At 68.8% G+C, this 49992-nt stretch carries 44 protein-coding genes and 4 pseudogenes (1 of these 48 cut by a window edge); 15 read left to right on the top strand and 33 right to left on the bottom strand.

Annotated elements, in window-relative coordinates; all coding sequences use genetic code 11:
• Nucleotides 1-271, bottom strand: partial view of a DUF998 domain-containing protein gene (locus ACFYTE_RS33785; RefSeq protein ID WP_388718888.1) — the 5' end (the start) only. It extends 491 nt beyond the left edge of the window; only the first 271 of its 762 coding nucleotides appear in the window; its start codon is at nt 269-271; the stop codon falls past the left edge of the window.
• 192 nt (nt 272-463) lie between these two features.
• Between ACFYTE_RS33785 and ACFYTE_RS33790 the strand changes: the two genes are divergently transcribed.
• Entirely contained in the window at nt 464-1060 is a 597-nt protein-coding gene (locus tag ACFYTE_RS33790; RefSeq protein ID WP_388718890.1) for a TetR/AcrR family transcriptional regulator, read from the top strand.
• An 83-nt stretch (nt 1061-1143) separates the two neighbouring features.
• Here ACFYTE_RS33790 and ACFYTE_RS33795 read toward each other — a convergent pair whose 3' ends face one another.
• Both ACFYTE_RS33795 and ACFYTE_RS33800 read right to left on the bottom strand, forming a co-directional pair.
• On the bottom strand, nt 1144-2664 hold the full coding sequence (locus tag ACFYTE_RS33795; RefSeq protein ID WP_388718892.1) for an FAD-dependent oxidoreductase: 1521 nt from the start codon (nt 2662-2664) through the stop codon (nt 1144-1146).
• A 57-nt stretch (nt 2665-2721) separates the two neighbouring features.
• On the bottom strand, nt 2722-3432 hold the full coding sequence (locus tag ACFYTE_RS33800) for a TetR/AcrR family transcriptional regulator (protein ID WP_388718893.1): 711 nt from the start codon (nt 3430-3432) through the stop codon (nt 2722-2724).
• A 132-nt stretch (nt 3433-3564) separates the two neighbouring features.
• Between ACFYTE_RS33800 and ACFYTE_RS33805 the strand changes: the two genes are divergently transcribed.
• The 3 genes and pseudogenes from ACFYTE_RS33805 to ACFYTE_RS33815 form a co-directional block, all read left to right on the top strand.
• Complete coding sequence (locus tag ACFYTE_RS33805) at nt 3565-4224, top strand: NADPH-dependent FMN reductase (protein ID WP_388718895.1); 660 nt, start codon at nt 3565-3567, stop codon at nt 4222-4224.
• A gap of 98 nt (nt 4225-4322) precedes the next feature.
• Nucleotides 4323-4712: a putative quinol monooxygenase gene (locus ACFYTE_RS33810; protein ID WP_388718896.1), complete on the top strand. Its 390-nt coding sequence runs from the start codon at nt 4323-4325 to the stop codon at nt 4710-4712.
• A gap of 52 nt (nt 4713-4764) precedes the next feature.
• Nucleotides 4765-5061 (top strand): annotated as a pseudogene (locus ACFYTE_RS33815) (sodium-independent anion transporter); the annotation flags it as partial.
• A gap of 48 nt (nt 5062-5109) precedes the next feature.
• On the opposite strand, the gene ACFYTE_RS33820 reads toward ACFYTE_RS33815, so the two are convergent.
• The 7 genes from ACFYTE_RS33820 to ACFYTE_RS33850 all read right to left on the bottom strand — a co-directional run bounded on the left by ACFYTE_RS33820 (nt 5110) and on the right by ACFYTE_RS33850 (nt 11748).
• Entirely contained in the window at nt 5110-6033 is a 924-nt protein-coding gene (locus ACFYTE_RS33820) for a carbamate kinase (protein ID WP_388718898.1), read from the bottom strand.
• A 3-nt stretch (nt 6034-6036) separates the two neighbouring features.
• Entirely contained in the window at nt 6037-7038 is a 1002-nt protein-coding gene (argF, locus tag ACFYTE_RS33825) for an ornithine carbamoyltransferase (protein ID WP_388718900.1), read from the bottom strand.
• A 17-nt stretch (nt 7039-7055) separates the two neighbouring features.
• Nucleotides 7056-8270, bottom strand: a complete 1215-nt coding sequence (locus ACFYTE_RS33830) for an arginine deiminase (protein ID WP_388718902.1) — start codon at nt 8268-8270, stop codon at nt 7056-7058.
• A gap of 28 nt (nt 8271-8298) precedes the next feature.
• The gene (locus ACFYTE_RS33835) at nt 8299-9714 is read right to left on the bottom strand and encodes an APC family permease (RefSeq protein ID WP_388718968.1); all 1416 of its coding nucleotides are present in this window, start codon (nt 9712-9714) and stop codon (nt 8299-8301) included.
• 569 nt (nt 9715-10283) lie between these two features.
• Nucleotides 10284-10526, bottom strand: coding sequence for a hypothetical protein (locus ACFYTE_RS33840; RefSeq protein WP_388718903.1), 243 nt, complete (start codon nt 10524-10526; stop codon nt 10284-10286).
• A 104-nt stretch (nt 10527-10630) separates the two neighbouring features.
• Nucleotides 10631-11155, bottom strand: coding sequence for a hypothetical protein (locus ACFYTE_RS33845; RefSeq protein ID WP_388718904.1), 525 nt, complete (start codon nt 11153-11155; stop codon nt 10631-10633).
• Nucleotides 11152-11748, bottom strand: coding sequence for a TetR/AcrR family transcriptional regulator (locus ACFYTE_RS33850; protein WP_388718906.1), 597 nt, complete (start codon nt 11746-11748; stop codon nt 11152-11154). Before ACFYTE_RS33850 ends, ACFYTE_RS33845 begins: the two co-directional genes overlap by 4 nt.
• Before the next feature lie 145 nt (nt 11749-11893).
• Here ACFYTE_RS33850 and ACFYTE_RS33855 point away from each other — a divergent pair, with 145 nt between their 5' ends.
• Both ACFYTE_RS33855 and ACFYTE_RS33860 read left to right on the top strand, forming a co-directional pair.
• The gene (locus ACFYTE_RS33855) at nt 11894-13462 is read left to right on the top strand and encodes an FAD-dependent oxidoreductase (protein ID WP_388718908.1); all 1569 of its coding nucleotides are present in this window, start codon (nt 11894-11896) and stop codon (nt 13460-13462) included.
• Between the two features lie 35 nt (nt 13463-13497).
• Nucleotides 13498-14076: pseudogene (locus tag ACFYTE_RS33860) on the top strand (alpha/beta fold hydrolase); the annotation flags it as partial.
• 206 nt (nt 14077-14282) lie between these two features.
• On the opposite strand, the gene ACFYTE_RS33865 reads toward ACFYTE_RS33860, so the two are convergent.
• The 7 genes from ACFYTE_RS33865 to ACFYTE_RS33895 form a co-directional block, all read right to left on the bottom strand.
• Nucleotides 14283-15890: a 2-isopropylmalate synthase gene (locus tag ACFYTE_RS33865; protein ID WP_388718970.1), complete on the bottom strand. Its 1608-nt coding sequence runs from the start codon at nt 15888-15890 to the stop codon at nt 14283-14285.
• Between the two features lie 44 nt (nt 15891-15934).
• Entirely contained in the window at nt 15935-17371 is a 1437-nt protein-coding gene (locus ACFYTE_RS33870) for a DHA2 family efflux MFS transporter permease subunit (protein WP_388718910.1), read from the bottom strand.
• Nucleotides 17368-18582, bottom strand: a complete 1215-nt coding sequence (locus tag ACFYTE_RS33875; RefSeq protein WP_388718912.1) for an AMP-binding protein — start codon at nt 18580-18582, stop codon at nt 17368-17370. Before ACFYTE_RS33875 ends, ACFYTE_RS33870 begins: the two co-directional genes overlap by 4 nt.
• A complete protein-coding gene (locus tag ACFYTE_RS33880; RefSeq protein WP_388718914.1) occupies nt 18579-19619 on the bottom strand; it encodes a RimK family alpha-L-glutamate ligase in 1041 nt (346 codons plus the stop codon). Before ACFYTE_RS33880 ends, ACFYTE_RS33875 begins: the two co-directional genes overlap by 4 nt.
• 60 nt (nt 19620-19679) lie before the next feature.
• Entirely contained in the window at nt 19680-20495 is an 816-nt protein-coding gene (locus tag ACFYTE_RS33885) for an alpha/beta fold hydrolase (RefSeq protein WP_388718916.1), read from the bottom strand.
• Nucleotides 20488-21984, bottom strand: a complete 1497-nt coding sequence (locus ACFYTE_RS33890; protein ID WP_388718918.1) for a class I adenylate-forming enzyme family protein — start codon at nt 21982-21984, stop codon at nt 20488-20490. The genes ACFYTE_RS33885 and ACFYTE_RS33890 overlap by 8 nt, the downstream gene beginning before the upstream one ends.
• A 129-nt stretch (nt 21985-22113) precedes the next feature.
• Nucleotides 22114-22896: a class I SAM-dependent methyltransferase gene (locus ACFYTE_RS33895; protein ID WP_388718920.1), complete on the bottom strand. Its 783-nt coding sequence runs from the start codon at nt 22894-22896 to the stop codon at nt 22114-22116.
• A gap of 438 nt (nt 22897-23334) precedes the next feature.
• Between ACFYTE_RS33895 and ACFYTE_RS33900 the strand changes: the two genes are divergently transcribed.
• Together ACFYTE_RS33900 and ACFYTE_RS33905 are read left to right on the top strand one after the other, a co-directional pair.
• Nucleotides 23335-24243 (top strand): LysR family transcriptional regulator, encoded by a 909-nt coding sequence (locus ACFYTE_RS33900; protein WP_388718922.1) that lies wholly within the window; start codon nt 23335-23337, stop codon nt 24241-24243.
• A gap of 401 nt (nt 24244-24644) precedes the next feature.
• Nucleotides 24645-24761, top strand: a complete 117-nt coding sequence (locus tag ACFYTE_RS33905) for a winged helix-turn-helix domain-containing protein (protein ID WP_388718924.1) — start codon at nt 24645-24647, stop codon at nt 24759-24761.
• 23 nt (nt 24762-24784) lie between these two features.
• Here the strand turns inward: ACFYTE_RS33905 and ACFYTE_RS33910 are convergent, their stop codons facing one another.
• The 5 genes from ACFYTE_RS33910 to ACFYTE_RS33930 all read right to left on the bottom strand — a co-directional run bounded on the left by ACFYTE_RS33910 (nt 24785) and on the right by ACFYTE_RS33930 (nt 31285).
• On the bottom strand, nt 24785-24949 hold the full coding sequence (locus tag ACFYTE_RS33910) for a hypothetical protein (RefSeq protein WP_388718926.1): 165 nt from the start codon (nt 24947-24949) through the stop codon (nt 24785-24787).
• Between the two features lie 542 nt (nt 24950-25491).
• Nucleotides 25492-25695 (bottom strand): transposase, encoded by a 204-nt coding sequence (locus tag ACFYTE_RS33915; RefSeq protein WP_388718928.1) that lies wholly within the window; start codon nt 25693-25695, stop codon nt 25492-25494.
• 198 nt (nt 25696-25893) lie between these two features.
• Nucleotides 25894-26724, bottom strand: coding sequence for a hypothetical protein (locus tag ACFYTE_RS33920; protein WP_388718930.1), 831 nt, complete (start codon nt 26722-26724; stop codon nt 25894-25896).
• On the bottom strand, nt 26721-29108 hold the full coding sequence (locus tag ACFYTE_RS33925; RefSeq protein WP_388718932.1) for a WD40 repeat domain-containing protein: 2388 nt from the start codon (nt 29106-29108) through the stop codon (nt 26721-26723). Before ACFYTE_RS33925 ends, ACFYTE_RS33920 begins: the two co-directional genes overlap by 4 nt.
• On the bottom strand, nt 29105-31285 hold the full coding sequence (locus ACFYTE_RS33930; protein ID WP_388718934.1) for a hypothetical protein: 2181 nt from the start codon (nt 31283-31285) through the stop codon (nt 29105-29107). Before ACFYTE_RS33930 ends, ACFYTE_RS33925 begins: the two co-directional genes overlap by 4 nt.
• A gap of 602 nt (nt 31286-31887) precedes the next feature.
• Between ACFYTE_RS33930 and ACFYTE_RS33935 the strand changes: the two genes are divergently transcribed.
• Entirely contained in the window at nt 31888-32520 is a 633-nt protein-coding gene (locus tag ACFYTE_RS33935; protein WP_388718936.1) for a hypothetical protein, read from the top strand.
• A 167-nt stretch (nt 32521-32687) separates the two neighbouring features.
• On the opposite strand, the gene ACFYTE_RS33940 is transcribed toward ACFYTE_RS33935, so the two are convergent.
• Nucleotides 32688-33419 (bottom strand): SDR family NAD(P)-dependent oxidoreductase, encoded by a 732-nt coding sequence (locus ACFYTE_RS33940; protein ID WP_388718937.1) that lies wholly within the window; start codon nt 33417-33419, stop codon nt 32688-32690.
• An 88-nt stretch (nt 33420-33507) separates the two neighbouring features.
• Between ACFYTE_RS33940 and ACFYTE_RS33945 the strand changes: the two genes are divergently transcribed.
• The 3 genes and pseudogenes from ACFYTE_RS33945 to ACFYTE_RS33955 all read left to right on the top strand — a co-directional run.
• Entirely contained in the window at nt 33508-34104 is a 597-nt protein-coding gene (locus ACFYTE_RS33945; protein WP_388718939.1) for a TetR/AcrR family transcriptional regulator, read from the top strand.
• A gap of 71 nt (nt 34105-34175) precedes the next feature.
• Nucleotides 34176-34316, top strand: a pseudogene (locus ACFYTE_RS33950) (transposase family protein); the annotation flags it as partial.
• Between the two features lie 124 nt (nt 34317-34440).
• A pseudogene (locus ACFYTE_RS33955) lies at nt 34441-34659 on the top strand (hypothetical protein); the annotation flags it as partial.
• Nucleotides 34660-34725: 66 nt separating this feature from the next.
• On the opposite strand, the gene ACFYTE_RS33960 reads toward ACFYTE_RS33955, so the two are convergent.
• The 4 genes from ACFYTE_RS33960 to ACFYTE_RS33975 all read right to left on the bottom strand — a co-directional run bounded on the left by ACFYTE_RS33960 (nt 34726) and on the right by ACFYTE_RS33975 (nt 39325).
• The gene (locus tag ACFYTE_RS33960; protein WP_388718940.1) at nt 34726-35655 is read right to left on the bottom strand and encodes an aminoglycoside phosphotransferase family protein; all 930 of its coding nucleotides are present in this window, start codon (nt 35653-35655) and stop codon (nt 34726-34728) included.
• Entirely contained in the window at nt 35612-37522 is a 1911-nt protein-coding gene (locus tag ACFYTE_RS33965; RefSeq protein WP_388718942.1) for an FUSC family protein, read from the bottom strand. Before ACFYTE_RS33965 ends, ACFYTE_RS33960 begins: the two co-directional genes overlap by 44 nt.
• A 238-nt stretch (nt 37523-37760) precedes the next feature.
• Nucleotides 37761-38543, bottom strand: a complete 783-nt coding sequence (locus tag ACFYTE_RS33970) for a 3-hydroxybutyrate dehydrogenase (protein WP_388718944.1) — start codon at nt 38541-38543, stop codon at nt 37761-37763.
• Nucleotides 38544-38590: 47 nt separating this feature from the next.
• Nucleotides 38591-39325 (bottom strand): acetoacetate decarboxylase, encoded by a 735-nt coding sequence (locus ACFYTE_RS33975; RefSeq protein WP_388718946.1) that lies wholly within the window; start codon nt 39323-39325, stop codon nt 38591-38593.
• Nucleotides 39326-39469: 144 nt separating this feature from the next.
• On the opposite strand from ACFYTE_RS33975, the gene ACFYTE_RS33980 reads away from it, so the two are divergent.
• A complete protein-coding gene (locus tag ACFYTE_RS33980; protein ID WP_388718948.1) occupies nt 39470-40360 on the top strand; it encodes a LysR family transcriptional regulator in 891 nt (296 codons plus the stop codon).
• A gap of 85 nt (nt 40361-40445) precedes the next feature.
• Here ACFYTE_RS33980 and ACFYTE_RS33985 read toward each other — a convergent pair whose 3' ends face one another.
• From ACFYTE_RS33985 to ACFYTE_RS33995, 3 genes are all read right to left on the bottom strand, one after another.
• Nucleotides 40446-41879, bottom strand: coding sequence for an amino acid permease (locus tag ACFYTE_RS33985; protein ID WP_388718950.1), 1434 nt, complete (start codon nt 41877-41879; stop codon nt 40446-40448).
• Nucleotides 41880-42013: 134 nt separating this feature from the next.
• Nucleotides 42014-43960 carry an amidohydrolase family protein gene (locus ACFYTE_RS33990; RefSeq protein ID WP_388718952.1) on the bottom strand — a complete coding sequence of 649 codons (1947 nt, stop codon included), beginning with the start codon at nt 43958-43960 and terminating at the stop codon, nt 42014-42016.
• 136 nt (nt 43961-44096) lie between these two features.
• The gene (locus tag ACFYTE_RS33995; protein WP_388718954.1) at nt 44097-45353 is read right to left on the bottom strand and encodes an NAD(P)/FAD-dependent oxidoreductase; all 1257 of its coding nucleotides are present in this window, start codon (nt 45351-45353) and stop codon (nt 44097-44099) included.
• A gap of 84 nt (nt 45354-45437) precedes the next feature.
• Here ACFYTE_RS33995 and ACFYTE_RS34000 point away from each other — a divergent pair, with 84 nt between their 5' ends.
• On the top strand, nt 45438-46985 hold the full coding sequence (locus ACFYTE_RS34000) for a PucR family transcriptional regulator (RefSeq protein ID WP_388718956.1): 1548 nt from the start codon (nt 45438-45440) through the stop codon (nt 46983-46985).
• A gap of 159 nt (nt 46986-47144) precedes the next feature.
• Nucleotides 47145-48338 (top strand): alanine racemase, encoded by a 1194-nt coding sequence (gene alr, locus ACFYTE_RS34005; protein ID WP_388718972.1) that lies wholly within the window; start codon nt 47145-47147, stop codon nt 48336-48338.
• Here the strand turns inward: alr and ACFYTE_RS34010 are convergent.
• From ACFYTE_RS34010 to ACFYTE_RS34020, 3 genes are read right to left on the bottom strand one after another with little or no spacing between them, the layout of a single operon-like run.
• Nucleotides 48274-49128 carry a substrate-binding domain-containing protein gene (locus ACFYTE_RS34010; protein WP_388718958.1) on the bottom strand — a complete coding sequence of 285 codons (855 nt, stop codon included), beginning with the start codon at nt 49126-49128 and terminating at the stop codon, nt 48274-48276. The two genes, alr and ACFYTE_RS34010, sit on opposite strands and share 65 nt — an antisense overlap.
• Nucleotides 49125-49364, bottom strand: coding sequence for a LacI family DNA-binding transcriptional regulator (locus tag ACFYTE_RS34015; RefSeq protein WP_388718960.1), 240 nt, complete (start codon nt 49362-49364; stop codon nt 49125-49127). Before ACFYTE_RS34015 ends, ACFYTE_RS34010 begins: the two co-directional genes overlap by 4 nt.
• Nucleotides 49361-49696, bottom strand: a complete 336-nt coding sequence (locus tag ACFYTE_RS34020; RefSeq protein WP_388718962.1) for a hypothetical protein — start codon at nt 49694-49696, stop codon at nt 49361-49363. The genes ACFYTE_RS34015 and ACFYTE_RS34020 overlap by 4 nt, the downstream gene beginning before the upstream one ends.
• Nucleotides 49697-49992: the final 296 nt, after the last annotated feature.

Below are 49992 nucleotides of genomic sequence, written 5' to 3' on the forward strand. Positions count from 1 at the left end.
AGAATCCGGTGTTCATCGCCCAGGCCAGCGGCGAGTACATGTACTGCCCGAACAGGGTCGAGGGCCCATGGACGCCGAGGTTGCTGATGAAGTGATGCGTGTAGCTGTAGGCGGGGTCGGTCCACGCTGCGGCGGAGATGAACTCCCCGAGCAGGAAGATCGCCGGCCCGGCGATGAGCAGCGCCCCCGCCACTCGCCGCTGCGCCGGCTGGCGCGCGCCGGAGGCGGGCACCTCGGGCTTCTTGGGTCGCGAGTCGATGGTTTCGGACATGGTTGTGTCCCTTTCTGATGGCCGGGTCGGCGTCTGGGCCGCTGAAGAAATCGGAGTTCGGGGACGACCGCGTGCTGAGCGCTGGGCCGAGTTCGTCGCATCCACGAACACGCTCACTACACTCACTCACTTACTATATCGAGACTACTTATTCAGTCAATGTGGTGAGTGCTCGGAGGTAGAGTGCGGAGCATGGTTGATGCGGCGACGGCGGGGCGACGTGAGCGCAAGAAGGCGGCAACGCGGGCGACGATCTTGGAGGCGGCGACGGAGCTATTCCTGGCGCGCGGCTTCGACGCGGTGACCGTGCGCGAGATCGCGGACGCGGCCGATGTGTCGCCCAAGACGGTGTTCACGCACTTCCCGCACAAGGAGGCGCTCGTCTTCAGTGACGAAGGTGAGCGGCATGAACGCCTGATCGCTGCGGTGAGTGGCCGCCCGGCGGGAACCTCGATCTCTGACGCGCTGAAGGCCCACTATCTGGCCGAGATCGCCGCGCTCACATCTGAGCCGCAGAGCCGGATCCTTGCCCTCATGGAGGACACTCCGGCTCTGATCGACTACGCGGAGAAGATGTGGTTGCGCCACGAGGATGCCTTGGTCTCGGCGATCACCGAAGATTTCGGGCTGCAAGAACCGAGCGAAGAGATCCGCTTCTACGTCCGGTTTGCCCTGCAGATTCAGCTGGTGGCGGTCCGCGAGCCTGTCCCGGCGGCAGCCATCGACGCAGGATTCCGCCTCCTCAACCAGGGGTGGGCGCCCTACGGCGAAGCCAAGCGGGATCAATAGAGCGCAACCTCTAAAGAGCCGTGAGGCACGTCGCCGCCTCGGCGATGACGTACCGCGCGGCACTGGCCGGACCGAGCGGTGGCTCAGTTCTCGGGGATGGCAAACCACTGGGCGGCGGCCTGCTCGAACGCGACGCGGTCGGGGGTGTCGCTCGCCCAGGCCACGACCCCGTCGGGCCGGACCAGGACCGCCGCCAGCCCGAGGCCATTGCGCACCGGACCGGATGCGTATCGGATCCGGCCTGCCCATCCCTGGGCCGCACCCTGCAGCGCGCCGTCGGCAGTGAAGTCGAGCGCGACGCCCTCACCTTGATGCATCAGGTCACCGAGCCGGGTGCCGTCGTCGAAGCGGAAGTCCGGGGCGCTGCTGCCGGCAAGCAGGGATGTGTTGCCAACGTCGTGGCGATTGAACAGCCCCGAAGTCCTGCGGTACACCTGGGTCGTCCCGTCGGAGGTGCTCATCAGGTCGCGTACCAGCTGGCGCAGCGCGGGGGCGTTGGGGCCCGGCTTCATGGTCGCGACCTGCGCTCGCGACCAGTCGAGTACCGCGGCGCCGACGGGATGGCGCTCTGTGGTGTAGCTGTCGAGCAGGCCCTCGGGCGCGTGTCCGTGCACGGTCGCAGCGAGCTTCCAGCCGAGATTCATGGCATCGCCGATGCCGAGGTTGAGCCCCTGCCCGCCCAGCGGCGAGTGGATGTGCGCGGCGTCACCGGCGAGCAGCACGCGACCCTTGCGGTAGGTCGTCGCCTGCATCGCGCGGTCGGTGAAGCTGGAAGCGAGGTGCACCTCGTCCAGCGTCACGTCGGTGCCGGAGATACGGCGCAGCACCGTCTGAAGGTGATCGCGGGTCAGCGGCTTGGAGCGGTCGAAGGTGCCGCCGTCGAAGTCCATCATGCCCAGGTGCCCCGGAAGGGGAGTGCGCAGGTACATGCCGTTCGGTGTCAGATTGAACCCGAGGGGCAGCTGGCCGGGGTCAGCAAAGGTGACCTGAGCGACGTAGCCGGTGAACAACGGCTCGGTGCCGACGAAGTCGAAGCCGGCGAGCTGGCGAACCGCGCTGCGTCCGCCGTCGCAGCCGACCAGCCAGCGCGCCCGGTACTCCTGCCCGCCCGCTGTGGCGACAATGCCCTCGTCGTCCTGGCTCACGGCTGTCACGGGAACGCCCCGGATGATCTCCACACCGAGTGCGGAAGCCCGCTCGGCCAGCACCCCAGCGACGGCCTCCAGGCTCGTCATGAAGCCTTCCATCGCCGGGCTGGGCAGCCGGGACGGGAGGGCGGCTGTGTCGATGTCGGCCGGATCGAGCGTCATGCCCGCGAAATGGCTCAGCTCGCGAGGGTCTGGCGCCTCGATCGCTTCGGGGTCCGCGCCGACCTTCTCAGGGTTGACGCCGGATGCCTTCGCCATCGTTTCCAGCAGCCCGCGGCGGTAGAACGTCTCGACGGATCCGGCGTTCAGGCCGCGCAGTCCGAGCGGAAGCGCCTTCGACGGCGGGTTGGAGTCCTGTTCGCGCTCAAGTACGAGCACGGAACAGCCGGTCAAGGCCAGCTCGTTCGCCAGGAACAGGCCGACCGGGCCGGCGCCCGCGATTATTACGTCGTGCATGGGAGTTGCCCTTCTGAAACCAATACGTGGGGGCTGCCCCGGCTCAGGTGAGGCGGGTCAGTGCAGGCGAGTGAGGCCGTCGATGATGACGGCGATGCCGGTGAGGAACTGCTCGCGGTCGTCGTGCTCTCTTATCTGGCCGACGATGGCGTGCATGAACGAGTAGTCCTCGGGGTCGAGTTCCTGCCACGCCGCCATGGCCGCGTCGAAGAACGCCTCCCGGTCCGTCTCGGCGAAGTCGGAGAAGTCGATCCCGGAGGTGTCCCCCTCGATGCGGGCGTTCTGGCTGACCGCCCCGAGGATGTAGTGCACGAGTGTCGAGGCCGCGTCGAACCAGCGGGCTTGCGGCACACCCAAGGCAGCCACCTGTCGGCCGATCCGCTCGAAGATCCCCACGGTCACCGGGCCCACCGGGTTACGGACGATCTGGAGCGTCAGCCGCGTAGCCAGCCACTGGCGCTCCGCGATCGCGTCGAACAAGGCCAGCGCAACGACGCGGATCTCATCCGCCGGCGCTGCTCCCGCCTGGGCGGCCTTCGTCGCCAGAGCGGCAGTGACGACTGTCTCGGTCGCCGCGTCCAGCAGATCGTCCCGCTTGCCCACGTGATACGAGATCGCACCGGACCCGGTGGACAGACGCTCGCTCAGTGCCCGGACCGTCAGCGCGCCCTCTCCGCCCTCATCGAGCAGATCGATGGCAGCCTCGATGATCTTCTCCCGGGAGAGCACCTGGTTACGCCGCTGAGAGCGGCCTGCTCGCGTTGTCATACATCCATGGTGACAGATTTGGTGCAGTGTGCCAATTTGGAGCGCCATACCAATTGGCCGTAGCGTGTGTCTTGGCGCGCTGCACCAGACGGGGCGGCGTCAGGACACCCCATGGCCTATTCGGAGGTACACATGTCCAAGTTGAAGATCATCGTGGGGACGACCCGCCCAACCCGCAACGCGGACCGGGTGGTGACCTGGGTCGAAGCCGCGGCCGCCGCGTACGGGGCGTTCGAAGTGGAGGTGCTGGACCTGCGGGACTGGCCGCTGCCGTTCTTCGCTGAGCACTTCGGCACGGTGGGGGACATCAACGACCCCGCCTACTCCCAGCCGATCGTCAAGGCATGGAACCGTGCCATCCAGGACTCGGACGCCTATCTGGTGGTGACCGGGGAGTACAACCACAGCATCCCGGGCGCTCTGAAGAACGCTATCGACACGGTCTGGCTGTCCAATGGCTTCCGTAACAAGCCGGTCGCGGCCGTCGGCTACAGTGCCGGGATCGGCGGCGGGATACGGGCGCTGGAACACCTCGCCCAGATCATGGTGGAGACCGAGGCGGTGCCGCTGCGCAACACCGTTGTGATGCCGTTCGCCAACGACGCCTTCGCCGACAGCGGCCGGCCTACCAACCCGGCCACCGACGCGGCCCTCCAGGTGCTCCTGGACGACCTCGCCTGGTGGTCAACGGCCCTGGAGCGCGCCCGCGCCGCCGGTGAACTCGTGCCCGGCCGCAACCGCCTGCGTGACCTGATACTCAAGGCCGAGACCGCCGGTGTCCCCACGGCCTGACCCCGGGCCACTTGCGTCCCACTGGTCGTCGCCGTACGACCTGCCCCGGCCGTACGAACGGCGGCCGAGACCCCACCGCCGAGAGGAAGGCGACTCCTGTGTCCGACGACCACTCCCAAGCCTCCGGGCCGGCCGACTCCGCTGAGCAGGCACCCGCTGAAGCGATGCCCACCCCGCCCCCGGGCCCGCTGTTCGTCCAGATTGAGTTGCAGGCCCGCCCCGGCAGGACGGACGCGGCGGAGCGAGCCCTGGAGAAGATCGTCGCGCCCACCCGTGCCAACCCGGACTGCCTAGAGTTCCGCGTCCTGCGCTACCGCGACGACCCGCGGGCATTCACGCTGCTGGAGCACTGGACGAGCATGGAGGCCACCGACGTCCACGGCGAGAGCGACTACATGGCCGAGTACATGGCCGCCAGGGAGGAGAACTTCGGGGTCCTCTCCGTCGCATTCATTCACGAGCTCCTGCCAGCGGCACCCGCAGCCTGACCCACGATCTCAGCTGCGCAGGCGCCCGGCGCGCCGGAGCAGGGCAACCGCTCAGCGCCGGGCCCCGGCCACCGTCGACGAACAGAGCGGCCCGGTGCGCTGGTTCGTCCCGGACAGTGAGGCCAATGTCGAGGTCGATATCACGGCCTCGGCGCGGTCGACGAGCTGCGTCGGGAACTCACCGGCCACGGCATCGTGTTCGCCCTGGCCCGGGTCAAGCAGGAATTGCTGAGCGATCTGAGGGCGTACGGCCTGGCGGACTCCGTCGGGAAGGACAGCGTCTTTCCGAGTCTTTCCGACGCTGCCGACCGCGGTGGCGGCGTACCGCGCCTGGTGCGCCGAGCAGTAGGCGCCAGGACCGGCGGGCGTTCCGAAGCCGGACGCCGCTCCAATGCCATCAGCTGGCAGTGAGGTCCGGCCGGATCAGCGTGCCCGACCTGCCGTGGGCGATTTCGTAGGCCGCATCCAGGGCACCGATCGCCGCCAGACCGCCGGTGCGCTCCACAAACCGTGCCGCGGCCTCCGTCTTCGGTCCCATCGAGCCGTCCGGGAACCCGCGGCCACGCAGGTCGGCGGGGGTGGCGTCGAGAACCGGCCGCTGATCCGGAGTGCCGTAGCGGTCGTAGACGCAGGGGACGTCGGTGAGGATGAGAAGGAAGTCCGCCTTCAGGTCCTCGGCGAGCAGGGCTGCGGTGAGGTCCTTGTCCACGACCGCCTCCACGCCGCTGAGGGCGCCTGTGTCGGAGTCGGCGGTGACGGGAACGCCCCCGCCGCCGGCGCACACGACCAGCGCGCCGTCCGTGAGCAATTCGTGGATGGTGTCCGTCTCCAGGATCCGTTCGGGCGCCGGGGAGGCGACGACGCGGCGCCAGCCGGTGGTGTCCCGGGCGATGTTCCAGCCCAGCTTGCGCGCCAGTGCCTTGGCCATCGGCGCGGAGTACACCTGGCCGACGAACTTCGTGGGCCGCTCGAAGGCCGGATCATCGGCCCGGACGAGGGTGTGGGTGATGAGCGCGGCGATACGACGACCGGGGAGGGCGTTGTGGAGCGTACGGGCAAGCAAGGAGCCGATCATGCCCTCGGTCTGGGCACCGAGCAGGTCCAGCGGGTAGGGGGCGCTGAGCGCGGGGTCGGCCGCGCTCTCCATGGCGAGCAGGCCGATCTGCGGGCCGTTGCCGTGCGTGACGACCAGCTCGTTTTCCTGTGCCAGGGCGGCGAGGGCGGTGGCGACCCGGTCGATGTTGGCCTGCTGGACAGCCGCGTCAGGGGGTTCGCCCCGGTGCAGCAGGGCGTTGCCGCCGAGGGCGACGACGATGCGCATGGTTCAGTCCTCCAGGGTGGCGACGAGCACGGCCTTGATGGTGTGCAGCCGGTTCTCCGCCTGGTCGAAGACGATCGAGGCAGGCGAGGAGAAGACCTCGTCGGTGACTTCGAGGCCGTTGAGGCCATAGGCCTCGAACAGCTCCTCACCGAGCCGGGTGCGCTGGTCGTGAAGGGACGGCAGGCAGTGCATGAACTTCACGTCCGGGTTGCCGGTGAGGGCGAGCGTCTTGTCGTTGACCTGGTACGGCAGCAGCAGTTCGATCCGCTCGCGCCAGGTGTCGGCCGGTTCGCCCATGGAGACCCAGACGTCCGTGTGCAGGAAGTCGGCGCCGCGGACGGCGGTCTCGACATCCTCGGTGAGGGTGATGCGTGCACCGCTTCGGCCGGCCACTTCACGGCATGCGGCGACCAGCGCGGATTCCGGCCACAGAGCCTTGGGTGCGGCAATGCGCACGTCCATGCCGAGCAGCGCGCCCATCGAGAGCAGGGAGTTGCCCATGTTGTTGCGGGCGTCGCCGAGGTAGCAGTAGCTGACGTCCGTGAGGGGCTTGGCGCTGTGCTCACGCATGGTGTGCATGTCGCACAGGCTCTGGGTGGGGTGGGCGGTGTCGGTCAGTCCGTTGTAGACGGGGACGCCGGCGTGGGCGGCGAGTTCGGTGACGATCGACTGGGCGGAGCCCCGGTATTCGATGCCGTCGAACATGCGGCCGAGGACGCGGGCGGTGTCGGCGATGGACTCCTTGTGGCCGATGTGGGTGTCGTCGGGGCCGAGGTAGGTGGTGCGGGCGCCCTGGTCGGCGGCAGCGACCTCGAAGGCGCAGCGGGTGCGGGTGGAGGTCTTCTCGAAGATCAGGGCGATGTGCTTGCCGGTCAGCCGTGGCTGTTCGGTGCCGGTCCGCTTGGCTGCCTTGAGGTCGTGGGCGAGATCGAGGAGGTGGTGGATCTCAGGGGCGGTGAAGTCGAGTTCGCTCAGGTAGGAGCGGCCTCGCAGGTCGATGGCCATGGTGGTGTCCTAGTGGCTCAGATGATCGGGTTGCGTTCGATGGGGCAGCTCATGCAGCGGGGGCCGCCACGGCCGCGGCCGAGTTCGGCGCCGGCGATGGTGACGATCTCGATGCCCTGCTTGCGCAGGTAGGTGTTGGTGGTGACGTTGCGCTCGTAGCCGACGACGACGCCGGGTGCGAGGGCCAGGAAGTTGCTGCCGTCGTCCCACTGTTCGCGTTCTGCGTTGCGGATGTCCTGGGGTGCGGACAGCATGCGGACCTTGTCCAGGTCGAGGGCTTCGGCGAGCGCGGTCGCGAGAGCGGAGTTCGTGGTGACGTCGAACCCGGTCTCGCGCTCGGGGCTGGGCCGCAGCGTCCACGAGCGCAGGGAGTCGGCGAGGCCGGGGTAGATGACGAACGCGTCGCGGTCGACCATGGTCAGCACGGTGTCCAGGTGCATGTACGCGCGGGCCGCGGGCAGTTGGACGGCGATCAGTCGGCGCGCCGTGCCCGACGCGAAGAGTCGGGCGGCCAGGTTTTCCACGGCCTGGGCGGTGGTGCGCTCCCCCATGCCGACCATGACGGCGCCGTTGCCGAGGACATGGACGTCCCCGCCTTCGAGGGTTCCGACAGGTCCGTCGAGGAGGGGGGCGGGCGCGACGCCGGCGAACATCGGGTGGAACCGGTAGATGGCTTGCGCGTGCAGGCTCTCACGCCGTCGGGCCGGCTTGGCCATCGGGTTGACCGACACCTGGTCGTAGATCCAGCAGGAGTTGTCGCGGGGGAAGAGGTGGTTGGGCAGCGGGGCGAGGGCGAAGTCGTCGGCGCCGAGCGCGTTCCACACCAGGCTGTGCGGGGAGGCGAGCCGCAGGTCGCTCTTGAGGAGGCCGCCGATCAGATAGCCGGCGAGGGTCTCCCCGTCGAGTTCGGCGCACAGTTCGCGCACCGGGTCGATGAGGGCCAAGCCCACGGTGCCGGGGGTGACGACCTGGTCCAGGAGCCAGTCGCGGGCCTCGGCGACGTCGAGGGTCTGCGCCAGCAGGTCGGCGAAGTAGTGGACGCGGGCGCCGTGGTCGCGCAGGACCTGGGCGAAGGCGTCGTGCTCTTCGCGGGCGCGCTTGGCCCACAGGATGTCGTCGAAGAGCAGGGCGTCGACGTTGCGCGGGGTGAGGCGGGAGAGTTCTAGGCCGGGGCGGTGCAGGATCACCTGGCGCAGCGGGCCGGCCTCGGAGTCGATGTGGAAGGTGTTCATCGCGGAGGTTCCTCTGTGTTCGGGGCGGTCAGTCGTGGTGGCGGAGGTCGTTCCGCTTCCGGGGTCCGTCGACGCGGCTGGTACGGAGCCCTCGGGAGAGCCGCTTGGCCGGCGGGGGCGTCTCGGGTGGCCGTTCCGACGGGTCCACGGGCGTCCCGCTCCTCGGAGCCGTGGCCTCGCCGAAGGTGTCCTGACCCCGCTTCAGCCAGACGTAGACGGGGACGCCGAGGAGCAGGACGAACAGGCCGTAGTAGACGGTCTGGTAGCCGCTGCCCTGGATCGACCAGTAGGAGAAGGCGAGGGCGAGTCCGGCGACGGTGACGTCACGGGCGAGCCTGCGGGGGCTGAGGTTCTCCCGGCCGCGCACCAGCAGCCAGTACAGCTGGGCGGTGGCGGAGAAGAGGTAGGGGATCACCGCGGTCAGCACGCTGAGCAGCACGATCTTGGTGAAGACGTCGTCGAAGCGCGTGTAGCTGAACACCGTGATCAGCGAGGCCAGCACGGTGGAGGCGACGATACCGAAGGCCGGCACGTCGTTCTCGCCGCGCAGCCGGGCGAAGGCACGCGGGAAGAGCCCGTCGCGGGCGGCCGCGTACGGCATCTCGGCGCACAGCATGGTCCAGCCGTTGAGGGCGCCGATGCCGGAGATGATCGCGGCGACGGCGACGATGTCGCCGGCCCAGCTGCCGCCGAAGATGCTGTTCGCTGCGTCGGTGAACGGTGCGGTGGATCCGCCCAGCTTGCCGTGCGCGACGGTGCCGAAGACGGCGAGGGTGCCCAGGATGTAGATGACGGCGCAGACGAGCGTGCCGTAGACGGTGGCGCGGGGGACGTTGCGCCCGGGCTCACGGACCCGGCCGGCCACCACCGAGGCCGCCTCCAGACCCAGGTAGCTGAACAGTGCGATGGCGCCTGCGGCGGAGATCGCGCCCAGCGCCGACTGGCCACTGGCGTTGAACGGGCCGAAGTTGTGGGCGTCGATGAACAGCAGCCCGACGGAGGCCATGAAGACCAGCGGGACGAACTTCAACACAGTCGTGATCACCTGGAACACGCCCATATTGCGGACGCCGGTGAGGTTGATCGCGGCAGGGATCCAGAGCCCGACCAGCGCGAGAAGCACCGAAATCCACTTCCTGTGCCCGGTGTTGACGAACACCTCGACGTAGCCGACCCAGGCCACGACGATGGCCGCGTTGCCGGCCCAGGCCGTGATCCAGTACGACCACGCGTTGAGGAACCCGGCGAACTCCCCGAACGCCTCCCGGGCGTAGACGTACGGGCCACCACTGGCCGGAACCCGCTTCGCCAGCGACCCGAAGGTCATCGCCAGCGCGAGCGCGCCCAGGGTCACGGCGATGAACGCGACGAGGGAGATCGGTCCGTACGGGGCGAGGGCTGAGGGCAGCGCGAAGACTCCGGTGCCGATGATGCTGCCGATCACGAGCGCGGAGGCGGCGGGAAGGCCGAGTGCCGTCGTGGGCGCTGTCCCCTTTCCGCCTCCTGTGGTTCTGGGCATGGCTGAGGCTCCTTACAGACCGAAGTGGGTGAGTCGATCCACGACTGATCCTTCTGCTCCTCAGCCGCACGCAGTCAGCGGCCACACGGCCCACGCGCGGCCCTGATGGTCCCGCTGCCATGGGCCTGGACAGCCCAACCCGCCCGCTTCCCGGTGCTCCTGACCACAGGACATGGGCCGTTCGGTCCATCGCATGGCCCGCCCAGCCCCATCGTCAGCACCGTGCCCGGCTCGACAATCGAGCACAGGAGCTACGGCCGGGCTCGCGACACGGTGCCGACCGGCCGACGGCGCCATGTCCTTACGGCTCGTTCGAAACGGGGCGGTGCTCCCGCACACCCCAGGAGCCGCGAGGACTTCCGCGCGAGTCTCGTGTTGGGGAGGCACGAACCTCGCGCCACGGCCGCCGCCCGCGCCGACACGGGGGCGGCGGCCGTCGTCCCTGCGATCCGCCTCGGGGCCGGATGGTGCCCTGCTGGGGACCTGATGCTCCCTCACCCGGTCGGGGCCGGCGCCACACGCCGGCATCCGCGACGGGCAGCAGATGGACAGCCGACGTGGCGTCGTATCGGGGAGCGGGTCTCGGTGGCCCAGGTCAGCAGCATCCGCAGGGCGTCGTGCGATGCGCTGTCCGGCTCGGCGGCGTAGGTGATCAGGGCCTGTCCGGGATCGTCCGCTGCGCGCAGGGTCTCGTAGGCCAGTTCCAGATCACTTTGACGGGCGGTGAAGGCGGTCACCGTTGCGGCCGGTGATGACGATATGCGCGCCGCTCAACACCGACGACGCGGTACACATCGCCCCGGCTCCGGGTCAACCCCCGAAGGACTTCCGGAGCCGACCACTAAGCATGGGCCCAAAGCCCTAGTGCGATGACGGCGAGGCCCAGCAGTGCTTCGGCGGTGAGGACGAGCAGCTTCTGCCGAACGGGGAGGTGCAGGCGACGTACTGCCATGTAGCCGATGGCGGCCAGACCGACGAGGTGCACAAGCATCGCGCAGATCAGCGCGGTCGCCGTGGTCCACACGCCTATCGCCGCGAGTGCGAGGCAGATGAGCGGCGGAACGGCGACCACAAGGGCGCCGAAACTCCCGGTCACCATGTGCCGTAGCCGGCGTCGGCTCGGCAAGTCGGCGTGGACGGTCACATGGGCGAGCAGGTCTGCGAGGAACACGGCCAGGACTGCGCCGCCGACCGTGACGAGCAAGGTGACGCAGGCCGCTGCTGTGGACACCGCATCGCCGTGCGCACGCAGGGCGATGACGACTGCAAGGCTGGTGAACGCGATGTACACGCGCTCTTTGAGTGCTGCCGCGCGCAGTTGCGCCACCGCGCCGTCGGGGATTCCGTTCGCCGGCCGGTCGGTCATCGGGACGACGCTCCGGTACGCGGCCGTCCTGCCTCTGAACGGGGGCCGTAGGCGCGCAGAAACGCCTCGACGCCATCGACGAGGAGTTCGTCGATGACGTCGGGATCCTGCTGCCTGTCGAGGGCTTCCAGGGCGACGAGGAATGTGAGTGCGACGAAATGTTCGGTCGCACGGCGCGGGTTCGGCACGTGCAGGGCACCGGTGTCACCAAAGGCTGTGATGCGCTCCATGAGCAGTTCGGCGGGATCGTCCAGCTCCTGCATCACGCTCCCCCGGAGAGGCCCTGCCGCTGCGAGGAGCTTCCGGAACTGGACATACTCCGACGACCCGAATGTCACGGTCGCGACGCGCCGTGTGAACGCCAGCAAGGACGGGCCGGGGTCACACCCGTCGGGGAGTTCCTCGCGGGTAGCACGACGTACCGCCTCAAGAAGACTCGACGTCACATCGGCCATGACAGCGGAGAGCAAGCGCTCCTTGCCGCCGAAGTGGTCGTAGACCGTGCGCTTCGACACCTCGGCCCGTGCCGCGATCGCGTCCACACTCGCGTTCTCGTACCCCTCGGCGATGAACAGGGCCTCAGCGGCGCCCAAGATCGCCGCCCGCTTCCTCGGTGAACGCCCGCGGCGGGCGGGCTGCTGCTGATCAACGTTCGTCATCGTGCCCTCAGTCCTCTCACTCGCTAATCACACTATACAGTGTAGTGTAGCTAGACCCGACAACGTAAGGAGTACTCCGATGAGCAGCGAAACCCCTGCTGACGTCCTCATCATCGGCGCCGGACCGACGGGCCTCACTCTGGCAGTCGATCTCGCCCGGAGGGGTGTCACCTGCAGGATCATCGAGCAGTCGCACGAAGCGAACCGTGCGTCGAAGGCGAAGGCGATCCAGCCGCGCGCCCTTGAGGTACTCGACGACCTCGGGGCGGCACCGTTCATCACCGCACGTGGGCTGATCGATCTGCCGACACGGTTTCACGAGCCGTCCGGCGTCGTCGTCGACAAGCCCACACTGCCCGTCCAGGCCAGCGAGAGCTTTTCCACGCCCTATCCGAACCCGGTCTGGATCGGCCAGTTCGATGTCGAAGCAGCGCTTCGCCGCCGACTGGAACTCCTCGGCGGTGCGGTCGAGTACGGCGTCCGTGCCATCGGCGCCGAACAGGACTCGGACGGGGTGACCGTCACGGTCTCGACGCCGGGTGGAGAACGGTCCCTGCGCGCTCGCTACGTCGTCGCTGCGGACGGCGGCAAGAGCGGTATGCGCAAGATCGCCGGTCTGCCGCTGATGGGTAAGACCTACGAGAAGCAGCGCTGGTACCTCGGCGATGTCACGACTACGAGCATCGACCGGGACCACATGCACATCTGGACCTCCGAGCGCGGGATGATCGGTCTGACGCCTCTGCCCGGGTCGGATCTGTGGCAGTTCCAGAGCCCGATCCGCCCGGAAGACGAGCCGGACGAACCCTCGCTGGAGTTCTATCAGGCGATGCTCGACGAGCGAGCCGGCAAGGGCACCGTGACCCTCACCAGCGCGACCTGGCTGTCGGTGTATCGGGTCAACGTCCGCATGGTCGAGCACTACCGTCAGGGCCGGATCTTCCTCGCCGGCGACGCCGCCCATGTGCATTCGCCCGCCGGCGGGCAGGGGATGGCCACCGGCATCCAAGATGCGTACAACCTCGGCTGGAAGCTCGCAGCCGTACTCCGCGGCGCCAAATCCACCCTTCTCGACACGTACGGTTTGGAGCGGATCCCGGTGGCTCGCGCCGTCCTCGAAGACAGCACCAGGAAGATGCAGGCCACCATGAAGACCATCACCGGTTCCAGCGACGCGGGACTCTCGTCCGCGCTCGGCAGCATCGCCGACGACATCACGACAGGTCTTCCCATCGGGTACCCGGACAGCCCTCTCACGCTGCGCTCCCCCCAGGACGCCGACGCGACGGTCTTCCCCGGAGACCGTGCACCGGATGCCGCCGGCCTGGACGGTCCCGGATTCACCGGGACCATGTTCGACCTGCTCCGGGGACCGCAGTGGACACTGGTGGCATTCGAGCACCGGCAGCCGCTCGAACTCGACGGCGCGAAGCCCGCACACCTGCACGTGCACCACATCACAGCATCGCCGGCCGAGGAAACGATCCACGACAGCGCGGGCGCATTCCAACGCCATTACCACGCAATCCCCGACGAGCTTTTTCTGATCCGCCCTGACGGATATCTTGCCGCGCGCGTTCCCGGCACGAACGAAGCGGACATCATCAACCACCTGGCCGCATTCCGTCCCGACGGCACGCAGTTGTAACCCACGAGGCGGGTAGCGGTGAGGCCGTCGTGTTGGTGCACGCGGGGTGTGCGGACCGGCGTATGTGGGACGCGCAGTTCACGGCCCTGTCGGCGCGGTACCGGGTGATCCGCCACGACTGGCGGGGCCGCGGCGGCTTTGCGGACGCGGTCGGGGAGTTCGGCCACCACCTCGATCTGCTGGCCCTGCTGGACGGGTGGGGCGTGGAGCGGGCCGCGGTCGTCGGGGCGTCCGACGGCGGCCGGATCGCGTTGGACGCCGTACTGACGGCGCCCGACCGGTTCCGTGCGCTGGTGCTCATCGCTTCGGGCCTCTCGGGACTCCGGTGGCCGAAGACGATGGTGGAGCGGGGCCGACGGCGTCTGCTCGACGCGGTCCCGGCGGAGCGGCTGCGGCGCTATGAGGAGGGGGCCGCAGAGTGGATCGATCCCGCTGATCTGGACGGCGTCGCGGCGGCGGACGTGGAGTTCCTGGTGGCGGGAGAGGGACGGGACCGTACGGCGCTGTGCCCAGAGGTGTGGCGGCGCGCCGTGGAGATGGACCGGCTGGCCCGGCAGCGGATCTGGAGCGGGCCGCGCGTCACGGAGCTGACGGCGCGGCCCGCGGCTCGGGAACGGCTCGCCGAGGTGACGGTCCCGACCCTGGTGTCAGCGGACGGTGTGACGTGCCGGAGATCCTGGAAGTCTCCGCACTGCTCGCACGGGAGATCCCGGGGGCCCGGCACATCGAGCTGCCCGACACCGGTCAGCTGCCGCCGCTGGAACGGCCGGCGGAGGTCACAGCCGCCCTTGAGGAGTTCCTCGGGTCGGTGGGATTGGGGTCAGCGGATCACGGTGCCTGACTCCTGCCCCGTCTGCGGGGATGCACCTGCTGTCGCGCGGCGGGCCCTCGCGGCGGCGCTGGACCGGGCCCGCTCCAGTGCCTGCGCCGTGTCGGCCGCGCAACCCACGCCCCACACCGTCCGAGCCGCAGCCGGCCCCGAGCACTCGGCGTAGACGACGACTTGGGAGGTGCCGTCCGGTGCGGGCCGGGGGTGCTCCATGTGGGAGAGGATCCGGACGTCGGCCCGGGGCCGGTGTTCCGCCTCGTCCGCCGCGTCCAGGTACTCGGTCCAAAACAGCGCTCCCAATTGCTCCGCGCCGATCTCGCCGCCGTCCGCGTCCATGTGCTCCTGTACGGTGCGGGCGAACTCGATCTGGAGGCGGCGGGGCAGGTCGAAGCCGTGCTCGTGCAGCATCAGATAGGCGACGCCGCCTTTGCCGGACTGGCTGTTGAGCCGGATGACGGCCTCGTACGAGCGGCCGACGTCAGCCGGGTCGATCGGCAGATAGGGAACCTCCCACCGGGCGTGCTCCAACGGCACGCCGTCGCGGGCGGCCCGCTGCTCCAGCGCCGCGAAGCCCTTCTTGATCGCGTCCTGGTGGGAGCCGGAGAAAGAGGTGTGGACGAGATCGCCGGCGTAGGGGTGGCGGGGGTGGACGGGCAGCCCGGTGCACTCCTCGACGGTGCGGCGGACCGCGTCGATGTCGGAGAAGTCGATGCCGGGGTCGATGCCCTGGGCGTGCAGGTTGAGGCCGAGGGTGACCAGACAGACGTTGCCGGTGCGCTCGCCGTTGCCGAACAGACAGCCCTCGATGCGGTCGGCACCGGCGAGGACGGCCAGTTCGGCGGCGGCCACAGCGGTGCCGCGGTCGTTGTGCGGGTGGACGGACAGGGCGACGTGTGCTCGGCGGGACAGCCCGCGGTGCATGCGCTCCACCTGGTCGGCGTAGACGTTGGGTGTGCTGCGCTCGACGGTCGCGGGCAGGTTGAGGACGATCTCGCGGTCGGGGCCCGGCTGCCAGACATCCATGACCGCTTCGCAGACCTCCAGCGCGAAGTCGTCCTCGGTCTCGCTGAACAACTCGGGCGAGTACTCGAAGCCGAGAACGCAGTTGGTGAGGTGCTGTTCCGCGTATTTCAGGACGTGCTCGGTGCCGCGCACGGCGAGGCTCGTGCACTCTTCACGGGTGACACCGAACACCACCCGGCGGAAGAGGGGAGACGTGGCGTTGTAGAGGTGGACGGTGGCGGCGGGGGCGCCGGCCAGGCAGCGCACGGTCTGTTCGATCAGTTCCTCGCGGGCCGGGGTGAGAACGGAGATGCGGACGTCGTCGGGGATGCGATCCTCGGTGATCAGCCGTCGTACGAACGTGTGGTCGGCGCGGCTCGCGGCGGGGAAACCGACCTCGATCTCGCGGTAGCCCATGGCGATCAGCGTCTCGAACAGTCGCACCTTGCGGTCGGGGCTCATCGGTTCGATCAGCGCCTGGTTGCCGTCCCGCAGGTCCGTGGCGAGCCAGCGGGGCGCCGCGGTGAGGATTCTGCCGGGCCAGGTGCGGTCGGGCAGGTCCACGGGCCGCGGCCGTGCGTAGCGGTGGGACGGCATGACTCCGGGGCGCCGGCCCGCGATCCCGTTGTCCTGGGGTGGTTTCACGACTGGGTGCTCCTTGCGGATGTCGCGGTCTCGGTGGCGGGAGGCGCGGCCGGTCGAGCGGGGGCGGCCTCCTCGCTTCGGACCGTCGCGCAGGCGACGGCGCCGAGCACGATGACCCCGATAGGCAGCGCCATCGACGTACGCATCACCAAGATGTCGTCTCCCCCTCCCCCGGTCCCGGTCTGCACCAGCGCGCCGACCGCGGAGCTGCCGACCACCGAGCCCAGCTGCCGTACGGTGTTGAGGACGCCGGAGGCCGCGCCGGCGACCGCCGGTTCGACGCCCCGCATCGCCACGGCCGCCATGGGGGCGATCAGGCAGCCGTTGCCCATGCCGACCACGACCATCGGGGCGACGAACGCGGCCCACGCCGTGTGCGGGCCCATCACCAGCGCGTTCCACAGCATGCCGACGCCGGTCAGCAGCATGCCGGTGAGCAGTACGTACTTGCCGTCGACCTTGTCGGTGAGCCGCCCGGCGAACGGTGCGAGGGCCATGGACACCACGGAGGCGGGGGCGAGCGCGAGACCTGCCGTGAGGGCGCTGAAGTGCAGCACGTTCTGGAAGTAGAGGGAGAGCAGCAGCATCAGGCCGAGCACGCCGACCGAGATCGTGGCGGAGACGACGTTCATCGCTGTGTAGTTCCGGTTGCGGAACAGCGCGAACGGCACCAGGGGCTCGCGGCCCTGGCGGCGCTGCTGCTGTGCGATGAAGGCCGCGAAGAGGATGACGGCGGCGCCGAGCAGGGCCCAGATGACGCCGTTCCAGTGGTATCGCCGGCCCTCCGTCAGGGCGAAGGTCAGGCAGAACACGGCGGCCGCCGACACCAGGACACCGGTGAGGTCGAGCCGGTGTGTGCTGCCCTGGCGGATGTCGGGGACGACGAGGAAGAGGACGGCCAGCACGAGCACGCCGACGGGGACGTTGACGAAGAAGATCCAGCGCCAGCCGGGGCCGCTGACCAGCAGGCCGCCCAGCGCCGGGCCGGCCACGGCGGCGACGCCCGCCACCGCGCCCCACACACCGAGCGCCGCACCGCGCCGCTCGGCCGGGAAGGCGCCCACGATCAGGGTCATGGTCTGCGGGATGAGCAGCGCCGCGCCCAGGCCCTGCACCAGGCGGGCGGCGATGAGCTGACCGGGGCTGTCCACCAGGGCACAGGCCAGGCTCGCGAGTGTGAACAGCGCCACGCCGACGGCGAAGAGCTGGCGCGGGCCGCGCAGATCGCCCAGCCGGCCCGCCGTGATCAGCAGCGCGGCGAGCACCAGGATGTAGCCGTTCATCGACCACAGCACCTCGTCGAAGGAGGCGTGCAGGCTGTGGATCATGCTGGGGATGGCGATGTTGACGATCGTCAGGTCCAGCAGTGTCATGAAGAAGCCGAGGGACAGGACGACCAGGATCGCCCAGGGGTTACCGCGTACGGTGCTCATGCGGGGTTCCCGCTCCTGCTGTACGCGCCGGCGTTTTCCGTGCCGTCGTGCTGTTCGTCGCTCTCCTGCCACAGCATCGCCGGGACCTTGTTGGTCCGCTCGATCCGGGCCAGCCGGCTCACTTGACGGGCCCGCAGCGCGCCGGGGTACTGCCGGGCCACCGCGGCCAGATGGTAGAACTCGCCGGTCAGCCGGTCGCAGACGGCATCGGGGTCGGCGGTGCCGGTGAAGTCCAGGGTCAGCGCGCCGGCCGCACGCGCCGAGTCGGTGGCGCGGGTGAGTCGTAACTGCGCCTCCACCACGCCCGGTTCTCGGCGTACGACGTCGATCAGCTCGCTCACCTTGAACAGCGCGCTGCGCAGGGTGAGCGCGTCGTCGGCCCGGCCGAGCACCGTCAGCCCGTCGGGGCGCCCGCAGCGGCAGTCGGCAGGCGCCACCCGGTCGCCGAGGCGGTAGCGCACGACGGGGATGGTCCAGCCGTCGCCGACCCGGCTCAGCAGGGCGCCGTCCTCGTCGGGTTCCATCAGTTGGTCGGGCAGCAGATGCAGGACCGTCTCGTCACAGCCGGGCTGGTTCGCGGCCATCACCCAGGTCTCCACCGAGCCGTAGTTGCCCCACAGTCCGGCGCCGGGGAAGGCCCGGCGGATCAGGTCGCGTTTGTTGCCGGTCCAGGGCTCGGCCATCCAGATGATGGTGCGCACGGGAAGACTTTCCCCGGTGTCGAGGACGCCGCGCGCGAAGTCGGCGAGCCCGGTGGGGGTGCCCGCCAGGGCGTTGACACCGACCTCGCCGAACATGGCCAGCCAGCGGCCGACCTCGTCGGGCTCGTAGGGGCCGGAGGGTACGACCGTGCAGCGGCACTTCTCGGCGAGGGTCTGCATGTAGTAGTGGGAGCCCCACATCCGGCCCGCGTTGAAGAGGTTGAGCAGCGTGTCGCCCGGTTGCAGGGGCCGCCAGAAGGCCAGCAGCCGCTCCAGGGCCATGCCGTGCGGCACATGGGTCAGCTTGGGGGTGCCCGTGGTGCCGCCGCTGGACATCAGGACGCTGCCGGCGTTCTGGGCGGCCAGGCGGGTCTGGGCGTAGATCTCGGCGGGCCCGCTGACGGTGAGGTCGGACACCTCCCGGGCGGTGTCCGATACGGGTGGGCCGCCGGCGTCGGCCAGCTTCCCGGCGTGCGCCAGCAGGTCGTCGGTCGGTATGTGCCCGATCATCGTGCGCTCTTCTCCCCCTGGTCCGGACGGTCGCTGGTGTGTGGGCCGCCGCGCAGGAACTCCCGGTGCGCGGCGCGGTAGGCGTCGAAGCGTGCCGCGATGATCTGCCGCTGCTCGCGCGCCGCCTGCGGCGAGCCGGGGAAGCCGACGGCGCCGTCGGGCTCCACCTCCGACAGCCAGAACCGCTCCCCGTCGTGCAGGAAGTCGACGGCGATGTACGGCATGGGCATGCGGGAGGCGACGTAGTCGACGGTGTCGGCGAGTTCGGGCGGCAGCGGCACGTGCTCCATCCCGCCGCCCGAGGAGAGGTTGGCGGTCAGGGAGGTGCCCTGCGGGATGCGGCGCAGCACCGTGTGGGGCTTGCCGTCGATGACGTAGACCCGGAAGTCGTTGATGCCCTCGCCGAGGTACGGCTGGCAGACCAGAACGGTCTCCGCGCCGGCGGCCAGGCCGACCACGCCCTTGAGTTCCTCGGCGCTGTGCACCAGGCACACGCCCTGGCCCATGCCCCAGTAGGCGGGTTTGACGATGAGCGGATAGCTCAGGCCGTCCAGGGCCGCCTCGTAGGTCAGGGCCGGCGAGTCCCGGCCGGCCCCGATCCGTACGGTCGGCACGTGGGGCAGCGGGCTGTCCGCGAGGTGCAGCATGGTGGCGGTCTTGTCGTTGGCGAGGAACGACAGCCGGGGCGGGATGGGCAGGAAGAAGCCCGCCGCTTCGAGGATGGTGTAGAGGTAGAGCTGGTTGCAGACGTCCGTGGTGTGGTGTGCCAGGGACCACAGCGAGGTCACGAACACCGTGTCCCGCGGGGTGACTTCGGCACCGTCCAGGAAGACGCGGGGCGCGCCCGTGCCCGTGGTGTCCACGGACACCTCTTCCGGCTTGTGCAGGGACATCGCCCAGCCGTGTTCCCGGGCCACCTCCTTGTAGATGCCCCAGACGTGCGTCCACTCCTTGGTGCGCATCCGCTCGGTGCCGCGGTCCGGGTAGATCCAGCACAGCCGACGGCCGGCGGCCTGCTCAGCGGGTGCGGTGGTCATCGACGCTCCAGTTCCGTGAGTTCGGGTGCCGTTCGGTTCGCTTCCGTCCGTTCGCCCTCGTCATCGGGCCGTCCATGCGCGGATCGCGCGGTGGAAACGCTCGGGTTCCTCAAGGAACGGGAGGTGTCCGCTGCGTTCGAAGAGCTGCAGGCGGGCTCCGGGGACGGCGTCGGCCAGCCAGGTCCCGACGGCGCTGGGGTAGATCTGGCTCAGGGCGCCGTGCAGGAACAGCACCGGCACCCCGAGCGACGGCAGGCGCCCGCGCCAGTCCTGGCGCAGCGCGTCCTGCCACAACTGCCGCTTGGCGCCGCTGCGGCAGTCTGTCGCGGCAGAGGTCAGCTCGTCGACCAACTCTTCGGCGGGAGTGGCCCCTTGGGCGAAGAAGCTGCGGACAAGGCCCTCGGTGGTGGCGCGGTCCGACGCGCTGAGCAGCCGGTCGACCTCCGCCACTCCGGCAGCATCCAGCCCGCCGAAGGCCGCGTGCTCCCAGCCGTTCTCGGAAGGCAGGTAGGGGGTCTGCTCGACGGAGATCAGGCCGGTGACCCGGTCGGTGCCGTACCGGTCCAGGTAGCGGTAGGCGACGGTGGCGCCGAGGGACCAGCCGAGCAGCGTCAGCCCCCGTACGTCCAGTTTCTCGGCCAGAGCCTGCAGATCCGCCGCGCAGCGGTCCACGGTGACCGGCTCGGCGCCCTCCGGCGTGGCGCCGTGGCCGCGCAGGTCCACGGTGATGACGCGGTGATCATGGGCCAGTTCGGCGACGCTGCGCGCGAAGAAGGCCGAGGGCGCCCCGAGGCCGTGGACGAGGAGGAGCGGCGGACCGTCGCCGGTGTCCTCGAAGTGGACCGACTGGCCGTCGTCCAGCGACAGTTCAGGCATGCGACTCCTCCGTGCCGCTGCCGTCGGCGGTGTTCTCGCCGGGGGCGGCCTCGGCCTCCCAGCGCTTGCGCAGCAGCGGTTTGTCCGGCTTGCCGACCGGCGTGTGCGGGATGTCGTCGGTCAGCCGTACGGTGCCCGCCAGACCGTGGGCGCGCAGCACGGCCTCGACGGACTTGCGGACCTCGTTCCCGGACCGGGCGGGATCGGGACGCACCGCGAGCAGGACCTCGTTGCCGTATGCGCCGGGGCGCGCGGGCAGCGCCACCGACTCCAGGACCGGGCACTGTGCGGCGATCTCCTCGTCGAGGGCCGGCGCGGACAGCGGGCCGTCAGCGGCCGCCAGGATCTCGGTGACCCGGCCCAGGATGCGCAGTGATCCGTCCGCCTGCCGCTGCGCCACGTCGCCGGTCCAGAACTCGTCGCCGCGGAAGGTGCGGGCGTTCGCCTCGTCGCTGCCGACGTAGCCCTCGCTCGTACAGTCCGACGACAGCACCAGCTCGCCCAGGTCGGGCCGGTCCGGCGACAGGGGTTCGAGCCGGGTGTCCACTCCTTCGACGGGGAACATCCCCAGGCCCGCCTGGAGCACGTCGGCCATGTTGCCGAGAGCCAGGCCGAACTCGGTCGAGCCGTAGATCTGCCGGATGTGGATGCCCAGCACCTCGGCGGCGTCGCTCATCTGGGCCGCGCTGAGATAGGCGCCGCCGCACAGCGGCCGGCGCAGCCGCGACAGATCGGGTGCCGGGCCGTCGGCCGCAGCCCGCGCATACTCCTCGTAGTGGCGGGGCAGCGCGCTCATCGCGGTCGCGCCGTGTTCCTCGATCTGCCGCAGCAGGACGTCGGGCCCCGCGTGCGGGTCCGCGAGCACCAGTTCGGCGCCGGACAGCAGGGCGGCGAAGACGTGCAGGTCGGTTGCGTGTGCCACGTCGAGGGTGTGGCGGCAGAAGAACACGTCGGCGGCGGTGATCTGGGTGTCCGCCAGCCAGCGCCGGCGCTCGCGCAGGAACCGGTCCTGCCGCCACACCATCTGCTTGGGAAAGCCCGTCGATCCGGACGTCCACAGGGCGCGGAAGATCCCGCTGTGCTGCTCACCGGGCGCACGCGGAGCGGGCGCGGCACAGGTGAGGTCATCGAGCGCGGCCACGGGCGGGGAGCCGTCGGGGAACGCCCGGTCGTGGTCGGCGACGATCAGGCGGGGTTCGGTCAGGCGCAGCGCCGTCGCGGTGTCGGCCGCGTCGAAGTTGCTCATCAGGGGCACGTACCGGGCGCCGGTCCGGGCGACGGCCAGGATGAGCGCGAGGTAGCCGATGCTGTTGTGCAAGGAGCACGCCACGACGGCACCGGCGCCGATCCCGTGACCGCGCAGACCGGCAGCCGTGCGGTCGACCAGCTCGACCAGTTCCGTGTAGCTGAGGGATGTGCCGTCGGTGGTGGTGACGGCCCGGGCGTCGGGCCGGCGTACCGCGATGTCATGCAGGGCCTGGTAGAGCACGGTTCACCTCGATGCGTGTGTCGACCGCCGGCTCGGGCGGGTGGTGCCGGTGCGGAACGGGACGGTGCGTGTACGTTTTTCGCCTCGTGCGGGGTGTCCTGCTTCGTGCGGTGGCCCTTGCGTGCGGCGTCACGCCTCGTTCCAGCCCGCGTACGTGGCGAAACGCCAATCCTTGGCGAGGCAGTCGACGGCGCTGAAACCTGCCTCGCGCAGCCACCCGAGCTGGGCGTCGACGTCGATGGGGACGTCGTGCTTCATGCGCTCCCGGCCGGCGGCCCATTCCTCGGCCGGAGTTCCGGAGGCGTGCACATGGGCCTCATGCTGCTCGTCGTACATCTTTTCGAGCACGTCCGTCGGCGCCAGGACCTGCTCGACATTGACGAAAATCCCGCCGGGCCGAAGGATCGTCCGTATTCGGACGAACAAATCCCGCTTTTCCTCATGCGTCAGGTGGTGGATGGAGAGCGCGGACACTACGGCGTCGAATGGGCCGGCGGGCAGCTCGTCGAGGTGGTCGGCGACGCGCACCGACACCTGGTCGTCCGCGGCGAAGCGCTGCCGCGCCTGGGCGAGCATCGGCTCCGAGCGGTCCTGGAGTACCAGGTCGGCCTTGGGGAGACGGTCACGCAGCGCGGCGCTGAGCAGTCCGGTGCCCGCGCCCAGATCCAGGACGCGCGGCGCTGCCCCCGCCGACATGGCCACCGCGCTGACCGCGCTGTCATAGAGGAGGTCGAAGGAGGGGATGAGCTGCCGACGCAGGGCATCATAGGTTTCCGGATTCCACAGCTCGGTGCGCGAGGAATTACCGGCTGCTGCAGTTTGCGACATGATGGTGATTTCTCTCTGAAGATGTTCGGTTTTCTGTCTGATGACGAGACGACGGCGGGCAGAACAGCGCGATATCGCGAGCATCTGTAAAAAGGTGCGCTGCTCCAGCGGCTCCCGGGAGGAGTCATTGTTGGGCGCGCATTGAATCGATCCCGCCCACTGCCATGAGACTAACTTCGATCACAGAGCCGGGCAAACTTCGATTTATTATCGCCCTGATCAGCAAGAGTTTTCACGCCTGGCATGGAAGCCTTCATTCCTGTATCTGGGCGTCCGAACGCGAGTCGAGAGGACGGGGCCTCGCCGCCGCCTGACCGAGCCTGCACCGTCTCCCTGGTGGTAGCTTTTCGGTCAGTCTCGTATAACTCCGCACGGGGCGTCGCGGCGCATTCAAGCCCTTGGCGCCGCCACCGCCTGTAGTCTGCATTAGTCCGAAAGCGGTCGACTGCCGGCAGGTAAATAAAAACTCGGCAAAAGAATTCCCGTGAGGGCGAAGACCGGTTGGAAAAGAAGGGGGAACCGGTGCATCGCAACCTGGACGTGGGTCAGCTCCGCACGCTGGTCACCATCATGCGCACGGGCGGCTTCCGGCGGGCGGCGCAGGCCCTGTCCCTCACCCAGCCCGCCGTCAGCCAGCACATACGGCGCCTTGAGTCGCTATTGGGCGGCCCCGTGTTCGCCAGTACCGGTCGCCGTCTGGAACTCACATCCGGGGGGCGGGAGCTGTACCACTACGCCTGCCGCCTCATCGCCCTCAACGACGAGGCCACTGCCCGGATCACCGCCGAGCGCCCGATCGGCGTCGGCATCGGCGTCTCCCCGTTCCTCGAAGAAGCCCTGCCGGAATTCCTCGCCGTCATGATGAACCTGATGCCGTGGACTCGACCGACCGTCCACACCGACCTGAGCGAACCGCTGGCGGCCCGCGTGACGGCCGGCGAACTCGACATCGCCCTAGTCCTGCGCCACCCTCATGAACCCGGATCCCGGTCAGTCGGCTCGGTGTCTCTCGCCTGGTACGGCAGCACCCCGTCACCCGCGTCCGGTTCCGTACCGATCGCGCTTTGTGGTGAGCCGTGCAGCCTGCGCCGGCAGGTCCTTGCCGTCCTCACCGCCCAGGACCAGCCCTGGCACCTCGCCTATGAGGGCCCCGATGTCCCCGGTCTTCGGGCCGCGGTCGCCGCCGGGCTGGGCCTGACCTGTCTGCCCGCCCACAGTCCCGATACGAGGACCCTGCCTCGGCTGCTCCCCGAGGCGCTGCCACCACTGCCCACCCCCGGCCCTCTGCCGGTGTCCCTCACCCTCGCACCGACCGCGAGCGCACCGCTGGTGGAGGCGGCCTTCTTCGCCGCCCGGCACGTGCTGCGCCCTTACCTCAGCACCGAACCCGCGCCCGTCCCAGTCTGCCCACCGTTGTTGGCGGCACCGTGAGACGTCCGGTGCGGCCCGGGCTCCCGGCCGGGCTGTCACCCGAACACCGTTCCACCGGATCCGCTGAGTCGGCCGGGAGATCTGCGCTATGCCGGAGGGATGAGGTATCCCGATGGCGGAGGGCTGACAGCTGAGGAGCGCATTCGGCGTGAGCGGGTCCGGTTGGCGGCCGCCGATCTGATGGAGGCCGGGGCCGGGGCCGGTGACCGGGAGGTCGCCCGGCAGTTCGGGGTGACCCGGATGTCGGCGAACCGCCGGCGGTGGGCGCTGGCCGCGGGCGGTCGGCAGGCCCTGGTCTCCAAGGGCCCCGGTGGTGCCCGCTGCAAGCCGGATGCCGGTCAACTGTGGGTGCTGGAGGCGGTGCTGGATGCCGGCCCGGCCGCCGCCGGCTGGAGCGACCAGTGCTGGGCTTCGCCAGGATCGCCGAGGTCGTGCACCGCCGGTTCGGCATCATGTACACCCTGACCGGGCTGGATCTGCTGCTGCACCGCATCGGCCAGGTGCTCCCCGAGCCGTAGCCCAGCTCCTGGGGCAGGAACTCCTAGGGGATCGCGGTGTACAGCACGCACAGGATCCTGTTGAGCACCCGCCGGTCATCCAGCTGTGTGCGCCCCGGGTACCGAGTGCGCCACTCGATCATCGGCGGCAGCGGAGCGACCCGCTCCCCCAGCCCGTCCTCGACTTCCCACGGTCTGCGCTCCCCCATGCCACACCCCACCATCCACGGGATCCAAGCACAACACCAGCCGACGGCCTGTCATATCAAGGCGCAAGCGGCTCATTTTGCCAGGAAGTAGTTGCACTTCCAGAACTCTCCAATCGATGCAGAGTGGGCCGGGCGCCCTCGGCGACGCCCGTCGCCATCGCTGTTCGGCGGAGCGGAACCTTGGCGGCCGATTCGCCGGAACCCCACCTGCCGGTCTTGACCGCTGGCAAGACCGGCAGCGCGGGCGCGTGTTGCCGCCGATCTCCAGCTAATGGCCCTAGTACGCGCTCAACTTCGGAGTCGGGGCTGAGCGAAACCGCTGGCCAACGTGCATTCCGGCACCGACTCGGCCGGCGCCACCACCGTCGTGGCGGTCGCCGCCGCATTCCGGCTCGCTGACGTAGTGCCTCTATCGCGCCTCGCGCCCTCCTCATTCGCTGGCCATCGGCGACCAATGACTGCGGACCGCGCGGCCCAGCCCGGACGACATGGCGCCCTCCACTCCGAAGCGGACCGCATGGCGGGGGCTGCCACTCGGGCGTCTACTGCTCGGCGCGGACGCGGACTTGCAGGCCGCGGAGTTCGCGCCGGGGGAAAGCCCACGTTGCGAGCGCATCGCAGAGCCGGCCGGCATGTCCGCCCTCGGTGAGACGCTCTCGGAACTCGGACAGCACGCTGTGATGGAAGCCAGGATCGTCGAACTCCAGCGCGAGGGCGTATGTGAAGTCGTTGCGGCAGCGAACCACCTCCGCGGCACCAGCTCGGGCTCGCTCTTCTTCGGGAAGGGGGTGTCTTCATCACCCCCGTGCCCTTGGCCCCGGCGGCAAGGTCCGTCGCACCGCCGGAGGGCCATGGCGGCGGCATCATGCCACTGCCGAAGCCAGCAAGCCCGGGACGTCTATGGAGCCGGTGGCAGTGTGAGTTGCTGTTGCTGCCGGCCGATCTCAGAGATACGCGGTCAGCGCGGCAGCAGTGGCCGGGTGGCGCAGATAGGATGCCACCCGATGGAAGTCGATCATATGAATGTTGGCTTCGGTATCGTGGTCGATTCCGTCGAATCGTGTGCTGAGCCATCGGGGGATGGCGACGATGTCACCCGCGTCCGCGAAGTTGATCCAGCGCGTGACGCCGGGCGGGCGGCTGCCACGGGCGCCTACCGGGGCGGGCATGAGCCGTTCGAACACCACTGACGGTATGCCCAGTGGCGAGCCGAGGGTGAGCAGCAAGTCGACCTGGAGCGCCGGTTGCGACCAGAGCGCTTCGTAGGCGACGACCGAACCGAGCGAGTGAGCGATGACTATCTGCGGCCGGTGTTCGGCTATCGCGTTGGCGACCTCGGCGCGTGCGGCCTGTCGCTCCGGCGATGTCGGCTGGCCGAGGTAGGTGTGCACCTCACGGCAGAACACGGCGACGAACGCGGACATGGCCTTCTCGGATATCCCGCCTCGCCGGGCCAGCCAAGCGACCGCCTGCCGGACCGGCAGTGTGAGACGCCCCTGCCGTACGGCGGTGCTGTCGACCTCAGCGACGAGGGCGGCCAGGATCTCCAGTTCCATCGGTGACAGGCCGCCGATGTCCGTTTCGGTGCCCTGCCGCCCGTTGGAGTGCAGATGGTGGGCGTAGTACGCGATCCGCAGATCCATTGCCGTCGTGCGTGTCCCGAGACCATGGGCCAGCGAAGTGCCCCAGGCGTGAGCGAGTTTGTCGGCGGCCTCGGCGGAGCGCAGCCCGGGAATATGGTTGCCCACGCCGTGGACCCCCGTGATTCTGGTCATCGGGAACCGACCCAGGTCAGGCGTGAGAGATCGAAGGCGGCAACCTCGCGGCGGTAGCCGACAGCCAGCAGTCCGCGTGGATGCACCGCGAGACATTTGATCCATCCGCCGGGCAGGAGTGTCTGGCCGAGGACCGTTCCGCCGGCGAGGTCGTAGACGCGCAGCACACCGTCCTGTGTGCCTGTGACGACGATCGGACGGCCGTCCACGACCCCGGCGGCCAGCGCGGAAACGAACCCCTGCGCATGCTGTGGTGACATGACATGCTTCCCGGTCCGTGCGTCCCAGGCGCGGAGGTTGCCCCCGTTTCCCGCGCAGACCACGACGGGAGTGTCGGCGTGGTCGAGCGTCGCCAGGTAGTTCGCGCTCGACCAGCCGTCGTAGCCGGTGAGCACCTGGCCGGTAGGGCTTCCGGTCGCGATGTCATGCAACACGATCCTCCTGGTTTCCCGGTCGTCATCGGTGACGACGGTGGCGAGGATGGGGCGGCCGTCCACCGTCAGGGCACAGGGTGACGCCCCGGAAACGGATCCTTCGAAGCTGAATTCGCGGAGCAGACGGCAAGTCCAAAGATCCCACACGCGAGCCTGGTTCTCCCAATGAGTGCTGATGATGATCTGCCGGTCCTGCGACGGAAGGCAGGACACGGAATACGCCCATGCCCTGTCGGCTTCGCCACCGCCACGCAGCGAGCCCAGAAAGCGTCCGGTCGCCAGGTCGTGCAGCCCGATCGATTCGCGTGGGCTGCCGGTGATCGCGATGTCCCTGCCGTTGAGCCGGGTGAACGCGAACGAGGTGATCCGGAGCCGGCCGTGCGCCATGGACGGTCCGTACGGACGGCCGGTATAGGCGTCATGCTTGTGGATGTCACCGAGATGACCGCCGCTGAGTACCAGGTGACGTCCGCCCGTTTCGGTGATGGCGATCGACTCCACGCCGATCTCGTGCCCGGGAACGGGATCGCCGATCCGGGTGCCGGCCGGCCAGAGGTCGGCCACCCAGACGGTGTCCTGGTGGGCGCAGGCAACGACCACGGGACGGTCGTCTATCCGAGTACAGAGGATGTCGTTGGCCGATCCCGTGGCCGGTTCGAACTGGATCGGTTCCTGTACGGCCTCGCCGGTGCGCAGGTCCCGGACGGTGACATCGCCGAAGCCGCCTCCGACGACGACGTAGTCCTTGCCGTCGATCGATGTGCAGGCGAGGGCGTGGACCCCCTCAGGGTGTTCCACCGGCCTTGCTCGCAACTCGGCGGTGAACGGGTCCCGGACCATGATCACGCCGGGATGACGGGTGCCACCCACCTGATGTACCTGGCTCGCCGTGACCACGACGGGCCGTCCGTCGAGTCGCCCGACGGTGCCGACCACATCGGACTGGTGACCACCGAACTCGGGCCCGATGAACCCGCCCGTGCGGAGATCGAGCACCAGACAGACGCCGTCGTGATAGCCACACACCAGGACCGGGCGATCCCCGAGTTCGCCGACCTGGAGCGAGGACACAAAGGCGGGCCGGGGCGTGTGTGTGCGCACCAGTCGTCCGGTTTCCAGGTCGCGGACCACAATGGCCGAGTCACCCTCGCCCACTGCGAAGACTGGACGTCCGTCAAGTGTGGCGCAGGCGAGTCGCCTGTTCACCGCCTGAGTGACGTGGCGAAGCAGCACCTCGCCGGTGTGCAGCGACCACACCCAGACCTGTCCGCTGTGCAGGGTGACCATGACCGGCTTCCCGGCAAGCTCACTGACCGCGATCGCGGAGCCCCCGGCGCCGGCGCCGGCCGTCATCGGTGGCATGACGTGTTCACCGGTGCGGATGTCCCGCACACGGATGACGGCCTTGTCGCCCTTCTGGTCGGTACCGGTGCTGAGCAGCACCTGCCTGCCGTCGACCACGGCGGTGGCCAGCGAGTAGACGTGGAAGTCGTTGTCGTGGCGGAGCGCCACGCGGAGCGCCGGTTTGAGGTCGGATCCGGTGGAGAAGGTCGGCCGTAGGACGGGGGGTGGTCCGTCCGGCGGGTTGTTGAACCGCTCCGCCATGGCGCCTGCGCCGAACCTTGCGCTGTTGAGAGCGAGGATCTGCCGCCGGGTCGAGGCATCGGTCGGCCCGAGATCCTTGATCGCCGCGCGGTAGACGGTCGCCAGGAGTACTGCTGTTCGCGACTTCGCCCTCGTCAGCTCGGGGATGAGCGTGGCGGGATCGGCGTAGACCAGGAATTCGGGATCGGTCAGCAACTCGTCGAGCCGGTCGTCCTCGACCGCGTGTTGCACGATGTGGCGGAGCAGGTACGGCTCCGCGTCCGACCAGGCCCGCACGCCGCCGGCGGCGCAACGGACCTGCCCGAGCAGGACGTCCACGACTACGGCGGTGTCGCTGGGGCTCATGTCGCCAAAACCGCGCTGTCGACCGGCCGGGCTCGCAGGTACTCGGCAAGCCCCTCGTGGAACAGCCGGAACACGCTGTTGCCTGCGATGTCAGCGGACTGACGCAAGAAGAACCGCCCTTCCCCAAGGGCTTTGCGAACATCCCGCATGGACGGCTGCCCCAGGTCCATGCCGGTGGCGTAAAGCGGGGCGAGCGCGCGGATCAGGGTCGGGGGCATACCCTCGCCGCGGGCGTGCGCCACGGCCGCCAGCACCGGCCGCAGCCAGGGAGCGCCGGTCGGCTGGCGGAGTGACATCTCAAGAACGGCGGGAAGCGTCGTGGGAATGACCGAAGCCAGCCGGTCCACGGCCGCGTGCTCGGTGATGCGGGGAAACGTGCGGATCAGATAGTCGGTGAACAGGGACGCGATGAGGTAGCCGCCCCAACGTTCCTCGCCGGGCCCGCTGGGCTGGGCCAGCACCTCGGCGATCCGCTCGGCGAGCGGGGTGACGAACCGCTGGCCGTCGATGGAGCCGTACCAGTCGCTGGCGGGCAGCACACGTTCCACATAGGTCCGCAGGCCGGACCGGATCTCGTCAACGGGTGTCTCGTCGAGGTCCAGGATGGATCCGCCGGCCTGTCGGGTCGCGGCCTGGAGCGCACCGAACTCCCGCCAGGGCCGCATCCCGACCAGCAACCGGCACGCGCCCTCGCCATCCGGTCGATGGGCGGAGGCCAACGGCACCAGCAGTCGGGCACAGAGGTCACCGGCGTTCAGCGCTTCGTCGAGCGCGTCGATGACGATCACCGGGGGTTTGTCCGCGCGGACAACGGCAGTCAGGAGGTCCGGCACCGAGCGGGCCCCGAAGGACAGTTGAGCGGCGATGGACTCGACGACCGCGTCGACGGACGCCTGCCGGGCATGCACGGCGGCCAGGTGCGGGTTGGCCGACGGGGCGGGCAGGTGCCCCCAGACTTCCTCGGTTGGGCTGCGCAACACCGGATGAGCCGCGCAGACGAGCACGCCGAGCACCGCGGACTTCCCCACGCCCGGACTGCCCGTCACGATCCTCGGTGACGCGGTTCCGGCGCCGTTCATCCACGCGGACAGCTCGGTGAGTTCACGTCGCCGCCCCTGGAACACACCGGGACGCCGGCCTGCGTCCCGCCGGCCTGCGGCACGATCGCGAAAATGCCGGGCGTCGACCAGGTGGTCCAGTTCGCGGACGAACTCGGCGAGACGATCGGCGACATCGACCAGGGCTTCGTCAAAGGCCGCTTGGCGGTGGTCCGGGTTGGTGAAGAACGGCAGGTGTAGCCGCGCGGCCTCCATCGTGTCGATCGGCGTGCCGGTCGGATCTTGGAACGGACGGGCATGGACATCCGGCCGGCCGCCGACCATGAGCTCACGGATGCGGGAGGTCACGGCGAGATAGGGGACGGCGGGCCTTGACGGGTGCGTCACGAAGTCACCGGCTGCCACCTCCCGCAGTGCGGTGACCACGGCCTGGCTGAACGAACAGTTGAAAGCGTCCTCGCCGGGTGCCGACGCGGCCAGTACCCAGCACCGGTTCGACGCCCGAAAGGGGCGTTTCAGCCACCGGGGCGCCGCCGCACCGCCGGACCGGCAGAAATCGAGGAGGAAAAGGGTCTGTGGACTGTCACCGGCGGCACCGGCAACCGACCGCAGCCAGACATCGACATCGGACAACTCATGGCGTTGTCCGTCAGCGCCCACAGCGTGGACCGTGTCCGTCTCCGGTGACTCGTCACCGTGGGTGATGACGTGGACGATCAACACATCGTCGGCTTCGCATTCGCGGATGACGGCGCATACAGCCGCGCCCAGCTCGCCCGAACCCGGCGACGCGTCACCGGTCAACAGCGTCACGCGATAGCCAAGGTCTTCCAGCGCAGCCGAGACCTGCGCAGCCCAATCATCAGCACCGGGGATCGGCCGCCAACGGACCTGACCGATGTATTCCTCGTCCACCCAGTCCGATTCTGCCGCAGAAGCAGCCGGCGCAGCGATGAAATCGGCGATACCAACGATCAAGGCTCGACGCACACCCAAGCGCAGCGCACCCCCCGCCATCAACGGACTACTGAGCGTGCGGGAGCCTACCATCGTCTCGCGACAGCCCAGAGGCGAGTGCGGAATCGGCAGGAACACCGGCAGCTCCCGCTCGTCGATCAACTCCCGGATCGTGCAGGCGATATGGGAGGCCCAACGCCCCCGGCCCGCTGATCCACTGAAGCCGGCACGCGGCCGCGACCTGGCCACCGCCGTGATCGTGATCGCCGTCTTCCATCGCCGACCACGACGACTGCGGTGCCGGCAAGCCGAGTCGCCGGGACATCTTCAGGGTGGCGACCGCAGTGTCGGGTGGAGCCGTGCTCGGCCTCTCCGTGCCGACCACGGCTGTAGCTGCCGGGCGAGGGCCGCATGCCACCAGGACCCTGGTCGGGGCGATTCGATGGGACGCCTGGGTGGGCGGAGAATCTCACTACGGCGGCGGGCAAGTCTGCGCAACTGCGGAGTTCCCCCGAGTCAGCGGCGGCGATGGCTCACACGTTCTCCGCGCAGGAACGTGCCGTCACCGTGCAGTGGCAGCGGAAGGAGACGGACGCAGGCAAGGGATCCCTCGCAAGCCTGGGCGGCGGTTCGTCCGTCGCCGTCGACCTGGCCACCCGAGGCGACGCCGGCACCAAGGAACCCCCTGAAAAGGCTGCACCATGTGTCGATGTCTTCGTGGACGCTCCCCTTGCGACCTCTACATCGACGACGTCAGTGTACGGGTGACCGAGTCGGTCAATAGCGATGCGACGCTCCAGGGCGTCATGGATCAGGAGATCCAATACGCCAAGAGGGCCGGAATCGACTACTGGGCTTTCCTTTATTATCCGCAGCAACCGCTGGCACGAGCCAGAGAGTTGTACCTTTCCAGTGAACACAGGAGTGATGTCAACTGGTGCGCCATCTTGGATGGCAACTTCACCGGCAGCTATGCCACGAATCTTCCACACCTCGTGGCGCAGTTCAGTGACCCGAGCTACCAGCGAGTGCTCGGCGGACGGCCACTCGTGTACTTCTTCATTACTGCAACGGCGGACTGGGTCGCACAGATGAGGGCCGCTTGTTCACAGGCCGGGCTACCAGATCCGTACATCGTGGCCATGGCGTGGACCGCACAGAGCGCAGCCACCATCAAGACTGCCGTGGGCGCCGATGCGGTGAGCCGCTATGCAACTGGAGAGCAAAATGGCCACCCGTATTCTCAACTCGCCGACGCGGAAACCAGCCTGTGGGATCAGTACGCCACTGCGGCAGGAGAAGTCATCCCGACCGTTTCGACCGGATGGGACAAGCGTCCACGGTATGACTACCCGCTTTCCCGAGCCGGTACCGGGCTGGAGTTCGGCGCAGGCTAGCCGCTTGGGCCGTAGCGCCCCGCCCACGGGCGGGTTGGCGGGTACAAGGTGCTGCCGCCTACCCTCCCGCCTGGTCAACACGGGACGTAGGCAAGCAGTCAGGCCCCCTGGGCAAGGCCGTCCGGTGAGCCAGGGTGCCCGGTATTCCCACCGTATGAGGGGCGCGGTCAAACCTGCGCCTGGCCTCCGTCGACGAACCAGTCGACGCCGTTGACGAAGCTGGAAGCGTCCGAGGCCAGGAACGTCGCCACGGCGGCGATCTCATCCGGGCGGCCGATCCTGCCGAGCGGCACCTCCGAGGCGAGCAGGTGGTCCGGGCCCACGGCGCCGATCAGGCCCGGGGTCTCGGTCGGACCGGGGCTCAGCACGTTCACCCGGAACTTCCGTTCCTGCGCGCTGAGCGCCCAGCTGCGCACCAGGTTGCGCACCGCTGCCTTCGATGCGCCGTAGATTTCCAGGCCCGGTCCGGGGCGGAGGGCGTTGGTCGATCCCGTCACTACGATCGAGGCGCCGTCCGACAGCAGGGGCAGCGCCTTCTGTACGGTGAAGATCGTGCCCTTCACGTTCGTACCGAAGGTGGCGTCGATGGCTTCCTCTGTGATCTCGCCGAGACGCTGAGGGACAGCGCTGCCGGCGTTGGCGACAAGCACGTCGATGCGGCCCGCCTCCTCGCGTACGACCGAGTAGAGGTCATCGAGGTCCGTCTGTACCGAAACGTCCGTCCTCACACCGGTGGCCGCCGGCCCGATCTCGGCGACGGCCGCGTCGAGCGGCTCCTGACGGCGACCGGCCAGGAACACCCGTGCCCCCTCCGCGGCGAACCGCCTGGCGATGGCAAGCCCAATGCCGCTGCCGGCTCCGGTGACCACCGCCACCTTGCCTGCAAGTACTTCCGTCATACCGCGCCCACCCCTCAGTTCTCGACCGGTTCGTCCATAACGCTAACCCGTTATGGACGAACCAGTCAAGAATGGGTAAGCTGCCCCCATGGCACGACCCAGGAAGTTCGACGAGCAGCAGGTACTGGACACTGCCCGGGAGCGATTCTGGTCGGGTGGGTACGCCGCCACGCGCATGGACGACATCGCCGAGGCAACGGGGCTCGGCAAAGGGAGCCTGTACGGCGCGTTCGGCGGAAAGCAGGAACTGTTCCACCGCGTGTTCGACGATTACTGCGGCTCCGTCGTCGATGCAGTGAGCCGGCAGCTGCGCGGCAACGACGCAGACGCCTACGCGCGGCTGTCCGCCCACGTGTACGCGGTGGCGGCGGCGACTGCCGCAGACACCGCCCACCGCGGATGCCTGCTGGCCAAGGGCGCCGCCGAACTGGCCGAACACGACGAGACGGTGGCCAAGCGGGCGCGCGCGGCCATCGAGGCGCTCCAGGCGCTACTGGAGGGCGACATCGCAGCCTGTCAGCGCAATGGCGATATCGCCGCGGACGCGGATCCGGGAAAGCTGGCCGCGCTGGTGCTCGCCGTACTGCGCGGCATCGAAGCGCTGGGCAAGGCCGGAGCGAGCGAGGAGACGCTGACCGATATAGCCTCCACAGCCCTTGCCGTACTGCCCCGCCCCGCTCACTGAGCTTGTTCACTCTGGCCACCGATCCGGGGGATGGCCGAGGGTGCATGACAGACGAGGCGTGGTGGCGCGCGCACCTGTGTGAGCACGTCATGTCGGCGCAGATCGCCGCAGGGTTCGGCATCAGCGAGTCCACTGCTCACGCCCACACCACAGCGGTCACCGACCTGCTGGACGGCCTCCTCGCCGAGTGCGACCACGTCGGTGACGGGCGCTGCACCGGTGTCTCGCCCGAGACTACGAGGCGCCTTCGGCCGGTGGGGTGGTTTGCTTGGGAGCGGTCCTGGTGGGAGTGGCTGTGGCGCTGCTTGTCAGCGCGGCCGGAGTCTGTTCGGAGGGGTGCAGGGTGGCGGGGTCGGTTTCGAGGCCGGCGGCGGCAACGCCGGCCGATGTGCCCGGCGCCGGGTGAGGGACTTGGTGCGGGGGCTGCTGTCGGACCTGCCGCGCAAGAACTGCTGGTCGATCGCCGAGTGGGCCGGGGAGCCCACCCCGGACGACATGCAGCACCTGCGCGGCAACCCCAAGCTGCGGTCCGCGCTGGAGGAGCGCCAGGTCGGCTACGTGCTCTCCGTCGCCTGCTGTCATGAAGTCACCACCCGTGCGGGGAAGTTCCGCACCACAGGGTCAAACGCCCATCCCAGGTTGAAACGTCGGAAGGAGACGGCCTCTCAGGACACGATCAAGCGCTGCCCGGCCTGCGGGTCCCCATGTCGGCTTGCCGCCAGGAAGGCCCCGGTCTCCGTTCTGGCCCATCAGCATGAGGAACAGGCTTTTCAGGGCAGCCAGCCCGCGGGCGCGCCGGATCGTCGCCTCGTCCGCACGCGCGTACACGTCGAAGAACCGTGAGGCGCCGCCGACGGGAAGGATCACCCATGCGGCCGCGAGGTCCCACGCGGGATCGCCGGCGAACATGTCACCGAAATCGATCACGCCCGAGAGCGTCCCGTCCGAGACGACGACGTTGGCGGGATGCAGGTCACCGTGCACCCATACCGGCGGGCCATCCCACTCGGGGGCCGCGACGGCGTCATCCCAGACGGCCCGGACCTCATCGGCGATGCCGTCGAGTGCAACGGCATGAAAGAAGTGGTCGAAGCCGTCCGTGCACCTTTTGGGGTGGTCGCCGCGGTCCTTACTGATCGGCGCGTCAGCGGGCGCCTCCACGTGGAGCGCTCTGAGGAAGCCCGCCAGGGCATCGGCCGCGTGGTTACTGCGGCTGACCGAGGTGAAGTCCAGTGGTTCGCCGGGAACCCACGTCATGATGGTCCAGGGCTTCGGGAAGCGTGCGGACGGTTCACCGATCCGTACAGGGTTCGGGACCGGGAGCGGCAGCCGCGGGGCCAGGACGGGCAGCCACCGGCGCTCGTTGCGCTGGAGGTCCGGGGCCTGTTCTGTACGCGGCATGCGCACGGCCAGGTCGTCCCCAAGGCGCCACATCTGGTTGTCCCACCCGCCCACTACTTCGCGGGTGGCCAGCCCTGCAAGGTCCGGATGCTGCTCCTGCAGCAGGTCATGGACCAGGTCTGCGGTGATCTCGATCTCGGAGTCGGTCATGCGAAGCCACACTACTGGGGCTGAAGCGGTGACGGAGCGTCATACAAGGAGGACTTGGTTGCGTAGGAGAGGAAGGGTCGCCGCGTCCATACATATGCACACAGCCTTTCGCCCCGCCTCCGAACGACTGCAGGGCCCGGGCCGTGGCGGCGTCGGCAAGATGCTCCATGCAGTGGATGTCGCGCAGTAGCTCCTCGGCATCGTGGCGGGCCGGCATCGGCTCGGCGAGGAGCGGTTCGAGGCTGTGGCGCGCTTTGGCCAGGGCTCGGTACGCGACGCGTCGGTGCACGTGCCGTTCCTGGGACGGGGGCGGGCACGAAGTCTGGTCCAGGTACGAGGCAAGGGCGCGGACGGCGCGGATGACGGGCTCGCGGGTGTGGTGGCGGCGGGAAAGCGGCCAGAGCATATGGCCGGCCGTCACACAGATCGCGACGCCTGCCAGAGTGTCAGTGACGCGTTCGCCGACGAGGGTTGCCGCAGACACCCCAGAAAGGCTGAGCAGGACGAACACCACTGGTGCCACGACTGTGGTGAGCTGGCCGTAGCTGCGTGCCGAGGAGAACGGTACGAGGGCCGTCGCGACGACCGCGGCGGCGGCCAGGTCGATACGGTCGTGCACCAGGGACAGGAGGACGGTGGTCAGGAGAACACCGGCCAGGGTCCCCAACGTTCGGTGCAAGCCCCGTACGAGCACCGACCCCGCGTCCGGCTTGACCACGAGGGCCACTGTCAGCAGCAGCCAGTAGCCGCGGTGAGGATGCAACAGTTCGGCCGCCGCCACGGCGAGCCCGGCGCACAGGGCGACACGCAGACCGTAATCCAGGGCTGTGCGCCAGAACCCGTCCGCGCCGAACGGGGTGCTCTTGCGAATGCCCGGCCGGAGCAGACGCCTGCCGTCGACACCTGCTCGCCTGTGGCAAGCGGACACTCGCGCGTGCGCCGACGCCCCGCGCATGTGCCTTCGGCCTTCGTACCCTTGCTGCGCGTGCGGCTGCAGGCGTTGCTGAGCAGCGGTGTACGCGGAGGCCAGCAGTTCCAGGAGCGGGCTGTCTCCGGTGGCGCCCGACAGGTCACGCGGTTTCGGCTCGATTCTCCGACGCCGCGGTCGCCAAGGGGGACCGTTGCCGATCTGCAGGCGACACCCGACATCGGACGCGGCCGCGCGAAAGGGTTCGGGGACGGGTTCCGCCCCTGCGGTGAGAGCAGCGGCGGCCTCCGATGCAGTCCGTAGATCGTCCGCCAGCCCCAGCAACTGGCAGCGTCGGCAGCCGCCTGTGGTGTGAGCCTGCCCGCGTCGACAGTGCCAGACGTGGGGCAGGTCCTGCTCGACCGCGTTGAGCGCATCGGTGGCTGCCCGTCGCGCGGCAGCAGCCTCGGGGGTGCCGATGGCGCCGAGGAGTTGCGCCTGGGCGGCGTAGGCGCGCGCCAGGGAACGACGGGCGGGCCCATGCAGTCCGCGTACGGCGGGTGCGAGGGCGAGCAGAAGCACAGGAGCGGCCCCGCACAGAAGAAGGACCGCAGGCTGCCACCAAGAGGCTGTCCGGCCCGGGAGTCCCTGTCCCAGAGCAGCCATGACAAGCAGTTGCAGTCCGGCCGCGGATGCCGTGGGTCCGACGGTGCTGATCATGCCGGCACACAGCGCCACGGCGACGGTGACGGCGAGCGCGACGAAGGGCGTGGCGACGCGCAGTTGGAAGCCGACGGCAATCCCCATTGCTCCGCCGAGCACGGGGCAGGCGATGTGACGCACGCGGTCCCCGTAGCCGCGTTCGGTGTCGTTCGCCGAGGCGTACAGGCTGCCGACGGCCAGGGGGATCGTCACCTGGGGTTGCGCGAGGCAGAGGCCGGCGACAAGGGCAACAGCCATGCCGAGTGCGGCACGCAGGGTGGGGCCCCACGGGACGGGAGCGGGTCGAGAACGTACGAGATGCCCGGACCACTCGGCGGCGCCCTGAACGAGGCGGCGCAGTCTGTCGGGCGCAGACGTGATCACACAATCTCCAGATGAGCATGGCGTCCGCAGTGCGCTGAAGGGGGCACCGGCAAGCGCCCGGGAGCCGGTCCTGGGTCCGTGGTGGACCGGCTACCCGTTCTGTGGGCCCGTTTCAGCGGGCCGTCCAGCCGCCGTCGATGACGATGTCGGTGCCGGTCATGGCGGCTGCCTGGGGACTGCACAGGAAGGCCACCGCCTCGGCCACCTCTTCGGGCTCGACGAGCCGCTTGAGAGCGGCAGACTCCAGAAGGACGGACTCCAGGACCTCGTCCTCGGTGATGTGGTGGGCGCGGGCCTGGTCGGCGATCTGCCGGTCCACCAGCGGGGTACGCACATAGCCGGGGTTGACGCAGTTGGAAGTGACGCCATGGGGGCCTCCCTCCAGCGCGACGACCTTGGACAGCCCTTCCAGACCGTGCTTGGCCGCCACATAGGCGCCCTTGAACTCGGAGGCGCGCAGTCCGTGTACCGACGAGATGTTGACGATGCGGCCCCACTGCTGCGCATACATGGCCGGCAGGACCTTGCGGATGATCCTGAACGGAGCCTCCAGCATGATGCGCAGCATCAGCGAGAACTTTGCCGGGTCGAACTCATGCACAGGTGCGACCTGCTGGATGCCGGCGCAGTTGACCACGATGTCGGCCTGCGGGATCAGGCGGTCGAGTGCGTCGAGATCGGACAGATCCGCGGTAATCGCTTCACCGCCGGTCTCGCTTGCGAGTTCCCGTACGGCCTGCTCGTTCAGGTCGAGACCGATGACGTGGGCGCCCGACCGTGCGAGCCGAACCGCGGTGGCCCGGCCGATGCCGCTGCCCGCGCCCGTGACGAGGGCCCGGCGGCCGGTGAGGTCGAAAGAAAGCGACGTACCGTTGACATCAGGGCGAGTGCTCACTGAAGCACCTTTCGATGGAGAAGAAGTGTTCGCTCAGGGACGTTCGACTACGCCAGGTAGTCGTGTGCGATCTCGCCGCGCGGGAGCGTGAGGTCGGTCAGCACGTGCGTCGCCTTGACGATGTGGAGGACGGGGAGGTCGGCGAGCGGAGCAAGGGCGTGCTCGAACAGTTGCAGACGTGCCGGCCCCGTCCAGGCGCCCCGGACAGTCAGGTCGGTGATCTGGGAGCGCACCAGTTCGCAGATGCGAGGCGTGCCATCGCAGCCCGGAAGGATCTTCAGCATGTACGTGGGCGCGGCGATCTCCGCCCTCGCCTCCTGCTCGCTGAGCACGGCGTGTTTGAAGCCCATGGTCGCGGTGGCCACCCGGAGTGATCCATAGTTCAGGGTGCCGACCAGCGTGTCGGAGTCGGTGTACAGGCGCGGCTTGCCCAGCTTCTTGGGATACGCGCTCGCCTCGCGCCCCAGGGATATCGCGGGCCCGTTGTCCAGGTACATGCAGTGGATGTAGTCCGCTGGCTCGCCCTGATACCGGACCCGCAGCACCTGCCCGGACTCGGTGTAGTCCCCCAGACCGCTGCTGTCGGGCATCCGGATCACCTCGAACCGCACCAGCGGCTCATCGACCTCCAGCGGTTCGGGAACGACCGCCCGCATGGCGTCAGGGTCGGTGCGATAGGTGATGTTCAGGTACTCCCGGCTGACGAAGCGGTACGGGCCGTGCGGGTAGGCCGGTCCGCCCACGGGAGTGGAGGAGGTGTGGAGGATGGTGCCGATGTCCATGGAATCGCCTGTTCATGCTGCGCGATCTTGTCTGGTGCCGGGCGGTCTCGCGCCGCAGGCCGTCCGACTTTCTCTCCTTCGACGCTAGGCACCGACCGGCCGGTGACGGAAATGCGCGACCCTCGGGTTTTATACAGTGGACGTATGAATGTGGAACTCCGGGACCTGCGCTGGTTCCTGGTCCTGGCGGAAGAAGAGCACTTCTCCCGCGCCGCAGACAGATGCAGGGTCACCCAGCCCACATTGACCCGGTCTTTGGCCCGCCTGGAAACGGCACTGGGGGTCCGCCTGGTCGACCGGACCACCCGAAGTATGAGCCTGACCGAAGCAGGTCACCAGCTGCGTACGGAGATGGCCGCACTGCTCCCGCAACTGGACTCCGCACTGCGGTCGGTGCGCTCCCGTCCGGTCCTGCGCCTGGGCTTCACCTGGCTGTTGCCCAGCGGTCTGGCGCGGCGACTCATCACCGAGTTCGAGCAGGTGACCGGGGGAACGCTGGAACTCGTCCGGCGCGACGACCGCACGGCCGGCGTGGGCACCGGGCACACGGACGCCGCGGTGATCTACGGCAAACCGGCCTCCGGCGGTCGCCTCCACATCGTCGAACTCGGCACCGAGGACCGCGTGGTGGCAGTCGGCCGCCACCATCCCCTCGCACGCCGAAGGCGCCTGCACTGGGCGGAACTCGCCGATCACGCCCTGGTGGTCAACAAGCTCAGCGGCACGGTCGGCCCTGCCATGTGGCCGGCCGCCTCAAGACCCGAGGTGGCCGTCGCCTGCCACACATACGACGAATGGATCGAGATGGTCGCAGCGGACCGAGGATTCGGAGTCCTCCCGCAGTCCGCACGCGCCCACCCCCACCCCGGCGTCCGCTACATCGCCATCGCCGACGCACCACCGGTCCCTCTGGTCTTCATCCAGCCCGCCCGGGGCCCCCATCCCCTGACCGATCGGCTGGAGCGCATCGCCCGCGCCGCGGCCAGCCGATCCGCCCGGCTTACGGACGCAGCTACTCCAGCAAGAAAGCGATGACGCCCGGAGCCACGGCAGAGACCGTGGGTGGCACGTCGAAGGTGCGGTAGGCCCTGCGCAGTTCGGTGATCTCCGGCGCAGCACACTAGCGGGTGGTCGTGCCCGCATACTCCGGCTCGGCCTTGGCCGTCAGGCTGCCGCGCTTGCCGGCGAACCAGCCGATCGTCAGCAGCACGGCCCAGCCGACGCCGACGTAGAGCGAGACCCGGCCATCGGGGTCCACCGCCGTAAGCACCGTGACGAAGGCGAGGAAGGCCAGCGCGATCCAGCTGCACACCGTGCCGCCCGGGGCCGGGAAGCCCGACGCCGGGAGCTGGCCCTTGACGACCTTGGCGCGGTAGCGGATGTGGCTGATGAGGATCATCGACCAGGTCCAGATCGCCGCAGCGGTCGCCACCGACATGACGTATCCGAACGCCTTCTCCGGGACCAGATAGTTCAGCACCACGCCGATCGACATCACGATCACCGAGACGGTGATGCCCGCCGCCGGAACCTTGCGCGGGTTGAGCTTGCCGAAGACCTTCGGTGCCTCGGAGTTGGCGGCCAGGTCGCGCAGCATGCGTCCGGTGGAGTACATGCCCGAGTTGCAGGAGGACAGGGCCGCGGTCAGCACCACGAAGTTCACGATGCCGGCCGCCAGCGGGATGCCGATCTTGCCGAAGGCCGCCACGAACGGGCTGACGCCGTCGCCGAACTCGGTCCACGTCACGACCGAGAGGATCACGATCAGCGAACCGACGTAGAAGACGATGATGCGCCAGGGCAGGGTGTTGATGGCCTTGGGGAGGGTCTTCTCCGGGTTCTCCGACTCACCCGCCGTGATGCCGACCAGCTCGACCGCGAGGTAGGCGAACATGACCCCCTGCAGCGTCATCAAGCTGGAGCCGATACCGTTCGGGAAAATGCCGTCGTGCGACCAGAGGTTGGAGACGGACGCGGTGTCGCCGGCCTGCGAGAAGCCCAGGGTCAGCACGCCGATACCGATGACGATCATGCCGATGATGGCCGTCACCTTGACCATCGAGAACCAGAACTCCAGCTCACCGAAGATCTTCACGGAAATCAGGTTGACGCCGAAGAGCAGCACGAGGAAGGCGAGGGCGCTGCTCCACTGCGGGATGTCGGGGAACCAGTAGTTGATGTAGATCGCCGCGGCGGTCAGCTCGGTCATGCCGGTGACGGCCCACATCAGCCAGTACGTCCAGCCGGTCACGTAACCGAAGAACGGGCCGAGGAACTCGCGGGCGTACTCCGCGAAGGAACCCGAGACCGGGCGGTACAGAAGCAGCTCACCGAGCGCCCGCATGATGAAGAAGACGACCACGCCCGCGAGCGCGTACATCAGGACAAGGCTGGTGCCGGCCTTCTCGATGTTCTTGCCGGCTCCCAGGAAGAGCCCGACGCCGATCGCGCCGCCGATGGCGATCATCTGCACCTGGCGGCTGCCGAGCCCGCGCTCGTAGCCCTCTGCGGAGGCGTCAGCGGCTGCCGCCTCCGGGACCTTCGGTGTGGTCATGTTCGCACCTTTCCTCGTGCAGGTGACACCGTGTTCACACGCTCCATGGACAAGCTCCGGCTCTTTCGTGATGCGGATGATCGGGGGCGCCGGTCCCGTCGATACCGTGGACGGGACCGGCGGGCACCGGTCGGTCAGAGTGCGCCCTTGATCGCGTAGCCACCTGCGATCTTGACGGTGACCACGGTCTTGCCGTCCTCGAAGGGGTCCTTGTCGTCGACGATGAGGACGAAGGAGCGTTCTTCGTCCTGACCGGCGATCCGGCCTCGGCCGGTGATGCTCGCCCAGCCGTCGGCCACCTGGAGCTTGCCCAGCCGGGTGCCGGCGAAGGTGATGTGGTGGTCGGGTGAGTTGAGCACGAGATGACCGGTGGTGTCACCGTCGTGTCCCCGCGCATGGAAACTGATCTGGGCGTGCCGCCAACCGGAGGTCTGCTGCAGGGGAACCAATCGGCCGTTCGCCGACGCCCGGACCCTGTCGGAGCCGGTTTCACGTCGGCTGATCATGTTCCCGTCGCGCCGAAGGACCTTGCCGGCCCGCGCGTCGGTCAGCCTGCCGTGGGTCAACGCCAGTTTCCCGTTGATGATCACGTGCTCGACGCCTTGCGCGTACTGCTTCGGCTTGTCGAAAGTCGCGCGGTCGACGATGGTGTCCGGGTCGAACACGGTGACATCCGCCGCCATGCCTTCGGCGATGTACCCGCGGTCGACCATGCCGATGAGCGTGGCGGGCAGCCCGGTCATCTTCCGGACAGCCGTCTCCAGGTCGATGACACCGCGCTCGCGCACGTAGCGGCCCAGGACTCGCGGGTTGGTGCCGTAGTGGCGTGGGTGGGTCGTGGCATCCGTCGTGGTTCCGCCGTCGGAGGCGACCGCGACCAAGGGATGCTGCATGATGCGCTCGATGTCCGCCTCGTCACCGAACGTGTAGATCGTGCTCGTCCAGTCCTTCTCCTTCTCGATGATCCGCATGGTTGCCTCGCCGGGGCTGACGCCCATCTCCGTGGCGACGTCGGCCAGCGTGCGCTGCTCGTCGACCAGGCTGACGTTCTTGGCCTCGCCGACCTTGATGCGCAAAAGCTCCTCGATCTGCTGCGCAATGCGTGGTCGCAGTTCGGGGTCGGCGAAACGCTCCAGGTATGCGTCACGACCGCCGTCGAGCACCGACCGCGGGACGATCCAGGTGAGGTCCGTCATCGCGGCCGGGTAGGGGTACTGGTCCATGGCCGCATAGGTGCCGCGCGCGTTGGTCTGGTCAAGCAGCGCAAGGGTCTTGCGGGACTGGCCCCAGCACACATGCATGATCTTGTGGTGGGTGATGATCGGCACCAGGCCGGCTCTCTCACCGATCCTGAGGTGCTCGGCGACCGCATCGACGACGTCCTTGTCCTCGTTGCGGATGTGACTGGGTGTGTTGGTCCGCCAGTGGCGTGCCGCGCTGAGGATCTTGATTACCTCGTCGGTATCGGAGTTGTGCTGCGGCATGTAGTCGAGGCCGAGGGCGACACCCCAGGCGCCATCGCGCAGGCCTGACACCACAAACCCCTTCATAGCCCGGATCTCGTCCTGAGTGGCGCGCCGGTCCCTCTCCCCGACGGCCCCTCTCCACGCCGCATCGAAGGCCACATAGGCCCCCACGTTGTGGCCGAGACCGGCATCTTCCACCGATGACAGTTCAGCGATCGGATACTCCTCGAACCCGTCGGGGTTGAGGAGCGCGGTGGTCACACCCTGGCGTAGGGCGCCCTCGGCGACCGGCAGGTCACTCGGGCTCGGGTGTGTGTGCAGGTCGATGAAGCCGGGAGCGACGACGAGCCCGGTGGCGTCGATCTTCACCGAGGCCGAGGCGTAGGAGAGGTCACCTATTCTCGCGATCGTGCCGTCCTTGATGCCGACGTCCGCGATATAGCGGGCTCGCCCTGTGCCGTCGACGACGGTCCCTCCGATCAGGGCGATGTCGAGCTTCGCCGCCGCGGTGCTGCCTGAATCGGCCTGTGCCGTACCGGATACCGCAGCGGTGACACCGGTAACGGCTGCCGACAGCAGCAGTCCTCTCCGGCTCCAGTGCTGGGCGTCAGTCATGTGTTCTCACTCCTTGGTGGGCCTGGGTGTTGACGGCACCGAAGTCCCCGGATGGCGCGGGTGACGGTGCTCGGGTGGAACCTTCCTGAGGGTTGGGCTCGGTGGCTCCGGCGATGTCGATGGTGGTCGAGTTCTGTCACCGGAGGGGGTCGACGGCACGCAGCTCGCGAGGTGTTCGACCAGAGACGATCTGCTGTGCCAGGAGTTTCCCTGTGACGGGGCCGAGGGTGATGCCCCACATGCCGTGGCCTCCCGCCACGAACACACGCGGGTGACGTGTCCGCCCGATGAGCGGAAGACCGTCCGTGGTGCAGGGCCGGGAACCCACCCACTCATCGCTGCGGTCGTCGAGATGAAGCCCGTCGAGAAGCTGCTCGACGGCCGTCGTCATGGCGGCGATGCGCCGCCGGTCCAGGGGCGCGTCGGCCGGTCGGAACTCCATCATCCCGGCGACTCGGAGTCGGTCCCCGAGAGGTGTGCAGGCGAGACGCTCGGCCGGAAAGTAGACCGGGCCATCGGGAAGTTTCTCGGTCTTGACCGAGAAACTGTATCCGCGGCCGGCCTGGACGATTCGCCTCACACCGAAGGGGCGGACCGTCGCGTTCAGCTGGGCGCCCGTCGCCAGGGTGACGGCGTCATACCGTGCTCCGCCGACCCGGGCTCCGTCCTCACTTACGGCGACCCGTGCCACCTCCGCACCCTCGCGCAGCACTCCGCCGCGTGAGACGACCGCCTCTGCGAGCGCCCTGACGAAAGCGCCCGGATCGATGAACCGCTGGCCCTTGAGCGCCACGGCGCAGCTGATCCTGCCGGAGAGGGCGGGCACGGCCGCGATCGCGTCGTCGGCGTCGAGCAGATCGAAGTCAACCGGCTGTCCCGCTGCCTGAATGTGCTCCAATTCCTCCAGGATGGCTTGGCGCGACCGCTCCCCGCGAAAGGCGATGGTGAAGGGCTCGGCCGGCCTGGACGTTACCTTGAGGCCCGTGGCTTCGATCTCCGCGAAGGCTTCCAGAGCCGCACGGTTCAGCGGGGCGAGCGCCGCCATCGCCCGATCCCAGCGCCCCTGCGTGCTGTTGCCGACGAAACCAGCGAGGAAACGGAGAAGACGCGGACTTGCCGAGGGCGGCACGTACACCGGGGAAGAGGGCTCAAGCACGGCGCGCAGCCCGTACTTGAGCACTTCAGGGCCGGGCAGCGGGGTCGCCATGCCGGGTGTCAGCCAACCAGCGTTGCCCCAACTGGAACCCGAGGCCACCCGCGCACGGTCGAGGACCGTCACCTCGACGCCGTACTCCTGCAGATACCAAGCCGTGCAGAGTCCCACCATGCCCGCGCCGACGACGGCCACACGCCGCGGGACGCCGTCACTCATCACCTTTGACATGGCCCCCATGGTGGGGTGAGCCCCATCACAATTGAATGTTGAATCCCAACACTCTCAGTTCATTGGATTGTTCCGGGAGTACATTCGTGCAGCATGATCACCGCGCATCGCATCTTCGAGGGCTTTGGCCCGGGGGTAGCCACGACGCTGGTTGTGGGACGGCCGGTGGAGGTGACTGGGCTTCACGTGTACGGCGACCCGGCCGGCCCGACAGCAGACGGCGCGCTCGTTCTCGCCACCGGAGCCCTCACGGCAGAGACCCAGATCCAGGTGGTCGTCAGCGCCGCCGAACGGCAGGCGGCGGGTGTGGTGCTGCGGGCGCCCGTCGCTGATCACGTGTGTGAGTGGGCCGCCGATATCCCCCTCGCGTTGGGTGAGTTGGCCGATGATGTCAGCTGGGTACAGTTCATTTCGATGGCTGATGCCATGCTCCAACAAGTCAACGCACCACTCGACAACGCCGACGACGCGCACCAACGGATCTTCCGGCTCAGTGACGACGTCGCCGAGCTGCTCGCCGCCCCGATCACGGTGGAGGATGTCCGGAGTCAAGTGGTGGCCTACTCGGCTTTTGGAGAGACCGCCGACCAGGCACGTATGGACAGCATCCTGGGACGCGCGGTGCCAGACAAGGTCGTGACACAGCTGCGCGCAGCAGGCACCTTCCGCCGCCTTGCAACGAGCCTTGAGCCGTTCAAGGTTGAAATCGAGGATCCCAGCTTCCTGACGCGTCTCGTTGTCCCGATCCGCGTCGGCCCCGAGGTCATCGGCTCGATCTGGGCAATCCACAACGGTGAGCTGACACCGCAGAAGCGGAAACGTCTTGTCGACATGGCACGTTCCTTGGGATTGCTGCTCGTCCGGCTGCGTGCGCACGAAGAACTCTCCAGCCGCTATACAGCGGACCGGATCCGTGAGGCGTTCCGCAGACCCGCTGACAGCTCCTCGACCGAGCCCCTGATCCTGCCCGCTCCAGAGGTCCGGGTGGCGGCGCTGGGGCGCTTGAACGGCACGAGCGCACAGAATGATCTCGCTCTATGGCGCACCGTTTTCCGACGTCACGCTTGGGCCGATCCGATCCTCACCGACTTGGAGGGGCTGGTGTTCGCGCTCCTCACCGACGGTAACGGACCGGGTAGCTGGAGCTGGGCTCGCTCCCTGAGCTTGAACGGGCGTATCGGGCAGGTCGGCGCGAGTCGACCTACCTCTTCGGCAGCGGCTCTCCCTGCCAGGAACCGGGAGGCCCTCGAAGTGCTGGGCACCGGCGTGGCGCTGGAGCGCCCAGCCGTCAGCTACGAAGAGGTGTGGGCTCAATTGGTCATCCGTCGCAACCACGCCAACCTGCCTTGTGACCTGATCCACGACCTCAGCAGGCTGGACGACAAAGGCCGCGATCGGCAGGCGTTGGCCGCTACCTTGCTGATCTGGCTGATGAACTGGGGCGACTACAACCGTGCCGCGCAAGTCCTGCGGCTCCACCCCAATACCGTGCGACAGCGCATGCGCCGGATCGAGCATCTTCTCCGCAGCGTGGACCTATCAGATCCGGAGCAGCGACTGGCCGTAACCCTGGTGCTGCAGGCACATCTCCATCGTGACGAGCCAGTCCGAAGGGGACCGGACAGCACGGTCGCAGGCTGATGCTCATGCGACTTGCTTGCATGTGCCAGCCGCACTCCGGGCCGCCGAAGAACAGTGCAGTTCACACGATGACAGCGCGTTGCACCCGTCGACACCATGGCTCCATCCCGTAGCGCCGCCAGACATCGGTGGATTCACCGGAAGGACGATGACGTGGAGATCGGCAGTCCTCACGAGGTCAACAGCCGCCCGCCCCGGGCTCACGACGCACCCGCGCTCGCGGAGGCTCGAATCGATCTTGCAGCGATCCGGGCCAACGCAGCTCGGCTGCGTGACGCGGCAGGTTCCGCCGCAGTCATGGCCGTGGTGAAAGCCGACGGCTACGGGCACGGCATGGTCCCTTGCGCCCGCGCGGCACTGGCCGGCGGCGCAACCTGGATCGGTGTCGCACGGATGCACGAGGCATTGGCACTGCGCGCAGCGGGCATCAGGAGCCGGATCCTCGCCTGGCTGCTGGCCCCCGGCGACGACTGGGCCTCCGCCGTTGCCGCCGGAATCGAACTGTCGGCCGCGGACCCCTGGGCAGTCGAGGCCGCGACCCGGGCCGCACTGACTGCGGGCCGACCGGGCCTGCTGCACCTGAAGATCGACACGGGGCTTGGCCGCGGCGGTGCCTCCCCCGCGCACTGGCGCGCCCTGCTGGAGTCGGCTTCACGCGCGGAAGCGTCCGGGCATGTCCGCGTCGTCGGGATCTGGTCGCATCTCGCTCACGCCGATTCCCCAGGCCACCCCGAATGCGACCGGCAGGTGGGGCGCTTCCGTGACGCGGTCGAGCTGGCGCGGAAGACGGGCATGAGCCCTGAAGTCCTCCACCTGGCCAACTCGGCGGCCACGCTCAACCTTCCGCAGACCCACTTCGACCTCGTGCGCACCGGGCTCGCGCTCTTCGGGCTGAGCCCAGTGCCGGAGGTGTCCGTGCCGACGGCCCTGGGGCTGCGCCCGGCGATGACGCTCACCGCCCGACTGGTCTCCGTCAAGCGTGTCCCCGCCGGGCACGGCGTCTCCTACGGCCACCGCTACCACACCGTCCGTGAGACAACGCTCGGTCTGGTCCCGTTGGGGTATGCCGACGGCGTACCCCGGCACGCCTCGGGTACCGGTCCGCTCCTCGCCGTCGGCCGCCGGCGCACGGTGGCAGGCACGGTCTGCATGGACCAGTTCGTCGTCGACCTCGGCGACGACACTGCCGCAGCCGGCGACGAGATCGTGCTCTTCGGCCCCGGAGACAGCGGCGAGCCCGGCGCCGAGGACTGGGCACGTGCCGCAGGAACCATTTCCTATGAGATCGTCACGCGCATCGGCGCACGTGTACCACGCACGTACGCCAGTGGCTCCGGCTCGAAAGAACGCTGATGCGGACCGCATACGCGCTCGCGCAGCGCCGGGCTGACGCCGTGGGTGCTGCGGAGCACCTTCGACACGTCGAAGTGGACACGTCTGCGTGCCGTGGCACGAGCCGGGGGCCGAAGACGCGGGTCTCGTGGACGTGTTCGTCGCTGGCTTCGTTCTCGTCCATGAGCAGCTGTACGGCGGTACGGCCCAGGTCTTCCACCGGCTGCCGGATGGTGGTCAGGGGGACGGCCGCCGGCGTCGCGACGTCCAGATCGCCGTAACCGACCACCTGCACGTCGCCGGGGACACGGATACCGCGTTCCGCCAGCCCCTGGCACACGCCCACCGCGAGAAAGTCGTTCGTGCAGAACACCGAGTCCGGGAGAGTGCTCAGGTCGCGGGCGATGGCGGCGCCCGCGGCGACCGTCATCTGTCCGGCGACGGCCTGGTCGAGCCGGGCTCCGCGACGGCTACGGATCGCCTGGCGGGCGCCCTGGTAGCGATCGGCGCACTGCCTGATACCGCGGCCGCCGGTGACGTCGTCGACGGCGACCGAACAGCCCTCCTGCGGCGGCAACTTCCGGTCGGTCAGGACCAGCGGGACACCACGCCGGCGCAGCCTGGTCAGGCGGTCCGGGTCGGCTCCGAGGGGGACGACGACGACACCGACCGCGCGCTGCTCGGCGAGCATGTCGAAGTAGTCGCGCTCCCGGCCGGGGTGATCGCCGCTGTCGCACAAAACAAGCGAGAAGCCGTGCTCGTACGCCGCCTCGGCCGCACCCCGGGCGATGCGTGCGTAGAAGGAGTTCACGATGTCCGGGAGGACGAGCCCGATCGAGGACGCGCGACCGTTGCGCAGGCCGGCCGGCCCCCCGGGTGCGGTACGTAGTCGAGGTCGGCGATCACGGACCGAACACGGTCGGCAGTGCGGGCGTTGACGCGCTCGGGTCGGTTGAGGACGTTGGAGACCGTGGATACGGAGACGCCTGCCGCGGCCGCGACATCCTGGATACGCGCGGGGGGCCTGGTGGTCGTCACGCCCCTCATCCTCCGATCACCTCGGTCTCAGCGGCCTGTGCCGTCTCCGCCGGTGGCGGTGCGGTCATGACAGTGACCGGGCCCAGCAGACCCGAGACCAGCTGGGAGGGAAAAATCCAGGCGGTGGGGGTGGCCTCGCTGAAGTGCGGGGCCAGCGTGTTGTACACCGTCACGTCGATGCGTACCGTGCGGCCGGCCGTGCCCGGCAGCGGGAAGCGGTACGGGGCGCAGAAGGCCTCGCCTGTCTTCTCGCCGTCGACGGCCACCTCGACGGAGCCGCGTACCCGGCCGAGGTCGAGCACGGGCGTCACCGCCGGGTCGGAGCCGGGCGGGATCGTCACCGTACGGGAGCAGCGCAGCCCTCCGCTCCAGCCGGCGTGGAATCGGCGGCGAGCGGCACGAACGACTCGGTGCCGGAATGATCCTGGAAGCGTAAGCAATGGGCCGATGTCCAGTGGAGTCTGAATTGGTCTCTCCCAGCACTCACTGCTCACCGACCGTCTACCCAAGGGCTGGTGCGTCAGGCAGGGGCGCCCGCGACCCCTTGGGTTCTAGGAGTCGTTGCAACACCCCAGTTCAAGGGGTGCGATGGACTTCGAGATCCGTAAGGACCGGACAAGGCCTCAGGGCAGGAAGA

The organism is Streptomyces sp. NPDC004629, from assembly GCF_042873595.1.
In the GTDB taxonomy this organism is placed as follows: domain Bacteria; phylum Actinomycetota; class Actinomycetes; order Streptomycetales; family Streptomycetaceae; genus Streptomyces.

Excerpts from the sequence above, each read along its gene's own strand:
- ACFYTE_RS33880 (WP_388718914.1), bottom strand. The coding sequence starts at position 19,619 with ATGACCACCGCACCCGCTGAGCAGGCCGCCGGCCGTCGGCTGTGCTGG.
- ACFYTE_RS33875 (WP_388718912.1), bottom strand. The coding sequence starts at position 18,582 with ATGATCGGGCACATACCGACCGACGACCTGCTGGCGCACGCCGGGAAG.
- ACFYTE_RS33845 (WP_388718904.1), bottom strand. The coding sequence starts at position 11,155 with ATGACCGACCGGCCGGCGAACGGAATCCCCGACGGCGCGGTGGCGCAA.
- ACFYTE_RS34000 (WP_388718956.1), top strand. The coding sequence starts at position 45,438 with ATGATCACCGCGCATCGCATCTTCGAGGGCTTTGGCCCGGGGGTAGCC.
- argF (WP_388718900.1), bottom strand. The coding sequence starts at position 7,038 with ATGGCCATCGACCTGCGAGGCCGCTCCTACCTGAGCGAACTCGACTTC.
- ACFYTE_RS33920 (WP_388718930.1), bottom strand. The coding sequence starts at position 26,724 with ATGACCAGAATCACGGGGGTCCACGGCGTGGGCAACCATATTCCCGGG.
- ACFYTE_RS33800 (WP_388718893.1), bottom strand. The coding sequence starts at position 3,432 with ATGACAACGCGAGCAGGCCGCTCTCAGCGGCGTAACCAGGTGCTCTCC.
- ACFYTE_RS33855 (WP_388718908.1), top strand. The coding sequence starts at position 11,894 with ATGAGCAGCGAAACCCCTGCTGACGTCCTCATCATCGGCGCCGGACCG.
- ACFYTE_RS33990 (WP_388718952.1), bottom strand. The coding sequence starts at position 43,960 with ATGACTGACGCCCAGCACTGGAGCCGGAGAGGACTGCTGCTGTCGGCA.
- ACFYTE_RS33945 (WP_388718939.1), top strand. The coding sequence starts at position 33,508 with ATGGCACGACCCAGGAAGTTCGACGAGCAGCAGGTACTGGACACTGCC.
- ACFYTE_RS33795 (WP_388718892.1), bottom strand. The coding sequence starts at position 2,664 with ATGCACGACGTAATAATCGCGGGCGCCGGCCCGGTCGGCCTGTTCCTG.
- ACFYTE_RS33895 (WP_388718920.1), bottom strand. The coding sequence starts at position 22,896 with ATGCTCGCGATATCGCGCTGTTCTGCCCGCCGTCGTCTCGTCATCAGA.
- ACFYTE_RS34015 (WP_388718960.1), bottom strand. The coding sequence starts at position 49,364 with ATGAGGGGCGTGACGACCACCAGGCCCCCCGCGCGTATCCAGGATGTC.
- ACFYTE_RS33980 (WP_388718948.1), top strand. The coding sequence starts at position 39,470 with ATGAATGTGGAACTCCGGGACCTGCGCTGGTTCCTGGTCCTGGCGGAA.
- ACFYTE_RS33960 (WP_388718940.1), bottom strand. The coding sequence starts at position 35,655 with ATGACCGACTCCGAGATCGAGATCACCGCAGACCTGGTCCATGACCTG.
- ACFYTE_RS33790 (WP_388718890.1), top strand. The coding sequence starts at position 464 with ATGGTTGATGCGGCGACGGCGGGGCGACGTGAGCGCAAGAAGGCGGCA.
- ACFYTE_RS33975 (WP_388718946.1), bottom strand. The coding sequence starts at position 39,325 with ATGGACATCGGCACCATCCTCCACACCTCCTCCACTCCCGTGGGCGGA.
- ACFYTE_RS33985 (WP_388718950.1), bottom strand. The coding sequence starts at position 41,879 with ATGACCACACCGAAGGTCCCGGAGGCGGCAGCCGCTGACGCCTCCGCA.
- ACFYTE_RS33885 (WP_388718916.1), bottom strand. The coding sequence starts at position 20,495 with ATGCCTGAACTGTCGCTGGACGACGGCCAGTCGGTCCACTTCGAGGAC.
- ACFYTE_RS33830 (WP_388718902.1), bottom strand. The coding sequence starts at position 8,270 with ATGAACACCTTCCACATCGACTCCGAGGCCGGCCCGCTGCGCCAGGTG.
- ACFYTE_RS33865 (WP_388718970.1), bottom strand. The coding sequence starts at position 15,890 with ATGCCGTCCCACCGCTACGCACGGCCGCGGCCCGTGGACCTGCCCGAC.
- ACFYTE_RS33870 (WP_388718910.1), bottom strand. The coding sequence starts at position 17,371 with ATGAGCACCGTACGCGGTAACCCCTGGGCGATCCTGGTCGTCCTGTCC.
- ACFYTE_RS33995 (WP_388718954.1), bottom strand. The coding sequence starts at position 45,353 with ATGGGGGCCATGTCAAAGGTGATGAGTGACGGCGTCCCGCGGCGTGTG.
- ACFYTE_RS33965 (WP_388718942.1), bottom strand. The coding sequence starts at position 37,522 with ATGGCTGTTGCCCTTGTCGCCGGCCTCTGCCTCGCGCAACCCCAGGTG.
- ACFYTE_RS33820 (WP_388718898.1), bottom strand. The coding sequence starts at position 6,033 with ATGCGCATCGTCGTCGCCCTCGGCGGCAACGCCCTGCTGCACCGGGGC.
- ACFYTE_RS33910 (WP_388718926.1), bottom strand. The coding sequence starts at position 24,949 with ATGGGGGAGCGCAGACCGTGGGAAGTCGAGGACGGGCTGGGGGAGCGG.
- ACFYTE_RS33940 (WP_388718937.1), bottom strand. The coding sequence starts at position 33,419 with ATGACGGAAGTACTTGCAGGCAAGGTGGCGGTGGTCACCGGAGCCGGC.
- ACFYTE_RS33925 (WP_388718932.1), bottom strand. The coding sequence starts at position 29,108 with ATGAGCCCCAGCGACACCGCCGTAGTCGTGGACGTCCTGCTCGGGCAG.
- ACFYTE_RS33805 (WP_388718895.1), top strand. The coding sequence starts at position 3,565 with ATGTCCAAGTTGAAGATCATCGTGGGGACGACCCGCCCAACCCGCAAC.